This is a genomic window from Rikenella sp. (assembly GCF_056799795.1).
Map to the genome: position 1 here is coordinate 1 of NZ_JBQIQO010000009.1, position 55,805 is coordinate 55,805.

General features: G+C 57.5%; 61 protein-coding genes and 1 pseudogene (1 of these 62 running past the window's edge). 14 read left to right on the top strand and 48 right to left on the bottom strand.

Going from position 1 to position 55,805, the window contains the following annotated elements:
* Window positions 1-1,039 precede the first annotated feature (1,039 nt).
* The gene (locus ACTO3O_RS03635; protein WP_297830054.1) at window positions 1,040-3,541 is read left to right on the top strand and encodes an ATP-dependent helicase; all 2,502 of its coding nucleotides are present in this window, start codon (window positions 1,040-1,042) and stop codon (window positions 3,539-3,541) included.
* 30 nt (window positions 3,542-3,571) lie between these two features.
* Here the strand turns inward: ACTO3O_RS03635 and ACTO3O_RS03640 are convergent, their stop codons facing one another.
* Together ACTO3O_RS03640 and ACTO3O_RS03645 are read right to left on the bottom strand one after the other, a co-directional pair.
* On the bottom strand, window positions 3,572-4,195 hold the full coding sequence (locus ACTO3O_RS03640; protein ID WP_297830053.1) for a hypothetical protein: 624 nt from the start codon (window positions 4,193-4,195) through the stop codon (window positions 3,572-3,574).
* Between the two features lie 46 nt (window positions 4,196-4,241).
* Complete coding sequence (locus ACTO3O_RS03645) at window positions 4,242-5,618, bottom strand: C10 family peptidase (RefSeq protein ID WP_297830051.1); 1,377 nt, start codon at window positions 5,616-5,618, stop codon at window positions 4,242-4,244.
* A gap of 161 nt (window positions 5,619-5,779) precedes the next feature.
* Here ACTO3O_RS03645 and ACTO3O_RS03650 point away from each other — a divergent pair, with 161 nt between their 5' ends.
* The 8 genes from ACTO3O_RS03650 (at window position 5,780) to ACTO3O_RS03685 (ending at window position 16,144) form a co-directional block, all read left to right on the top strand.
* A complete protein-coding gene (locus ACTO3O_RS03650) occupies window positions 5,780-7,936 on the top strand; it encodes an elongation factor G2 (protein ID WP_297830049.1) in 2,157 nt (718 codons plus the stop codon).
* 119 nt (window positions 7,937-8,055) lie between these two features.
* A complete protein-coding gene (locus tag ACTO3O_RS03655) occupies window positions 8,056-9,036 on the top strand; it encodes a hypothetical protein (protein WP_297830047.1) in 981 nt (326 codons plus the stop codon).
* A gap of 5 nt (window positions 9,037-9,041) precedes the next feature.
* Window positions 9,042-10,349, top strand: coding sequence for a 30S ribosomal protein S12 methylthiotransferase RimO (gene rimO, locus ACTO3O_RS03660; RefSeq protein WP_297830045.1), 1,308 nt, complete (start codon window positions 9,042-9,044; stop codon window positions 10,347-10,349).
* Window positions 10,350-10,412: 63 nt separating this feature from the next.
* Window positions 10,413-10,709, top strand: coding sequence for a hypothetical protein (locus tag ACTO3O_RS03665; protein ID WP_297626636.1), 297 nt, complete (start codon window positions 10,413-10,415; stop codon window positions 10,707-10,709).
* Between the two features lie 123 nt (window positions 10,710-10,832).
* The gene (locus tag ACTO3O_RS03670; RefSeq protein ID WP_294591822.1) at window positions 10,833-11,231 is read left to right on the top strand and encodes a cell division protein ZapA; all 399 of its coding nucleotides are present in this window, start codon (window positions 10,833-10,835) and stop codon (window positions 11,229-11,231) included.
* Window positions 11,232-11,850: 619 nt separating this feature from the next.
* Window positions 11,851-13,392, top strand: coding sequence for a ribonuclease Y (gene rny / locus ACTO3O_RS03675; protein ID WP_294591824.1), 1,542 nt, complete (start codon window positions 11,851-11,853; stop codon window positions 13,390-13,392).
* Window positions 13,393-13,502: 110 nt separating this feature from the next.
* A complete protein-coding gene (locus tag ACTO3O_RS03680) occupies window positions 13,503-14,570 on the top strand; it encodes a linear amide C-N hydrolase (RefSeq protein ID WP_297830042.1) in 1,068 nt (355 codons plus the stop codon).
* Between the two features lie 182 nt (window positions 14,571-14,752).
* The gene (locus ACTO3O_RS03685; RefSeq protein ID WP_297830040.1) at window positions 14,753-16,144 is read left to right on the top strand and encodes an aminopeptidase P family protein; all 1,392 of its coding nucleotides are present in this window, start codon (window positions 14,753-14,755) and stop codon (window positions 16,142-16,144) included.
* A gap of 92 nt (window positions 16,145-16,236) precedes the next feature.
* Here the strand turns inward: ACTO3O_RS03685 and nadE are convergent, their stop codons facing one another.
* From nadE to rpsH, 21 genes are all read right to left on the bottom strand, one after another.
* The gene (gene nadE, locus ACTO3O_RS03690) at window positions 16,237-17,649 is read right to left on the bottom strand and encodes an NAD(+) synthase (RefSeq protein ID WP_297830038.1); all 1,413 of its coding nucleotides are present in this window, start codon (window positions 17,647-17,649) and stop codon (window positions 16,237-16,239) included.
* Window positions 17,646-18,464 carry a glutaminyl-peptide cyclotransferase gene (locus ACTO3O_RS03695; protein WP_297830035.1) on the bottom strand — a complete coding sequence of 273 codons (819 nt, stop codon included), beginning with the start codon at window positions 18,462-18,464 and terminating at the stop codon, window positions 17,646-17,648. Before ACTO3O_RS03695 ends, nadE begins: the two co-directional genes overlap by 4 nt.
* 1 nt (window position 18,465) lies before the next feature.
* Window positions 18,466-19,515, bottom strand: a complete 1,050-nt coding sequence (locus ACTO3O_RS03700; RefSeq protein WP_297830033.1) for a glycosyltransferase family 2 protein — start codon at window positions 19,513-19,515, stop codon at window positions 18,466-18,468.
* Window positions 19,512-20,441, bottom strand: a complete 930-nt coding sequence (locus ACTO3O_RS03705) for a lysophospholipid acyltransferase family protein (RefSeq protein ID WP_297830031.1) — start codon at window positions 20,439-20,441, stop codon at window positions 19,512-19,514. The genes ACTO3O_RS03700 and ACTO3O_RS03705 overlap by 4 nt, the downstream gene beginning before the upstream one ends.
* 13 nt (window positions 20,442-20,454) lie before the next feature.
* Window positions 20,455-21,294 carry an inositol monophosphatase family protein gene (locus ACTO3O_RS03710; RefSeq protein WP_297830030.1) on the bottom strand — a complete coding sequence of 280 codons (840 nt, stop codon included), beginning with the start codon at window positions 21,292-21,294 and terminating at the stop codon, window positions 20,455-20,457.
* A 162-nt stretch (window positions 21,295-21,456) separates the two neighbouring features.
* Entirely contained in the window at window positions 21,457-22,764 is a 1,308-nt protein-coding gene (eno, locus tag ACTO3O_RS03715) for a phosphopyruvate hydratase (RefSeq protein WP_297626609.1), read from the bottom strand.
* A gap of 124 nt (window positions 22,765-22,888) precedes the next feature.
* Window positions 22,889-23,419: a 50S ribosomal protein L17 gene (gene rplQ, locus ACTO3O_RS03720; RefSeq protein WP_297830028.1), complete on the bottom strand. Its 531-nt coding sequence runs from the start codon at window positions 23,417-23,419 to the stop codon at window positions 22,889-22,891.
* Window positions 23,420-23,427: 8 nt separating this feature from the next.
* Window positions 23,428-24,420, bottom strand: coding sequence for a DNA-directed RNA polymerase subunit alpha (locus ACTO3O_RS03725; RefSeq protein ID WP_297830025.1), 993 nt, complete (start codon window positions 24,418-24,420; stop codon window positions 23,428-23,430).
* Window positions 24,421-24,446: 26 nt separating this feature from the next.
* Window positions 24,447-25,055 carry a 30S ribosomal protein S4 gene (rpsD, locus tag ACTO3O_RS03730; RefSeq protein WP_294591846.1) on the bottom strand — a complete coding sequence of 203 codons (609 nt, stop codon included), beginning with the start codon at window positions 25,053-25,055 and terminating at the stop codon, window positions 24,447-24,449.
* A gap of 119 nt (window positions 25,056-25,174) precedes the next feature.
* Entirely contained in the window at window positions 25,175-25,561 is a 387-nt protein-coding gene (gene rpsK, locus ACTO3O_RS03735) for a 30S ribosomal protein S11 (RefSeq protein ID WP_294591848.1), read from the bottom strand.
* 39 nt (window positions 25,562-25,600) lie between these two features.
* A complete protein-coding gene (rpsM, locus tag ACTO3O_RS03740; RefSeq protein WP_294591850.1) occupies window positions 25,601-25,981 on the bottom strand; it encodes a 30S ribosomal protein S13 in 381 nt (126 codons plus the stop codon).
* Window positions 25,982-26,090: 109 nt separating this feature from the next.
* On the bottom strand, window positions 26,091-26,207 hold the full coding sequence (gene ykgO / locus ACTO3O_RS03745; protein WP_027290520.1) for a type B 50S ribosomal protein L36: 117 nt from the start codon (window positions 26,205-26,207) through the stop codon (window positions 26,091-26,093).
* A gap of 57 nt (window positions 26,208-26,264) precedes the next feature.
* Complete coding sequence (gene infA / locus ACTO3O_RS03750; RefSeq protein WP_294591854.1) at window positions 26,265-26,483, bottom strand: translation initiation factor IF-1; 219 nt, start codon at window positions 26,481-26,483, stop codon at window positions 26,265-26,267.
* Window positions 26,484-26,524: 41 nt separating this feature from the next.
* Entirely contained in the window at window positions 26,525-27,310 is a 786-nt protein-coding gene (gene map / locus ACTO3O_RS03755; protein ID WP_294591856.1) for a type I methionyl aminopeptidase, read from the bottom strand.
* 119 nt (window positions 27,311-27,429) lie between these two features.
* Window positions 27,430-28,758 (bottom strand): preprotein translocase subunit SecY, encoded by a 1,329-nt coding sequence (secY, locus tag ACTO3O_RS03760; protein ID WP_294591858.1) that lies wholly within the window; start codon window positions 28,756-28,758, stop codon window positions 27,430-27,432.
* Window positions 28,759-28,793: 35 nt separating this feature from the next.
* Window positions 28,794-29,240, bottom strand: coding sequence for a 50S ribosomal protein L15 (gene rplO, locus ACTO3O_RS03765; protein ID WP_294591861.1), 447 nt, complete (start codon window positions 29,238-29,240; stop codon window positions 28,794-28,796).
* 35 nt (window positions 29,241-29,275) lie between these two features.
* Window positions 29,276-29,458: a 50S ribosomal protein L30 gene (gene rpmD / locus ACTO3O_RS03770; RefSeq protein ID WP_294591863.1), complete on the bottom strand. Its 183-nt coding sequence runs from the start codon at window positions 29,456-29,458 to the stop codon at window positions 29,276-29,278.
* Window positions 29,459-29,538: 80 nt separating this feature from the next.
* Window positions 29,539-30,057 carry a 30S ribosomal protein S5 gene (gene rpsE, locus ACTO3O_RS03775; protein WP_294591865.1) on the bottom strand — a complete coding sequence of 173 codons (519 nt, stop codon included), beginning with the start codon at window positions 30,055-30,057 and terminating at the stop codon, window positions 29,539-29,541.
* Between the two features lie 24 nt (window positions 30,058-30,081).
* Complete coding sequence (gene rplR, locus ACTO3O_RS03780) at window positions 30,082-30,444, bottom strand: 50S ribosomal protein L18 (RefSeq protein ID WP_294591867.1); 363 nt, start codon at window positions 30,442-30,444, stop codon at window positions 30,082-30,084.
* 13 nt (window positions 30,445-30,457) lie between these two features.
* A complete protein-coding gene (gene rplF, locus ACTO3O_RS03785; protein ID WP_294591870.1) occupies window positions 30,458-31,015 on the bottom strand; it encodes a 50S ribosomal protein L6 in 558 nt (185 codons plus the stop codon).
* Window positions 31,016-31,043: 28 nt separating this feature from the next.
* Window positions 31,044-31,442 (bottom strand): 30S ribosomal protein S8, encoded by a 399-nt coding sequence (gene rpsH, locus ACTO3O_RS03790; RefSeq protein WP_294591872.1) that lies wholly within the window; start codon window positions 31,440-31,442, stop codon window positions 31,044-31,046.
* 545 nt (window positions 31,443-31,987) lie between these two features.
* Here rpsH and ACTO3O_RS03795 point away from each other — a divergent pair.
* Window positions 31,988-32,152 carry a hypothetical protein gene (locus ACTO3O_RS03795; RefSeq protein WP_297830021.1) on the top strand — a complete coding sequence of 55 codons (165 nt, stop codon included), beginning with the start codon at window positions 31,988-31,990 and terminating at the stop codon, window positions 32,150-32,152.
* Window positions 32,153-33,188: 1,036 nt separating this feature from the next.
* Here the strand turns inward: ACTO3O_RS03795 and rpsN are convergent.
* The 23 genes and pseudogenes from rpsN to ACTO3O_RS03910 all read right to left on the bottom strand — a co-directional run bounded on the left by rpsN (window position 33,189) and on the right by ACTO3O_RS03910 (window position 50,942).
* The gene (gene rpsN / locus ACTO3O_RS03800; protein WP_294592620.1) at window positions 33,189-33,458 is read right to left on the bottom strand and encodes a 30S ribosomal protein S14; all 270 of its coding nucleotides are present in this window, start codon (window positions 33,456-33,458) and stop codon (window positions 33,189-33,191) included.
* Window positions 33,459-33,461: 3 nt separating this feature from the next.
* A complete protein-coding gene (gene rplE, locus ACTO3O_RS03805) occupies window positions 33,462-34,019 on the bottom strand; it encodes a 50S ribosomal protein L5 (protein WP_294592622.1) in 558 nt (185 codons plus the stop codon).
* Window positions 34,019-34,342, bottom strand: coding sequence for a 50S ribosomal protein L24 (gene rplX / locus ACTO3O_RS03810; RefSeq protein ID WP_294592624.1), 324 nt, complete (start codon window positions 34,340-34,342; stop codon window positions 34,019-34,021). Before rplX ends, rplE begins: the two co-directional genes overlap by 1 nt.
* Before the next feature lie 25 nt (window positions 34,343-34,367).
* On the bottom strand, window positions 34,368-34,733 hold the full coding sequence (gene rplN / locus ACTO3O_RS03815; protein WP_294592626.1) for a 50S ribosomal protein L14: 366 nt from the start codon (window positions 34,731-34,733) through the stop codon (window positions 34,368-34,370).
* 2 nt (window positions 34,734-34,735) lie between these two features.
* Window positions 34,736-34,993, bottom strand: coding sequence for a 30S ribosomal protein S17 (gene rpsQ / locus ACTO3O_RS03820; protein WP_294592628.1), 258 nt, complete (start codon window positions 34,991-34,993; stop codon window positions 34,736-34,738).
* Between the two features lie 5 nt (window positions 34,994-34,998).
* Window positions 34,999-35,202 (bottom strand): 50S ribosomal protein L29, encoded by a 204-nt coding sequence (rpmC, locus tag ACTO3O_RS03825; RefSeq protein ID WP_294592630.1) that lies wholly within the window; start codon window positions 35,200-35,202, stop codon window positions 34,999-35,001.
* 9 nt (window positions 35,203-35,211) lie between these two features.
* Window positions 35,212-35,640: a 50S ribosomal protein L16 gene (gene rplP, locus ACTO3O_RS03830; RefSeq protein ID WP_294592631.1), complete on the bottom strand. Its 429-nt coding sequence runs from the start codon at window positions 35,638-35,640 to the stop codon at window positions 35,212-35,214.
* A 33-nt stretch (window positions 35,641-35,673) separates the two neighbouring features.
* Window positions 35,674-36,471, bottom strand: a complete 798-nt coding sequence (gene rpsC / locus ACTO3O_RS03835) for a 30S ribosomal protein S3 (RefSeq protein ID WP_294592633.1) — start codon at window positions 36,469-36,471, stop codon at window positions 35,674-35,676.
* A gap of 187 nt (window positions 36,472-36,658) precedes the next feature.
* A pseudogene (gene rplV / locus ACTO3O_RS03840) lies at window positions 36,659-37,042 on the bottom strand (50S ribosomal protein L22); the annotation flags it as partial.
* 28 nt (window positions 37,043-37,070) lie between these two features.
* Window positions 37,071-37,340: a 30S ribosomal protein S19 gene (gene rpsS / locus ACTO3O_RS03845; protein ID WP_294592635.1), complete on the bottom strand. Its 270-nt coding sequence runs from the start codon at window positions 37,338-37,340 to the stop codon at window positions 37,071-37,073.
* Window positions 37,341-37,360: 20 nt separating this feature from the next.
* Window positions 37,361-38,185: a 50S ribosomal protein L2 gene (rplB, locus tag ACTO3O_RS03850; RefSeq protein WP_294592637.1), complete on the bottom strand. Its 825-nt coding sequence runs from the start codon at window positions 38,183-38,185 to the stop codon at window positions 37,361-37,363.
* Window positions 38,186-38,191: 6 nt separating this feature from the next.
* Complete coding sequence (gene rplW / locus ACTO3O_RS03855; RefSeq protein ID WP_294592639.1) at window positions 38,192-38,482, bottom strand: 50S ribosomal protein L23; 291 nt, start codon at window positions 38,480-38,482, stop codon at window positions 38,192-38,194.
* Between the two features lie 26 nt (window positions 38,483-38,508).
* Window positions 38,509-39,150: a 50S ribosomal protein L4 gene (gene rplD, locus ACTO3O_RS03860; protein WP_294592641.1), complete on the bottom strand. Its 642-nt coding sequence runs from the start codon at window positions 39,148-39,150 to the stop codon at window positions 38,509-38,511.
* 26 nt (window positions 39,151-39,176) lie between these two features.
* On the bottom strand, window positions 39,177-39,794 hold the full coding sequence (gene rplC, locus ACTO3O_RS03865) for a 50S ribosomal protein L3 (protein ID WP_294592643.1): 618 nt from the start codon (window positions 39,792-39,794) through the stop codon (window positions 39,177-39,179).
* A 272-nt stretch (window positions 39,795-40,066) separates the two neighbouring features.
* Window positions 40,067-41,110: a BF3164 family lipoprotein gene (locus ACTO3O_RS03870; RefSeq protein WP_297829732.1), complete on the bottom strand. Its 1,044-nt coding sequence runs from the start codon at window positions 41,108-41,110 to the stop codon at window positions 40,067-40,069.
* Entirely contained in the window at window positions 41,107-41,370 is a 264-nt protein-coding gene (locus ACTO3O_RS03875) for an NVEALA domain-containing protein (RefSeq protein ID WP_297829729.1), read from the bottom strand. Before ACTO3O_RS03875 ends, ACTO3O_RS03870 begins: the two co-directional genes overlap by 4 nt.
* Before the next feature lie 92 nt (window positions 41,371-41,462).
* Complete coding sequence (locus ACTO3O_RS03880; RefSeq protein WP_297829726.1) at window positions 41,463-42,539, bottom strand: BF3164 family lipoprotein; 1,077 nt, start codon at window positions 42,537-42,539, stop codon at window positions 41,463-41,465.
* 151 nt (window positions 42,540-42,690) lie between these two features.
* Complete coding sequence (rpsJ, locus tag ACTO3O_RS03885; protein ID WP_027290546.1) at window positions 42,691-42,996, bottom strand: 30S ribosomal protein S10; 306 nt, start codon at window positions 42,994-42,996, stop codon at window positions 42,691-42,693.
* On the bottom strand, window positions 42,996-45,113 hold the full coding sequence (fusA, locus tag ACTO3O_RS03890) for an elongation factor G (protein WP_297829724.1): 2,118 nt from the start codon (window positions 45,111-45,113) through the stop codon (window positions 42,996-42,998). Before fusA ends, rpsJ begins: the two co-directional genes overlap by 1 nt.
* A 21-nt stretch (window positions 45,114-45,134) precedes the next feature.
* Window positions 45,135-45,611 (bottom strand): 30S ribosomal protein S7, encoded by a 477-nt coding sequence (gene rpsG, locus ACTO3O_RS03895; protein ID WP_294592651.1) that lies wholly within the window; start codon window positions 45,609-45,611, stop codon window positions 45,135-45,137.
* A 112-nt stretch (window positions 45,612-45,723) separates the two neighbouring features.
* Window positions 45,724-46,113 carry a 30S ribosomal protein S12 gene (gene rpsL / locus ACTO3O_RS03900; protein WP_294592653.1) on the bottom strand — a complete coding sequence of 130 codons (390 nt, stop codon included), beginning with the start codon at window positions 46,111-46,113 and terminating at the stop codon, window positions 45,724-45,726.
* 172 nt (window positions 46,114-46,285) lie between these two features.
* Window positions 46,286-48,088: a peptidase U32 family protein gene (locus ACTO3O_RS03905; RefSeq protein WP_297829722.1), complete on the bottom strand. Its 1,803-nt coding sequence runs from the start codon at window positions 48,086-48,088 to the stop codon at window positions 46,286-46,288.
* 10 nt (window positions 48,089-48,098) lie between these two features.
* A complete protein-coding gene (locus tag ACTO3O_RS03910) occupies window positions 48,099-50,942 on the bottom strand; it encodes a M16 family metallopeptidase (protein ID WP_297829720.1) in 2,844 nt (947 codons plus the stop codon).
* A gap of 118 nt (window positions 50,943-51,060) precedes the next feature.
* Here ACTO3O_RS03910 and ACTO3O_RS03915 point away from each other — a divergent pair, with 118 nt between their 5' ends.
* From ACTO3O_RS03915 to ACTO3O_RS03930, 4 genes are read left to right on the top strand one after another with little or no spacing between them, the layout of a single operon-like run.
* The gene (locus ACTO3O_RS03915) at window positions 51,061-51,234 is read left to right on the top strand and encodes a helix-turn-helix transcriptional regulator (protein WP_297829718.1); all 174 of its coding nucleotides are present in this window, start codon (window positions 51,061-51,063) and stop codon (window positions 51,232-51,234) included.
* Window positions 51,235-51,245: 11 nt separating this feature from the next.
* Entirely contained in the window at window positions 51,246-51,911 is a 666-nt protein-coding gene (gene ung / locus ACTO3O_RS03920) for a uracil-DNA glycosylase (RefSeq protein WP_297829717.1), read from the top strand.
* A 55-nt stretch (window positions 51,912-51,966) separates the two neighbouring features.
* Window positions 51,967-53,070 carry a mannose-1-phosphate guanylyltransferase gene (locus tag ACTO3O_RS03925; RefSeq protein ID WP_297829715.1) on the top strand — a complete coding sequence of 368 codons (1,104 nt, stop codon included), beginning with the start codon at window positions 51,967-51,969 and terminating at the stop codon, window positions 53,068-53,070.
* A complete protein-coding gene (locus ACTO3O_RS03930) occupies window positions 53,036-54,445 on the top strand; it encodes a UDP-N-acetylmuramoyl-tripeptide--D-alanyl-D-alanine ligase (RefSeq protein WP_297829713.1) in 1,410 nt (469 codons plus the stop codon). Before ACTO3O_RS03925 ends, ACTO3O_RS03930 begins: the two co-directional genes overlap by 35 nt.
* Here the strand turns inward: ACTO3O_RS03930 and ACTO3O_RS03935 are convergent.
* Together ACTO3O_RS03935 and ACTO3O_RS03940 are read right to left on the bottom strand one after the other, a co-directional pair.
* Window positions 54,440-55,324, bottom strand: a complete 885-nt coding sequence (locus ACTO3O_RS03935; RefSeq protein ID WP_297829712.1) for a hypothetical protein — start codon at window positions 55,322-55,324, stop codon at window positions 54,440-54,442. The genes ACTO3O_RS03930 and ACTO3O_RS03935 overlap by 6 nt on opposite strands.
* Window positions 55,325-55,355: 31 nt before the next feature.
* A protein-coding gene (locus ACTO3O_RS03940) for an NAD-dependent epimerase/dehydratase family protein (protein WP_297829711.1) crosses the window boundary here: on the bottom strand, window positions 55,356-55,805 show its 3' end. Its footprint extends 489 nt past the window's final position; 450 of the gene's 939 nt are visible here — the last part of the coding sequence; its start codon lies beyond the right edge, outside the window; it ends in the stop codon at window positions 55,356-55,358.

Genomic DNA, 55,805 nt, shown 5'->3' on the forward strand with positions numbered 1-55,805 from the left:
AGGAGCGATTCAACTATTTCGGCTATCGCCGAAATAGAATGAATCGCGCAGGCGCGCGAAAAACTTGATTCCGAGCAAAAATCCGTCGCCCGCCCGCTTAATAGGGCATATTTTGCCGGTTGGCGGTGAGCCAATCCGGCAAGAATTGCCGCGGGCGACGGGAAAGTGCGGCGGAGCGAAAGCGGAGCCGCAGTGAGGCAGACACGGGGCGGAGAACTGGGCTGTTCTTTAGGCTGCGACTGTTCTTCGGGCGGGAAAACCGATTACGGTTTTCCCGCCGCGCTGGGCCGAGAGTGGGGCTAGGATTTGGACTGAGCTTTTGGCTGGGTTTTGAACCAAGCTTTTGCGGTTCGAAGAACCGCGCGGGCCGAAGCCTCCCGCCGCGGAGGCCCGCAACTAACGTTGCTCTGGGCCCCGCAGGCTTCGACCGCTTGAACTGAGGCGAGTAGCGCGGTTCCGAGAGGAATCGCCGTCCTCGGCGAGAGCGACGCATCAGCGGCGTGAGGGGGGCGCGCCGATGACGAATCCGACAGATTGGGGTAATAAAGAAAATGTTGCTTTTGCGGTTCGTAGAACCGCAGGAGCAAACCACAAACAAAGGGTAGAGACGTCCCGGTTCGAGTGCCAAACGGCACCGCCCCGGGCTACCGCTACGCACAGGCCAACCCACCAACGTCGGCAGCCGCGGATATAGCTGGTCAACCGCAATCGGATGTACCCACGGAATGTTCTTGTACTTCGACACGATGATAATCGGGCCCAGCGGTCTGGACAGCCGCGGCCACGGTCTTCAGTTGCGTTGCCTCTCGGAATAAACGCGCCCACTGGGCGTTCTACTGGCAGCCTCTACCCGAAAACTGGCTGGAACTACCCCCAGCAACTGGCCGGGTACCCTAAACACAGCCTCGACCCCAACCCACGGCAACCCCGACCCAGATCTACCCCAAGCAACCGGCAACAGCGGCCCGAAACCGCCCGTAACGCCCCAAACCCTTTAAGGACTACATACAAAGCCCCGAAGAGTAACCATTGATCCGTCATGGAAAACGACCTTATACAGACCGACTACCTGACCGGCCTCAATCCACCCCAGCGGAGCGCCGTCGAAAACTACGACGGCCCCTCGCTGATCATCGCCGGAGCAGGCTCCGGCAAAACCCGCGTGCTCACCATGCGGATAGCCCACATGTTGCAACGAGGTGTTTCGCCCTACCACATCATGGCCCTCACCTTCACCAACAAAGCCGCCCGCGAAATGCGCGACCGCGTCGCCAAGATACTGCCCTACGACGCCGTGCGGGGACTCTGGATGGGCACCTTCCACTCCCTTTTCAGCCGCATCCTGCGCGCCGAAGCCCAGGTGCTGGGCTTCCCCGAAGCCTTCACCATCTACGACACCGCCGACAGCCGGAACGTCGTCAAAGCCATCATCCGCCAGCTCGAACTGCCCGACGAGCAGTACAAACCCAACGACGTCTACGCCCGGATCTCGCTCGCCAAGAACAACCTCGTCCTGCCCGAAGCCTACGCCGCCAACGCCGTGCTCACCGAAGAGGACGCCCGCGCCAAGCGGCCGAGGCTGGCCGAGATTTACGCCCTCTACATGCGCCAGTGCCGGCAGAACGGAGCCATGGACTTCGACGACCTGCTGCTCTATATGAACATCCTGCTGCGCGACCACCCTGAAACCGCACGGAAATACGGCGAACGATTCCAATATATCCTCGTCGACGAGTATCAGGACACCAACTACGCCCAATACCTGATCGTCAAGAAACTGGCCGACGCCCACCGGAACATCTGCGTCGTGGGGGACGACTCCCAGAGCATCTACTCCTTCCGCGGCGCCCGGATTGAAAACATCCTGCGGTTCCAGCAGGACTATCCCGAAGCCCGGATCTTCAAACTCGAACAGAACTACCGTTCGACCCGCACCATCGTCGAGGCGGCCAACAGCGTCATCGAAAAGAACAGCCGCAAGCTGCCCAAACACCTCTTTTCCGAAAACGAACAGGGCGATCCGATTCGCGTGATCTGCGCCCTGAGCGACAAAGAAGAGGCCCAGCGCGTCGCCGGAGATATCCACACCACCCTCTACCGCGACCGCGCCACGGCCGACGAATTCGCCGTACTCTACCGCACCAACGCCCAGTCGCGCGTAATCGAAGAGTACCTGCGGGGGAATAATATTCCGTATCGGATCTACGGCGGGCAATCGTTCTACCAGCGGGCCGAAATCAAAGACGCCATCGCCTACCTGCGTTTAGCCATCAACCCGCGGGACGACGAGTCGTTGAAACGCATCATCAACTTCCCGGCCCGAGGGATCGGCGACACGTCGGTCAGCCGAATCGTCGCCGCCGCTCAGGCCGAGGGGATTTCGATGTGGGAGACCCTCCTGCGCCATACGCCGGAAGAGCTGGGAGTGCGCGGTGCGGCGATAAAGAGCCTGTCGGCCTTCGTCCGGAACTTCACCGAACTGTTCCAGCAGGCGGGTGAGATGGACGCCTACGAACTGGCCATGGAGGTGATGGCCCGGTCAGGACTGGTGGCGCACTACCGGAACAGCCCCTCGATTGAAGACGAATCGCGGTTGCAGAACGTCGAAGAGTTGATCAACTCCATCCGGGAATTCGTCGATGCGCAGTCCGCCACCGACACGGAAACGGAAGAGGAGGAGACTGTGGAGATCGACAACGAGACACCGGCTGCCGATGCACCGGAGGAGACCGCAGAGGAGGAGACGACGAAAAAAGCGGTCACGCTCGACCAGTGGTTGCAGGAGATCGCCCTGCTGACCGACATGGACGACAGCAAGGAGGACGACACGCCGCGGGTAACCCTGCTGACCGTCCACGCTTCGAAAGGGCTGGAGTTCAAGTACACCTATATTATGGGGCTGGAAGAGAACCTGTTTCCCAGCCAGCGGGGAGCCTCCTCGGCACAGGACGTGGAGGAGGAGCGGCGGTTGTTTTACGTCGCCCTGACCCGGGCCGAGAAGCGGGCGACGCTGAGCTTCGCCCTCTCGCGGTTCCGCTGGGGGAGCGTCGTGCCGTCCCAGGCGAGCCGGTTTATCAAGGAGATCGACCCGAAATATCTCGACATGCCGACCTTGCCCAACACGGATGTCTTCGGAGAGCCCGAAGACGAAAACGCCTCGTTGCGGAACCGATGGAACGCTGCGGGAGGGGTGGCGACAGGTCGTTCCAAAGGAGTGGAAGGCGATCCGCGCCCTGCCTTCCAGCGCTACCAGCGCAAGACGGCTCCGCCGACGAGCGGAAACAGTGCCGCGACGCAACCGCCGGCGGGATTCCGCAAAGTGGAATCCCGCCCCGCCTCGGGCACAGCTGCGCCGCAGGGCAAACCGTTGGATAGCGCAGGCGACCTGACCGTCGGTGCACGGGTGACCCATGCCCGGTTCGGGGTCGGCACGGTGACGGCGTTCGAGCAGACGGCAACGGATACGAAAGTGACCGTCCGGTTCGAAGCGGCAGGTGTCAAGACGCTGCTCCTGAAGTTCGCCAAACTGCGGCTGCTGTAGAGGATGAGAGGCGGTAAAACCGCCTCTCTCTCAGAATCGGTATTTCAATTTGAGTCCCAAACCCAGGAATACGCCTTCGTAATCCACCGTTTTCACCCGCTTGTTCTGATCGCACAGGAACGGATTGACGTGAATTTCCGGTTCAAGAATCAAGCCTTTATACAAAACAATGTCTTTGCTGAACGTGAGATACGCCCCGTATCGGTCGTGATACGTGGCAAACGCCTCCCCGCGATATCCTCCCTCGGATTTCGAGACGGCAAAATCGACATGGAAGCCGGCACTGAAATTCAATATCTTCGAATAGAATTTATAACCTAACCGCAGCGAAACATACTGAAGATTGTAGTTATATTCATAATATTCCACCTTAGGTCCTCCTGCGGCGTACAATTTCTCCGTATAAGAAAATTTTCGGTCAAAAACCCCAACCTCCAACCCGCTATACTTCGACAATTGCGCCTCACCGAACAAACCGTACGAGGGCGAAAATTTCCCGTCGTCCGACCCGCCCAACTGCCACTCCGGCATAAAGCCGAAACCAGCCGAGTAACGATTCTTAAAACGTTCCTGAGCCTGGGTTTTCATCCCAAATCCTGCGGTACAAACGACAATGGTCAATACAACGAATGTCTGGATATAATTTTTCATCATTGAAGGAGTTTAAGTTGTTGTACGTATTTTACGAGCACAATGAAATTTACCGAGCTCTAATATCACAAATCATTTTAAGGTATTTTGTAAAATTATATGGGCCATACGTATTGAACACTCCCGGAATCGTCCAACAATCATATTGTCCTCCCCAACCCCAATTGAGATGAATCCCATAATAACTTTTTATTCCTCTTTTGACATATTCCGATCCCTGCAAATGCCCTTCGTACCAATAATTGATTCTATACACAGAATAAGCTTCATTTTGCATAATTCCCCCTACCACCCAAGCATGGGCGCCACCATTAGCCGGATCCTCGCCTCGCATATACACCGGACGATTATTCTGTAAATTATCAATTGTCACAGTCGTTGAATAATCAATCAATTTAGTAGAAACAAATCCATAATGTTCGAATGTCCGTGGTACATTGTCACTGAAAGCACTACTCCCATTAACAGTGTAACTCACATTCAGGTTCTCTGATTTTCCTAAATCGAAAAACAGGTCACCAACGCTATTCAGCACATCGGTCGATACACCCGACCATCCATTGGACGAAAATTGACTCCAAGCATATGTCTTTCCGTTATATGACCCCTGTTGATGGAAATTCAGAATCTGAGCCACCGCCGTTGCTACACATCCCACCGGAACTCCACCGCCGTAAGTAGCTGCTACTTTCTGATTGTATGGCCATCCCTGATCCCACTTGGATTTAACCAATAACTTTTGGTAGACAGGTTCCCCACCGTCTTGATACCATTCTTCCGTGATATTGTCCACCGGCATATCAACATATTCGATACCGTTCCACACCGGATACCGGGTCTGAGGCACGGAGCTCCGGTCTCCGAATCTTCCGTATTTATATACCAGCCGATTATAGATCGAGTCGCCCCGCATCGCCTCCAGCCGATCGATTTCAGAAACCATGTACGTTTGCAGACACTGAATGAAATATTCCATACCCGGATGTAAATCATCCGAGCTATAATTCCCCTCTCCTGAAAACGCCAGCACCTCATGGATGCGTTTATCTCCGGCAAACAACGCAAACCCGGCATCTTGGCCGAAAGCAACCACATAGATTTTCGGAACGACCGTTATCGTTCCGTCGCTTTTCGTCAGAGGAACCGTCGCAACAATGGAATCCGCAATTATCGACTGTCGGCATATCTTTCCGGTTTTAGTTTTTAATTCGGTTCGACCGAGCACCTCGGCCACCGTTCGGGCTTTCTTCAAAATGTCGGCTGTCGAAAGCGCATAGTCCGTATGCAACAACACGAATCGTTCGGCCTCTTCGGCCGTCAGCACACTTTCCTGTTGTTTCGGGATTTCCGATTCCGATAAAGAGGTTTTTCGGCAGGCAGAAAACGATACGATCATCCCCGCCAAGAGAATGACACAGTTTTTCATAATTTAAAGACGAGAAATGGGTTAGTAGCGCTATAAAGATATAAAAAATCCGACAAAGACAAAGTTTCCTCTTTCCAACATGATTCAATAAAAATATTCGCTATATTTATAGTCGGATTTCGGTTCCGATTTCCGAGACTAACCCACAAAACCCGTTCGTTATGAAAAAATACCCCACCAACGAGATCAAAAACATCGTCCTGCTCGGCGCCTCGGGAGCCGGGAAGACCACCCTGGCCGAAGCGATGGCCTACGAAGGCAAAGTCGTCGAACGGCGCGGCACCGTCGAAGGGGAAAACACCCTCTCGGACTACACCGACATCGAACACCAATACAAACGGTCGATCTTCTCCACGGTCTTATACACCGAATTCAACGGCTACAAACTCAACATCCTGGATACGCCGGGGGCGGATGATTTCTGCGGCGCCTTGTTCTCATCGTTCAAGGTGGCCGACGTGGGGGTGATGCTGCTCAACGCCCAGAACGGGTTCGAAGTGGGGACGGAGATACAGGCCCGGTATGCGCGGCGGCACGAAAAGCCGGTCATTGCAGCGGTCAACCAGCTGGATGCGGAGAAAGCGAATTGGGAACAGACCATCGAAGAACTGCGCGCCAACTCCGAGGCTCCGATCGTCGTGGTGCAGTATCCGGTCAATCCGGGGCCCGGGTTCGACGCTTTCGTCGACGTGCTGATGATGAAGATGTACCGCTTCAAAGGAGATTCGGGCGAGCGGGAGGAGCTACCGATACCGGACGAAGAGATGGAGCGCGCCAGGGAGCTGAACAAAGCGCTGGTCGAAGCGGCGGCTGAGAACGACGAAGCGCTGATGGAGCTCTACTTCGAGAAAGGGACGCTGACGCAGGACGAGATGCGGTCGGGGATCAAACTGGGGCTGGCCAAGCGGGACTTGGTGCCGGTCTTCTGCCTCTCGGGTCGGCGCGACATCGGCGTGAAACGGCTCATGGAATTTATTATCAATGTGGCTCCGGGGCCGCTCAAGGCACCGAATTTCCGACTCATCGGCGGCGGCGACGTGCAGGCGGATGCAGGTGGGCCGGTGTCGATTTTCGTCTTCAAGACGGCCGTCGAGCCCCATTTGGGCGAGGTGGCTTTCTTCCGGGTAATCAGCGGGACGCTGACCGAGGGGATGGAACTCACCAATATGGCCACGGGCAATAAGGAGAAGATCGGACAGATATTCGTCAGTGCAGGACGGAACCGGGTGAAGGTGACGGAGCTGTGCGCCGGGGATATCGGGTGCACGGTGAAACTCAAAGCGACGCGGGTGAACCACACACTGAACGGGGCGGGGGCGGAATGGCAGATCAACCTGATCGGTTTTCCGCAGCCGCGGTTCCGGACGGCTGTCAAGGCAAAAAACAGTGCGGAGGAGGAGAAGTTGGGCGAACTGTTGATCCGGGCGACGTATGAAGACCCTTCGATCGGCGTCGAGTACTCCAAGGAGCTGAAACAGACGATCTTGTCGGGACAGGGGGAACACCACCTCAACATCCTCAAAGCGCAGCTGGCGGGGACGCATAAGATCGAGGTGGAATACTTGACCCCGAAAGTGCCTTATCGTGAAACGATTACGAAGCAGGCGGCGGCCAACTACCGGCACAAGAAACAGTCGGGCGGCGCCGGGCAGTTCGGCGAGGTCTCGCTGGTGATCGAGCCGTACACGGAGGGGATGCCGGCGCCGTCGAAGTACAAGATCGAGGGGCGGGAGCAGGTGATGAACATCAAGTCCACGGAGGAGGTCGAATTGGAGTGGGGCGGGAAGCTGGTCTTTTGCAGCGCCATTGTGGGCGGGGCGATCGACGCGCGATTCCTGCCGGCCATTATGAAGGGGATTATGGAGAAGATGGAGGAGGGGCCGCTGACGGGCTCGTATGCGCGGGACATCCGCGTGGTGGTCTACGACGGGAAGATGCACCCGGTGGACTCCAACGAAATTTCGTTCAAGCTGGCGGGGCGCAATGCTTTCAAGGAGGCTTTCCGCAACGCAGGGGCGAAGATCATGGAGCCGATCTACCAGATCGAAGTGCTCGCGCCGAGCGACAAACTGGGGGATGTGATGAGCGACCTCCAGAACCGTCGGGCGATCATCGAGGGGATGACCAGCGAAAAGGGTTTCGAGACCTTGACGGCGAGGGTGCCGCTGGCCGAGATGAACCGATACTCGACCTCGCTGAGCTCGCTGACGGGCGGGCGGGCCACCTATACGATGAAATTCGCAGGCTACGAGCAGGTTCCGGCCGAGGTGCAGGACAAGCTGCTCAAGGCATACTCCGATACAGATAAGGAGGAGTAGCCCGTTGATTTTTCGATGAATTTCCGTGCGGGAGAGAGCTCATAACGGCTGTTCTCCCGGGCGGAAATTCGTTTTTTCCGCCGTTTGATTACTTTTGTCGAACCAAACTTCTGTGGGACATGTGGAGAAAAGTGTTATTCGGCCTGGCGCTGTGGTTCAGCGCGGCCCAGGCAGCAGCCGAAGGATTGAAAGTCATCGTTCGGAACGATGCGGGCGAGGCGTTGCCGTACGCCTATCTGTACGTAGGCAGGAAAGCGGTGGCGGTGACCGACTCGCTCGGCGTAGGGACGATTCCGTCGGCGAAACTCGCCGCAGGGGATACGGTCGGCGTCAGCTACGTGGGGGCGAAACCGCAGCGGGCCGTCTATGACGCGGCGATGCAACAGCGGGGCGTATGGAACGTCGCTCTGGTCGAGACGATCCGGCACTCCCTGACCTCGGAAGAGGTGACCGTTTATCCCGACCTCGCCGACTTTTTCAACCGAAGTCTGAAACGAGTGCCGGTCATCTACTACCGGCACACCCTGTGCGGCCGCTTCTCCGTCACCGACCGTCCCAACACCGTGACCGGAACCGTGGCGGCGACCCAGACCCATCGCCGGCAATACCACTACTATCCGAAAAAAGAGATCGCCACGCAGGACGACACCACAGGCATGGGCAGCGAGAACCTGGAGAAACTGCTGCACATGGGCCTCGTCCAACCGGTCGCAACGGTCAGCACGGTGAATGCAGCGAACCGGAACGCCCGTTACAGCTACCTCGGGCGGGAAGACTCCTGCCACATCTTTCGCGTCGCCTTCCCGCAGCTGGGCTACTACCGCCGCGCCTACTCCATGCAGTTCATCGTCCGGATCGGCATCGACGACCGGCTGATCCGCCGCGTGCAGTCGCACATCGTGAACCTGAACGACGAAACGTGGTGGACCCGGAGCGACATCCGCTATACCCGCTCGCCGCTGCGTCGTTTCGGCCGACCCGAGACCCTGGCCGTCACGCAGATAACGGTCGAATGGCCCAACGGAGGCGTCACGCTGGCCGAACCCCGTCTCTTCGAGGTCGGTGCAGCGCCGGCCGCGGCGGAAATACAGAACAGATAACCCCCATGAAGAAGAAAAAGATACACATCGTCACCCTCGGGTGCGCCAAGAACCTCGTCGATTCGGAACACCTGGCCGGCCAGCTCGACGCGGCCGGCTGGGAGGTAGTCTACGACAGCGACTCGACCGACGCCCGGGTGGTGGTGATCAACACCTGCGGCTTTATCGGCGATGCCAAAGAGGAGTCCGTCAACACCATCCTGCGGTTCGCCGCCGCCAAAGAAGCCGGAGATATCGAGCACCTGTTCGTGATGGGGTGCCTCAGCGAGCGATACCGCGACGAACTGAGAGACGAACTGCCCGAAGTCGACGCATTTTTCGGCGTCAGAGACCTGAGCGACATCCTGCGCGCCGTGGGAACGACCTACCGCGACGAGCTGCGCGGCGAACGGCGGCTGACCACACCCGCCCACTACGCCTACCTCAAGATTTCGGAGGGATGCAACTGGGGGTGCGGTTATTGCGCCATTCCGTTCATTCGGGGGCGGCACGTTTCGGTGCCCTTCGAAGAGCTGATCGACGAAGCGACGACACTCGCCCGGAAAGGCGTGCGCGAACTCATCGTCATCGCCCAGGACACCACCTACTACGGCATCGACCTCTACGGACAGCGGAGACTCGGAGAGCTGCTGCGCGCCTTGTGCCGGATCGACGGCATCGAATGGGTGCGGCTGCACTACGCCTACCCCGCACACTTCCCGCAGGAGGTGATCGACGCCATGCGCGACGAGCCGAAAATCTGCAAATATCTCGACATTCCGTTGCAACACATCTCCGACCGGATGCTCCACTCCATGCGGCGCGGCCTGTCGAAAGCCGAAACCATCGACCTCATCGGCCGACTGCGGCGCGAGATTCCGGACATCGCCCTGCGAACGACCCTGCTCGTGGGCTACCCGGGCGAGACAGAAGCGGATTTCGAGGAACTGCTCGACTTCGTCACCGCCTCGCGATTCGACCGACTCGGCGTCTTCCCCTACTCCGAAGAGGAGGGCACATACTCCGCCACCGAGCTCGCCGACGACATGCCGGAAGCGGTCAAAACGGAACGCGTCGAACGCATCATGGCCCTGCAACAAGAGATTGCCCGACAGAAAAACGAACGGCTCGTGGGACAGGTGCGCCAGGTGATCATCGACCGGCGCGAGGGCGATTTTTGGGTCGGTCGCACCCAATACGACTCGCCGGAAGTAGATCAGGAGGTGCTGATCGCCTCCACCGCACCGCTCGCCCCGGGCACCCTGACCGACATCCGGATCACCGCAGCGGACGACTACGACCTGCGCGGCGAACTCGCCGGAACGGACAGGTAAAGCCCGTATTTGTAAATCCCGCCGAAAAACCGTAGCTTTGCGGTACGGATAAGCGGACGGACAATGGCAGAGATGTCGGAACAAAGCCTCATCGAACGCGTCGAGCGCAACATTCAGCGTCTTTTGGCGCAGAACGCCGAACTGCGGGAGGCCAATGCCGCGCTGGGGGCGGAGAATGCACGGCTCCACGCGCAAACCGCGGCACAGGGAGAGGAGATCGCCCGGTTGCAGGCGGATATGGATCGGCTCCTCCTGCGCAAATCGGTTACCGAAGTGGCCGGAGGAGTGCGGGCGGCCAGACTCCGTATCAACCGCTTACTGAAAGATGTGGATCGTTGCATCGCACTGATGAACAAATAATATCCGGCGCCCGATTCGCTACGGAAAACGATTCCGGCGGAGCCTTTCGGACATCCCGATGACCGAACCGCCGTGCGGGCACGAAAAACGGCACGGATATTGCAGCAGATAAAGACAAGAGGTATGGAACGGAAGATGATGAAGATACGCGTAGAGATTGCCGAACGACCGTACCGACTGACCATACCTGCCGACGAAGAAGAACGGGTGAGACGCGCCGCCAAGCAGATACGCGACCAGATCGAAAACCTGAAACGCAACTACGAAGCCTCGCTGACCGAATACCTCGCGATGGCCGCCATGCGGATTTCGATCGAAAACGAAGAGAACAAAGAGCGCCTGCGGATGAGTCCGGAAGCGCTGCGGCTGCGAGACCTCGCCTCGGAACTCGACCGATGGGTCGGAGAGGGAGACGGCAACGACGGAACCGGAGACCCGATCGTCCAGGTTCCGGCACCGATCGTCAAACCGAAAAGCAAACGAGGACGGCCCCGGAAAAACCGGACCGACTCCGACTCCTAACCGGCGCACGAGACACACAGACACTTCGGCGAACAGCAGCCTTTCGGGGTCGCGACAGTTCGCCCGACCTCCGGGCCTCCGCCCCATGATGACTTCAGCGGAACCGGAACAAACGTTCTTTCGGGAAACAGACGAATCGACGGAGCCCGTTGTTTTCGCCCGACGAAAACAACGGGTCGCCCGCTCCCATCCACCCACGCCGCACATCGCGCGGCTGGCAGACAATCGGGGGAGCGGCCGGATTGCCGGAGGCCTGTCGGCCAAAAAGACAGACAGGCCTCCGACATTTCCTCCTCCGCCCCGGCGTCTCACCTTTTCCGGTACATACCAGAAGAAACCGAAAATGCCCGCATGGTTTCCTTTTGCTTTGCGATACTCAACACTAACTACTTGGAGCACAACAACTCTATGGACGTAGGACAGGCCTTACCCCGTTTCGGCGGGTTTCTGTATTCCAAACGCCGCCCGAGCGCGGCGGCAGAACGTTGGAAGTCCCAAATCCACAGGCAGCTCCACCCATGATTTGACCGGAGTTATTCGTCAAACCATCAAAGGAAGCCATGCTTTTTTTATGCCTATACCAAACCAAAACAACTAAATAACCAAACCACACACACGAATGGATATACTGATCATAATTGTGAGTGCCGTCGTCGCCGCAGCCGTGGTAGGATACGCCACTTACATGTTCACCTACAAATCGACCGAAAAGCGGCGCACCGCCATCCTGCGCGAAGCCGAACAGGACAGCGAGATGCTCAAGAAGGAGAAAATCCTCCAGGCCAAGGAGAAATTCCTCCAGATGAAAGCCGAACACGAAAAACAGGTCGCCGAGCGGAACACCCGGCTGCAACAGATCGAAACCAAGATCAAACAGCGCGAAACCCAGCTCAACCAGGAGGGCGAACAGCTCAACAAACGCATCAAAGAGTTCGAAAGCACCCGATCCAGAGTCGAAAGCGAACTGCAATCGCTCGCCGGGCGTAAGGAAGAGCTCGACCGGCTGACCAAAGAACAGATCGTCAAACTCGAACAGATCAGCGGCCTCTCCATCGACGAAGCCAAGGCCCAGCTCATCGAACAACTCAAAAGCGAAGCCAAGAGCGAAGCGGCCGCTTACATCAACGACATCATCGACGAAGCCAAGATGACCGCCAACAAGGAGGCCAAGAAGATCGTCGTGCAGAGCATCCAGCGGGTGGCTACCGAGGCCGCTATCGAGAACTCGGTGACGGTTTTCAACATCGACTCCGATGAAGTCAAGGGGCGGATTATCGGCCGGGAAGGGCGGAATATCCGGGCTTTGGAGGCGGCGACGGGTGTGGAAATCATCGTCGATGATACTCCTGAGGCGATTATTTTGTCGGGATTCGATCCGGTGCGGCGGGAAATCGCGCGGCTGGCACTGCATCAGTTGGTGACCGACGGGCGTATCCACCCGGCGCGTATCGAAGAGGTCGTAGCCAAGGTGCAGAAGCAGATCGAAGAAGAGATTGTCGAGGTCGGGAAACGGACGGCGATCGACCTCGGGATTCATGGTTTGAACTCGGAGCTGATTCGGCTGATCGGGAAGATGAAATACCGCTCTTCGTATGGACAGAACCTCTTGCAACACTCGCGCGAGGTGGCAAATCTCTCCGGGATTATGGCGGCAGAGTTGGGGCTGAATCCGCAGCTGGCGCGACGTGCCGGGCTCTTGCACGACATCGGAAAGGTGCCGGACGACGAGCCGGAACTGCCGCACGCCATGATCGGGATGAAACTCGCCGAAAAATTCAAGGAAAAACCGGAGGTCGTCAATGCCATCGGGGCGCACCACGACGAGATCGAGATGACCACCCTGATCGCACCGATCGTACAGGTTTGCGACGCCATCTCGGGCGCACGGCCGGGGGCAAGGCGTGAAGTGGTGGAAAGCTATATCAAACGTTTGAAGGAGATGGAAGATATCGCCATGGCGCATCAGGGAGTGCTGAAGACCTACGCCATCCAGGCGGGGCGCGAGTTGCGCGTGATCGTCGGAAGCGAAAAGATCAGCGACCAGCAGGCCGAAACCTTGTCGCACGACATCGCCAAGAAGATTCAGGACGAAATGACCTATCCGGGACAGGTGAAAATCACCGTCATTCGGGAAACACGGTCGATCAGCTACGCCAAGTAGGCATAAACACAGGGCGATTCTATTTGCCACAGGGGCGGCGGTTTGTACAAACCGCCGCCCTTTTTGCACGCTATTTGCAGAAGAATAGCGTCAAAAACACCTATCGCCTTATGAAAACCCGAATCCTGACCGCCGCCTTGCTCGGCGGCCTGCTGACCCTCGGCGCCCTCGCGCCGACCGAAGCCTGCACCCGCGCCGTCTACCTCGGCCCGAACGGAATGATCGTCACCGGGCGCACCATGGACTGGCGCGAAGAGATGCCCACCAACCTGTGGCTCCTGCCCCGCGGCATCGAACGCATCAGCTACGACCGCGGCCCCCATCTGACCTGGACGTCGAAATACGGCAGCGTCATCGCCGCCTCCTACGACATCGGCACCTCCGAAGGGATGAACGAAAAAGGGCTCGTCGCCCAGCTGCTCTACCTCACCGAGAGCCGCTACGACCGTCCCGGCCCCGACGACCGACCCGTGATGGGGATGAGCATCTGGTGCCAGTACGTGCTCGATAACTTCGCCACCGTCTCGGAAGCCGTCGCCGAACTGAAGAAAGACCGCTTCCGGATCGACGCTCCGAACATGCCCGGCGGACAGGCCTCCACGATGCACATGGCCATCTCGGACAGCACCGGCAACAGCGCCGTGATCGAATACCTTGACGGCAAAGTCTCCATCCACGAAGGACGCCAGTACCAGGTGCTGACCAACTCGCCCAGCTACGACCAGCAACTGGCCGTTCGCGACTACTGGGCCCCGATCGGCGGCCTCAACATGCTGCCCGGGACGAACAAATCCTCCGACCGGTTCGTCCGCGCCAGCTTCTATATCAACGCCGTCGAACAGACCGACGACCCGAAAAAAGCCGTCGCCGCCGTCTTCAGCGTCATGCGCTCCGTGTCGGTGCCGCTGGGCTTTTCGGCTCCCGGACACCCGAACAACTCCTCGACCCGCTGGCGGTCGATCAGCGACCAGAAAAACCGGATCTACTACTTCGAAACGACCCTCGCTCCGGCCATCCTGTGGGTACCGCTCGACGAAGCCGACCTGCGTCCCGGCGCTCCGGCACGGAAACTGACCCTCACCGGAGGCGAAGAATATGCCGGGAACGCCCTCGCGAAGTTCCGCAAAACCGCCCCCTTCTCCTTCCTGTTCGAGATACCGGCGAACTTCAGCCTCTGATCTTCTCCCTCCGGATTTCCCGTTCCCGCGGTGCGTCGTTTCCCCGAATCTTCATTCGACACGCGCCGCGGGAACGATTTTGTTTGAACCGAACCCGAAAAAAGCGTAATTTTACAGAGACGCAGGCGGGCGGAATCTCCGCGCCTCCTGCCGAGCCCAAACTTTTTATCAATCAACACAATATGTTTACTCCCGAAATCTATACGGCCCGCCGGGCGGCCCTGCGCAAGAAACTCAAGAGCGGCGTGATCCTCCTGCCCGGCAACCTCGACTCACCGATCAACTACCCGGCCAACGTCTACGACTTCCGACAGGACAGCAATTTTCTCTACTACTTCGGCCTCGCCCAACCGGGATTCGTAGGGGTCATCGACGTGGATCGCGACACCGACTGCCTCTATGCCGACGAGTGGACGATGGACGACCTGATCTGGATGGGGCCGCAACCGACCGTGCGCGAACGGGCGGCACTGGCCGGCGTCGGTTCGGCAGGGAGCTTGCAGGAGCTGGCGGCAACGCTCAACAGCGCGATCAAAAAGGGGCGCAAGGTGCACTACCTGCCGCCGTACCGGAGCGCGACGAAACTGCAATTGTCGGCTTGGCTCGGCATCGCGGCCGAGCGACTCAAAGACCACGTATCGCGCGACCTGATTCGTGCCGTGGTCTCGATGCGCGAGATCAAAGGGCCGGAAGAGATCGCCCAATTGGAAGAGGCGGCCCTGACTGGTTACAAGATGCACACGACGGCCATGACGATGTGTCGCGAGGGGATCGGCGAACGGGATATCGCCGTCGAGCTGGAGCGGATTGCAGGACAGGCGGGCGGGAGACTATCGTTCCGCAGCATCGTGTCGCAACACGGCGAGACGCTGCACAACCTGAGCTACGACGGGCGGCTTCGGGCAGGCCGGCTGCTGCTCATCGACGCGGGTGCCGAGACGGCGATGGGCTATGCGAGCGACCACACGCGGACGATTCCTGTCAGTGGTAAATTCACGCAGAAACAGCAGGAGATTTACGACATCGTGCTGGCCGCGAACGCCAAGGCACAGGAGTTGGCACGACCGGGGGTGACCTATCAGTCGATTCATCTGGCCGCGATGCGGGTGATTGCAGAGGGATTGCGGGCCTTGGGACTGATGAAAGGCGACTCGGCAGAGGCGGTCGAAGCGGGCGCTGCGGCCCTCTTCATGCCGCACGGACTGGGGCATCAGATGGGACTCGACGTCCACGACATGGAGGAGTTGGGCGAGAAATACGTGGGTTACGACGACGCGACGACGCGGAGCACGCTCTTCGGACTGGGAGCGTTGCGAATGGGCAAGGCGTTGAAAGCCGGTCATGTGGTGACGGACGAACCGGGGATCTACTTCATCCCGGCTTTGATCGAGAAGTGGGAGCGGGAGCGCATCCACACAGCCTACATCGACTTCGCGAAGCTGCACGACTACTTCGACTTCGGCGGGATCCGGCTGGAGGACGACATCCTGATTACGCAGAACGGCAACCGTCTGCTGAGTCGTCACCGAGCACCGATCACGGTCGCCGATGTCGAGAAAGCGATGGCGAAATAGCCCGCTCTCCACTCTTCTCACGAGCACCCCTTATAACGCTGGCGCCGATAGGAAAGAAAATTCTTTCCTATCGGCGCCACCTTTTTATCAAACTATAAAACCTTCGTCGCCGTAATCGGCCAACGCCGCTCGACACCGAACGTGCATCCCGATACCCGCAACGCCGGAGGAAGCTGATACCGTTTGAAATCCCCGCCGAGCAGCAACCGGCAGACCCGTTCCACCGTCGCCGCCTCGAACCCTTCCGCCACCACCTCCGCCGACGACATCCCGCCCTCGACCAACCGCACCAGAATCGCATCCAGCGTCGGATAGTCCGGCAACGAATCGGTATCCTGCTGTCCCGGTCGCAACTCCGCCGACGGCGCTTTCGTGAGGATATGCTCCGGAATCGGCGCCACCCTCCCCTCTGCCTCCGCCCGCTCGTTGATCCGCCGCGACAGGGCGTACACCTCCCCTTTGTACAGGTCACCGATCACCCCCAACGCACCGCTCGTATCGCCGTACAACGTCCCATACCCCACCGCCGCCTCACTCTTGTTCGAAGTATTCAGCATCAGCGCGCCATGGCTGTTCGACAACGCCATGGTCATCATCAGCCGGATCCGCGCCTGCATGTTCTCCTCGGCCAATCCCCGGCTCTTCTCGTCGCGGGCCGACTCCAATACCGGCTGCAACGCCGCCCGCGCCGCGTCGAACGTCCCGGCGATCGGCACCAGCCAGGCGTGTTCCGGCGGAAGCCCCACGCGACGAATCATCTCTTCCGAATCCGCCACCGAATGGTCAGTCGAATACTGCGACGGCAACATGATCGTCTTCACGCGCTCCGCCCCCAAGGCCTCCACCGCCAAGGCCAGTACCAGGGCCGAGTCGATCCCCCCCGACATCGCCACACACGCCTCCCGAACCCCCGTTTTGGCCAGATAGTCGCGCACGCCGAGCACCAACGCCCCGTGCAGTTGATCCAACCGATCGCCCCACACCGCCCCTTCGGGCAACACGCCTGTCGCCGGGTCGATCACCGCGGTCGCCTCTTCGAAAAGCGGCAGCATCGCGACCTCGCCCGACGGCAGAGCCACCCCCGAACCGCCGTAATAGATCGTATCGGTCTGCGCCCCGATCGCATTCGCCCACACCACCGGCCGTCCCAACCGTCGTGCCTCCCGAAGCAGCCATTCACGGCTCTCCGCCGGTGCTCCGTGCCGAAAATGATCCGCCGCACAACGGAAAACCACCCCTCCGCACTCTCCGTCGGCCAACACCAGCCGCACCCCTTGCTCCCGTGCAAACGCCTCGACCTCTGTCACCGCCGCAGCCGCCTGTTCCCGGAACAAAGCCGAATCGCCCAGCCCCAACAACGGCCCACCGGTCACCGCATCCGCACCGAAAACCGCCACTTCAGCCCCGTATTCCTCCGCAACACGGGCAATCTCCGCCTTCATCCGGGCCGCATTGCCCACCACATCGCCCACTTTATTGTTCTGCTGTACGAGTGCTATTTTCATAAATCGACCTTGATTTCGAAGAGTTTATCCCAGTTTTTTCCCGTGACGAAGATCCGTCCCGTCGCCGGATCGCAGGCGATTCCGTTGAAGACATCCGTATCCCGGCGATGCGCGATCCGGGTCTCCAACGCCGAACAGTCGATGTAATGGGTCACGAAACCCGTCGCCGGATCGATCACCGCGATACGATCCGTCAGGTACAAATTGGCCCACAGCCGATCGCCCACCCACTCCAGCTCATTGATCGCCGCCACCGGCCCGCGATGATCCCGCACCCGGAACCGCCGCTGCTGCATGAAATCGGCCGGATTCAGCACCCGTATCCACTCCGAACCATCGCTCATGTAGAGCGAATCCCCGGCCGCATTGCCCGTCAGCCCCCACCCTTCGCCCGAGTAGGAAAAAACGCCGACCTGCCGAAAATCCGAACGGCGATAGACGAAGCAGCGCTGTTCGCGCCAGGTGAGCAGGTAGCAGACCGAATCCCCGACCAACGCCAGCCCCTCGCCGAAAAACCGTTCGGGCAACCGCACCATCCGTTCCACACGCCCCGTTTTCAAATCCACGCGTCGCAACGAAGAGGAGCCATACTCGCCCGTGCTCTCAAACAAACCGCCATCGGCCCACAACAGCCCCTGGGTATACGCCCGCTCATCATGCGGATATTCGGCCACGATTTCCGGCACCACCACCTCGGGCTCCGGCACGACAGCCGCTGCCGACCGGGACGACGCTCCGCTCTCACCCCTCCCCACCGACGAGCCGCAGGCCACGGCTCCGCAAGCGATCAAACAGGCTAAAAACAAACTTTTCATACTACATCATTTTTCCGAACCGTCGGCCGCCGAACAGATACCGCAGCGCGACACTCCCGCGATACATCACCCTCGGCGACGGCAGCGCAAAGCCGTTCCACCGTTCGCGTCGCAAACCGCGCCGCATCCGGCACCAGAAATCCCGATGCCCCCGCACCACTGCCCCGGCGAATGCGCTCCGACCGGTGCAGAGATAGACCGCCGCCTGTCCCCCATCGAGCCAGAAGCGAATCAAATAGAGCACCGCAAAATGCCCGAGCGACAAATTGCGATAAAGCATCGCTAAATTATTCCGAAAATTAAGATAGATTTTCCGTGGCGAAGAGGCCGGCAACGCGCCGCCCCCCACGTGATAGACCACCGACTGCGGAACCACCGCCACGCGCCACCCCATCCGATGGAGCCGCCAACAGAGGTCGATCTCCTCCATGTGGGCGAAAAAGGCCTCTTCGAGACCGCCCGCCCGGCGCCACGCCTCGGCCCGTACCAACAAGGCCGCCCCCGTCGCCCAAAAAACATCACGCACCGTATCGTACTGTCCCTCGTCCTGTTCTACCGTACCGAAGATCCGCCCCCGACAGAACGGATAGCCCAACCGGTCGATAAACCCGCCGGATGCCCCCGCATACTCGAAATATTCCCGCCGGTCATAAGCCCTGAGTTTCGGCATCGCCGCGCCGACGGTCGGTTCCGCCTCGAACAGCGCCGCCAACGGCTCCAGCCATCCCGGCGTCACCTCCACGTCGGAGTTGAGCAACAGATAAGCGTCGAACGAAACCAGCGATTCGTGCGCCAAGGCCCGGTTATAACCGCCTGTAAAGCCATAGTTCTTGTCGAAAGCCAAAAGTCTCACCCACGGATTGCCCACCGAGACATAAGCCTCCTCCAGCCAACGCACCGACCCGTCCGTCGATCCGTTGTCGGCCACCACGACCGTCGCCTCGCACCCCTCCGGCGCCCCCTCTCCCGTTGAACAGGCGATTACCCCCGGCAAGAACCGCCGCAAAAACGCTTCGCCGTTCCAGTTCAGGATCACGACTGCCAGCCTCATCGCCCCTCGCCTCCGTCCGTTTTGTCCTCGACAATCTGCCGCCCGTGGGCCTCCATCCACGACTCTCGGTTGTGCTTCCACCGCCGATGCGACCACATCCACAACTCCGGCCGCGTGCGAATCATCCGCTCCAACCGCTCGGCATACCGCCGGGTGATTTCGCCCGGCTCGACCCGTTCGACCCCGTCGTACAAGAGCTCGAACCGCGCCTCATAATATCCCCGCCGCACCTTCCACATGTCGAGGAACAGCACCGGCATCCCGCTCCGCACGGCCAGTTTCTCGGTTCCCACGAAAAACGGCGTCCACCGGCCGAGGAACATCGTCCAGTTCTGTATCTCCGGCCACGCCGGGGTCTGGTCGGCAATCAACGCCAAGGTCACCCGCTCTCCGGCCCGATGCCGACGTATCATCTCGCGCCCTACTTCGTGCATCGGCACGGGCACCACCCCGAACCGGCTCCGGATCTTCCGATAGAACCGATCGGCTCCCCGATTACTCAACGGCCGGTAGACGGCCAGCGTGGTGCTCGGTGCGCTATAGAGGCCGAAATTCGTGGTGTACTCCCACGAGCCGTAATGAGCCATGGCCGATATCCAAGAGCGGTCGCCCGTCCACGAAGCCACCTCGTCCAAGTTCAGGTAGTTCATCCGCCGCCGCACCTGTTTCTCCGTGGCCGAAGTCAGCGAGAGGGTTTCGATAAACACGTCCGCCAGATGGGCATAGAAGGCACGTTCGATCCTCCGCCGCTCCCCTTCACTCTTCTCGGGAAACGAGGCGAGCAAGTTGGCCCGCACGACTCCCCGCCTGTAACGCACGACGCTGTACAACACCCACCGCACGAGGTCGGAGAAGAGAAACTGCACTTTATAAGGCAGTTTCCCGAGCACCCAGGCGAAAGGATAGACGAAATAGTAGGTCAGCATCCGAGAACAAACGTCATTTGATAAACTCTGTGCCGGCCACGAGCCGGAAAATTTCGTCCCGCACCAAGGGGTTGGTCGCCACGACGCTCCGCCCGAACGTATAGTCCGTTCCGCCGGCGAAATCGGTCACGACTCCGCCCGCCTGACGCACGATAAACGCGCCGGCCGCCACGTCCCACGGCGAGAGGTTGATGTGATAAAAGGCATCGGCCCGCCCGCATGCCACATAGACCAAATCCGTCGCTGCCGACCCCAACCGTCTCGCTCCATGGCTGTTGCGATTGAAGTAGGCGAAGCTCCGTTCGAAATGCTCCACGACTTTCGCATCCAGCCCGTAGGCCAGCCCGGTCAGCACCAGCGCGTCGTCGACACCGGGCACTTCGGAGACGTGTATCGGCTCCCCGTTACAGAAAGCCCCCGAAGCCCCTTTCCAGGTGTAGAAACTCTCCTGCAACGTGACTTCATACACCACCCCGACAACCGCCTCCGCGGCGCGCGTATCCCACAACGCGATGCTGACGGCATACGGCGGCAGGCCGTGTACGAAATTGGTGGTTCCGTCCAACGGATCGACGATCCACTGGTACGGCGCCTCGGCATCGACGCGTCCCGAGCCCTCTTCGGCCACAAAGGCGGCTTCGGGCACCAAAGCGCCGAGGGCTTCGACAATGATCCGCTCGGCCCCTTTGTCCACATACGAGACGAAGTTGTGCACGCCCTTGACTTCGACACGGTCGGCGGTAAATCGCTTCCGCTCGGCGGCAATATAGTCTCCTGCCTCCCGCGCGATCTCCCGGACGCGGGTACAGATCGGTTCCCAATCGACCGGTATGTTGTTCTTCGTCTGTTCCATGCGACGCTTTTTCGGATGATTACACAAAGATAGTGATTCTTGCAACGGATAATCCGTACAAAAGGGGGAATTTTTGGAGGATATGCCGCATAAAAAAGGCTTGCCCCTTCCGGTGCAAGCCTTTTCGTTACCTGATCCGCTTCAAAAAAGAAGCCGGACGAACTATTTCTGGCGGTAGATCTTGGTATATCCGTAGATAGCCTCGTCCCCGAGTTCCTCTTCGATGCGGAGGAGCTGGTTGTATTTGGCCATCCGGTCGGAACGGCTCATCGAACCGGTCTTGATCTGACCCGAGTTGGTCGCCACAGCAATATCCGCAATGGTCGCATCCTCGGTTTCGCCCGAACGGTGCGAGGTCACGCTGGTATAACCCGCGCGATGCGCCATTTCGATGGCATCCAAGGTCTCGGTCAGCGAGCCGATCTGGTTCACTTTGATCAGGATGGAGTTCCCGCAACCCATTTCGATCCCTTTCTTCAAGAACTCGACGTTGGTCACGAACAGGTCGTCGCCGACCAGCTGGCACTTGTCGCCGATCGCTGCGGTCAGTTTCTGCCACCCTTCCCAGTCGTTTTCGCTCATACCGTCTTCGATCGAGTCGATCGGGTACTTGGTCACCAACCCTTTCAGGTATTCCACCTGCTGGTCAGAGGTCAGTTTAGCCCCTTTATCCCCTTCGAAGATGGTGTAGTCGTAAACGCCGTTCTTATAGAATTCCGACGATGCGCAGTCCATACCGATCGACACATCACCCCCTTCGCACTTCCGCCCCGGTTTGTAACCGGCTTTCTTAATCGCTTCGATGATCGATTCGATGGCATCTTCGGTACCTTTCAAGGTCGGTGCGAACCCGCCTTCGTCGCCCACTGCGGTCGAAAGGCCGCGGTCATGCAACACCTTTTTCAAGGCATGGAAAACCTCAGCCCCCATGCGCAACCCTTCGCGGAACGAAGCGGCGCCCACCGGACGGATCATGAATTCCTGGAAGGCGATCGGTGCATCGGAGTGCGAACCGCCGTTGATGATGTTCATCATCGGCACGGGCAGGGTTTTGGCATTCGAACCGCCGATGTAGCGATACAACGGCACCCCGACATAATTCGCCGCAGCCTTGGCACACGCCAGCGATACGCCCAGGATAGCATTCGCCCCCAAGTTCGATTTGGTCGGCGTACCGTCCAGTGCGATCATGGTTTTGTCGATCCCCACCTGATCGGTCACCATCATGCCGACGATTTCTTTGGCAATCACGTCATTGACGTTCTGCACCGCTTTGAGCACCCCTTTCCCGAGGTAGCGTCCTTTGTCGCCGTCGCGCAGTTCGAGGGCTTCGTTTTCGCCGGTCGATGCGCCGCTCGGCACAGCTGCACGCCCGAAAGCGCCGCTGGCGGTGAGTACTTCCACTTCGATGGTCGGGTTACCGCGCGAGTCGAGAATTTCGCGGGCATGTACACTGATGATTTGTCCCATTTCTTATTGTTGATTATTAGGTATTTGAGCTTCGTTCAGCCCGATTCCGAAAAGAATCGAGGGGTGTCTACCGCATATCGGTAAACACCCCTCAAAAATAATACTTTGTTTCTGACTATGCAAATTATTCGACTTCGGCAGCCACCGCTTCCACCGCAGCAGCTTCCGCAACCGGCGTTTCCGCTGCCGGAGTCGCATTCTCCGTCGCAGTCGCGGTTTTCTTAGCCCCACCGGCCCGCCGAGTCCGTCCCTTCGCAGCGCCTTTCTTAGCTGCGCCGCCGTTCTGGGTGTATTCGGTATCGAAGTCTACGAGTTCGATGAAGCAGGTTTCGGCCCCGTCCCCCTGCCGGAATCCGGTCTTCAGGATACGGCAGTATCCGCCCGGCCGTTCCGCAATCTTCGGAGCGACTTCGCGGAAGAGTTCGGTCACGGCTTCCTTGTTTTTCAGGTAAGCGAAGACCATACGCCGCGAATGGGTCGAGTCGTCTTTCGATTTGGTAATGATCGGTTCCACGTAAGTCCTGAGGGCTTTAGCCTTAGCGAGGGTGGTGCTGATTCGTTTGTGGAGGATCAACGACACGGCCATATTCGCCATCAAGGCTTTGCGGTGCGAAGCCTGCCGCCCGAGGTGGTTTACGGTTTTGTTATGTCTCATGGTTGTGTTTAGTCTTTGTCAAGTTTGTACTTAGCGACGTCCATCCCGAAGTGGAGGTTCAGGTTGGCGAGCAGTTCGTCGAGTTCGGACAAGGATTTCTTCCCGAAATTTCTGAATTTCAAGAGGTCGCTGCGCTGGAACCGCACGAGTTCGCCCAGCGTCTCCACCTCTGCCGCTTTGAGGCAGTTCAAGGCCCGCACCGACAGATCCTGCTCCGTCAGCTTGGTCTTCAACAGTTGCCGCATATGGAGGATATCCTCGTCAAACTCTTCGGTGGTCGCCTTTTCTTCGGTTTCGAGGGTGATCTTTTCGTCGGAAAAGAGCATGAAGTGGAAGATCAGAATCTTGGCTGCCTCCTTGAGCGCCTCCTTGGGATGAATGGATCCGTCGGTGGTAATCTCGATGGTGAGTTTTTCGTAGTCGGTCTTCTGTTCGACGCGGTAGTTTTCGACCGCGTACTTCACGTTCTTGATCGGCGTGTGGATCGAGTCGATCGGCAGGAGTCCGAACGGTGCATCGGCCGGCCGGTTTTCTTCGGCCGGCACATACCCGCGGCCTTTGCCGATGGTGAGTTCGATCTGGAACTTCACGTCGGGTTCGAGGCGGCAAATCAGCAAGTCCGAATTGAGCACTTTGAATCCGGTCATGAAGTTGGAGAGGTAACCGGCCGTCAGTTCAGTCACTCCGGCCACGTTCACCACCACCTTTTCGGATTCAATGTTCTCGACGGTCCGCACGAGGCGTACCTGCTTGAGGTTGAGAATGATTTCTATCATCTCTTCCATCACTCCGGGGATGGAAGCGAACTCATGGTCTACGCCGGGTATCCGTACGGTGGTAAAGGCGTAACCTTCGAGCGACGACAGGAGTATTCGACGGAGTGCATTGCCCACGGTGATGCCGTATCCCGGCTCCAGGGGACGGAATTCGAACCGTCCGAACGAGGCCGTGGAGTCGAGCATGATCACCTTGTCGGGCTTCTGGAATGCTAATATAGCCATAGTTGTGTGTACTCCTCGATTAATTACTATTTAGAGTAGAGTTCGACGATCAACTGTTCGTTGATATTTTCGGGAATTTCGGCGCGTTCGGGTTTCTGCATGAATTTCCCGGACATCGACGCGGCGTCCCATTCGAGCCACGAGAAGCGGCTGCGCTGGTTGGAGCCCAACGCGTTCTGGATCACTTCCAAGGCTTTGGACTTTTCCCGAACGGCAACGATCTGCCCCGGTTTCAGCTGGTATGACGGGATGTTCACCACATTGCCGTCCACAGTGATATGCCGGTGCGACACCAACTGCCGCGCTGCCGCGCGCGTGGGTGCAATCCCCATCCGGTACACGACATTATCCAGTCTCGATTCGAGGAGTTGGAGCAACACTTCGCCGGTGACACCGCCAGCCCGTTCCGCAGCTTCGAAAGTACGGCGGAACTGCTTTTCGAGCATTCCGTAGAGTGCTTTTACCTTCTGTTTTTCCTTAAGCTGTACGCCGTATTCGGAAACTTTCTTCCGCCGCCGGTTAAGGCCGTGCTGTCCCGGGGGATAGTTTTTCTTCTCGAACGAAGAGTCGGAGCCGAAAATAGGTTCGCCGAATTTACGGGCGATTTTGGTTCTTGGTCCTGTATAACGTGCCATTTTGTGTTTTTACTTTTTTGTCTTTGTTGAAAGGTAGGGTAAAATGATCCGCTTTATGCGATCTTCCGGTGCTTTATGGGCATCGCTGTGAAGCACAGGTCTGCGAAAGCGACCGAAGATCAGACACGACGACGTGCCGGCGGACGGCAACCGTTATGGGGCAGCGGGGTAACGTCGACGATTTCGATCACTTCGATCCCGGCGCCGTTGATGGTCCGGATAGCGGATTCGCGTCCCGAACCGGGCCCTTTGACATACACTTTCACTTTGCGCAGCCCGAGGTCATAAGCGACTTTGGCGCAATCCTGCGCTGCGGTCTGCGCTGCATACGGGGTGTTTTTCTTCGATCCCCGGAAGCCCATCTTCCCGGCGGAGCTCCAGCTGATGACCTGTCCTTCGCCGTTGGTGAGGGTGATGATGACGTTATTGAATGTCGAGTGGATGTGTGCCTGACCGAGGGCATCTACCTTCACGACTTTCTTTTTGACTGATGTTTTCTTTGCCATAATTTTCTCTGCCTAATTGGAGTTAGGATAACCGATTAACTACTTGGTTGCCTTTTTCTTGTTGGCAACGGTTTTCTTGCGTCCTTTCCGGGTCCGGGCATTGTTTTTGGTGCTCTGCCCGCGCACGGGGAGCCCCAGACGATGCCGAATCCCACGGTAGCAACCGATGTCCATCAGGCGTTTGATATTGAGCTGGATCGTGGAACGCAGTTCCCCTTCGACGCGCAGCCCTTCGCTGGCAATCACGTTACGGATGGCGCCGACCTGTTCGTCGGTCCAGTCTTTCACTTTGGTATCCTGGTCGATACCGGCCTTCTCCAGAATAATGGCGGCGGTACTTCTCCCGATGCCGTAGATGTAGGTGAGACCGATTACGCCTCGTTTATTTTTCGGTAAATCGACTCCGACAATACGTGCCATATGTGTGTTTTGTCTTTTTCTTGGAATGGTTTAAAACTCAGTTTCGACTTGCTCTCCCCGTGGCATCAAACTATATAATAATAGAGGGATGCCCCAAAGGAGTAGCCAATCACCCCTGACGCATCTTGAGTTTGGGGTTTTTCTTGCAAATGACGTACACGCGCCCTTTGCGGCGTACGATTTTGCAGTCTTCGCTGCGTTTTTTGATGGATGCTCTGACTTTCATCGTGTTGTGTTGTTTTCTTTCAGTGGTTCCGGCCCTGGAGAGGGTCGGCCTGCAAAATTACTTGTAGCGGAACGAAATGCGTCCTTTCGACAAATCGTAGGGGGACATTTCGACCTTTACTTTATCCCCGGGGAGAATCTTGATGTAGTGCATCCTCATCTTTCCGGAGATGTGGGCGGTGATTATGTGACCGTTGTCCAGCTCCACGCGGAACATGGCGTTGGACAGGGCTTCGATAATGGTACCGTCCTTTTCAATCGCTGCTTGTTTGGCCATTCGGTTGATTGGTTAAAGCATTGCTTAGCGAACCGCCGGTCTCAATCGATCGGCAGCCCTTTTTCGATATACTCGAAAGTGGTGAGGACATCCGGCCCCTGCTCGGTAATCGCCACGGCGAATTCGAAGTGCGCAGAGGGCTTCCGGTCGGCGGTTCTGACAGTCCAACCGTCCCGTTCAAAGATGACGTTCCGGGTTCCGAGGTTGATCATGGGCTCGATGCAGAGCACCATGCCGGCCTTCAGCCGAGGCCCGCTGCCGCGTTTCCCGTAGTTGGGAACCTGCGGCTCCTCGTGCAGGTGGCGTCCGAGTCCATGTCCGACCATTTCGCGTACGACGGTCATTCCATGTCCTTGTGCATATTCCTGTACGGCGTGGGAAATATCGCCGATGCGATTTCCGACATGCGCCTGCGCAACACCTCTATAAAGGGCTTCCTTGGTGACGTCCAGCAGCTCGCGCACACGAGGCGCCAAGCTGTCCATACCTCCTACAGCGAATGTGTAGGCGGAGTCGCCATGAAAACCGTTCATAAATGCGCCGCAGTCTACCGACAAGATGTCACCCTCCTGCAAAGCATAACCCGACGGAATCCCGTGCACGATCTGTTCGTTCACCGACATACAGAGTGTGGCGGGAAAGCCTCCGTAACCTTTGAAGTTCGGCACTGCGCCCTGCGAACGAATATACTCCTCAGCTAAAGCATCCAGCTCCCGGGTGGTAACTCCCGGACGGATGTTACGCCCCACGAGGGCTAAGGTGCGGCTGACGAGCTGGTTGCTTTGGCGCAGCAGTTCGATCTCCTCTTTGGTTTTCAGGTATATCATTTATATATAATAGAAGAACCTTTTTCTCGAAATCCGGTTCTACGGGTCGCTCGAACGATTCAGTTCGGATCAAGGGTGCGAACAATCATAGATGACCGTCCGCCCCCATCCCCGAGATGTTAGTTCAAGCGTCCTTTCATCCGCCCGCTCTTCATCAGACCGTCGTAGTGTCTCAAGAGCAGGTGGGATTCAATCTGCTGCAAGGTATCCAACACCACCCCAACGAGGATCAACAGGGAAGTCCCGCCGTAGAATAAGGCGAACTGTCCGTCGACGCCGATCATCCGCGCGAAGACCGGCAGAATCGCCACGATCGCGAGGCAGATCGACCCCGGCAAGGTGATCCGGGTCATAATGGTGTCCAAATAGCTGGCCGTCTGTTTCCCCGGTTTGATACCCGGAATGAAACCGCCGTTTCGCTTCATGTCGTCGGCCATCTGGTTGGTATTGACGGTAATGGCGGTATAGAAGTAGGTGAAGGCCATCACCAAGAGGCCGAACACGAGGTTATACCAAAAACCGTAAATATTACCGAAAACAGCCCCCAAACCTTGCGTAGCTTCGAATTTGGTGAAGATCAGCGGCAGCATCATGATCGCCTGTGCGAAGATGATCGGCATCACCCCGGCAGCATTAATCTTGAGCGGGATGTATTGCCGAACGCCGCCGTACTGTTTATTCCCGACGATCCGCTTGGCATACTGCACAGGAATCTTCCGAACGGCCTGCACCAAGGCAATCGTCCCCGCAAACACGAGGAACAGCAGCACCAATTCCACGATCAGCATGACGAATCCCCCGCCTGCCGTCGTAAACCGGGCGTTCATCTCAGCAAGGAACGCATGCGGGAGTCTGGCGATAATCCCGATCATAATGATCAAGGATACCCCGTTCCCGATCCCCTTGTCGGTGATCTTCTCGCCGAGCCACATCACAAACATCGTCCCGGCAATCAAGACCATCGTCGCACTGAACGTAAAGAGGAACGATCCGGCCCCCAGCACGAATGCGGAAGGCAGCAGTTGGTAATTCAAGTTGGCCAAGTAGGCCGGCGCCTGAATCAGGAGAATCCCGATCGTGAGGTATCTGGTCCACTGATTGATCTTCCGCCGTCCGCTCTCGCCTTCCTTCTGCAATTTCTGGAAGTACGGAATCGCAATCCCAAGAAGCTGGATCACGATCGAAGCGGAGATATAAGGCATAATCCCCAATGCAAAGATCGACGCATTGGAGAACGCCCCCCCGGAGAAGATATCGAGCAGCCCCAAAATCCCGTCAGCGGTCTGTTTCTGGAGTCCCGATCCGGAGAGTGCTTCCGGGTTGATCCCCGGCAGCACGACGAAACTCCCCAGCCGATAAATCAGAAGCAGCCCCAAAGTGTAGAGGATGCGATTCCGCAGCTCCTCGATTTTGAAGATGTTCCGAATGGTGTCTATTAATTTTTTCATGAGCCGAAAAAGGTAGGCAATGGAAAACGAATCGTTTACAGTTTAGTTACCGTCCCTCCCTGTCCTTCGATGGCCGCCTGAGCGGTTTTCGAGAAGGCGTTGGCCGTAACGTCCACCTTTTTGGTCAAAGTCCCGGTACCGAGAATTTTCACCACATCGTTCTTCGATACAAGACCCGCCGCAACGAGTTCAGCCTGCCCGATCGCAGTCGCCCCCGTCTTAGCCACCAAGGCTTCGATAGCGCCGAGGTTAACCGTCTTGAAAACGACTTTGTTGATGTTGGTAAACCCGAATTTCGGCAACCGGCGTTGCAGCGGCATCTGACCGCCCTGGAAACCGCGTTTACTCTTGTACCCCGACCGCGACTGGGCGCCTTTATGCCCACGGGTAGAAGTTCCGCCGTATCCCGACCCTTGTCCGCGTCCGATGCGTTTTTCGCTGTGCGTGGAGCCTTTGGCGGGTTTGATATTACTGAGGTTCATAATCTTAAGTGTCTCTCTGGAGTTAAGAAAATCGGTTATTTAACGTCTTCAACGGCAACGAGATGTTTTACCTTCTCGATCATGCCCAAGATGTGAGGACATTTGTTGTGTTCAACGCTCTGGCGAATCTTGCGGAGCCCGAGCGCGTCCAAATTGGCCCGTTGCATTTTGGTTGCACCGATGCGGCTTTTGGTCTGGGTGATTTTAACTATGGCCATTTCGCTGTATAGTTACTGTTGGTTGTGTAGGGTATCTCTGGGACGACGGCATGAGCCGCCGAAACCGCTCGATGCGAGAACTACCCGTTGAATACTTTGGTGAGTGAAATCCCGCGGGTTTCGGCAATGGTCACTGCATCGCGCAGTTCGGCCAGCGCGGTAACCGTCGCCTTAACGAGGTTGTGCGGGTTCGAAGAGCCTTTGCTCTTAGCGAGCACGTTCTTCACGCCGACGCTTTCCAGCACGGCACGCATAGCCCCCCCTGCAATCACCCCGGTACCGGGAGATGCCGGACGCAGCAACACTCTGGAGCCGCTGAATTTAGCCACCTGTTCGTGCGGAATGGTCCCTTTGAGGATCGGTACTTTGATGAGGTTTTTCTTGGCGTCTTCCACCCCTTTGGCGATCGCTGCGGTGACTTCGGAAGCTTTCCCCAAGCCGTAGCCCACGATACCGTTTTCATTCCCCACGACGACGATAGCGGAAAAAGTGAAGGTACGTCCCCCTTTGGTCACTTTCGTCACGCGCTGAATACTTACCAGCCGATCTTTGAGTTCGATGTCGCTGGTGCGTACTTTTTTTATGTTGTTTGCTGACATAATAATCGGTTGTTATGGAATGTGTTAGAATTTCAGCCCGCCTTCGCGTGCCGCTTCAGCGAGTTGTTTCACACGCCCATGATAGAGGTATCCGTTGCGGTCGAAAGCGACTCCGGAGATTCCGGCAGCAATTGCTTTCGCAGCCACCGCTTTCCCCACGAGGGCTGCTACTTCGGTCTTTTTCAGTCCTTTAGCCGCCGCAACCACCTCTTTATCCAGCGACGAAGCGGATGCCAAGGTCTTTCCGGCCCGGTCATCGATCACCTGAGCGTAGATTTGCTTGTTACTGCGAAAAACCGTCAGGCGCGGAGCTTCGGCCGTTCCGTTCACGATTTTGCGAATGCGCATCTTGATGCGTGCGCGTCTTGCTATTTTAGTGAGTGCCATTGTTTCTTAGCTGTTATTTGGAATTAGCCGACTTACCTGCCTTACGCCGCAGTTGTTCGCCCACGAACTTGATACCTTTACCCTTATACGGTTCCGGCTTGCGCAGCGAGCGGATCTTGGCTGCCACTTGTCCGAGCAATTGTTTGTCCGCGCTCTTGAGGGTCAGAATAGGGTTCCCTTTCTTTTCCGCAAAAGCTTCGGCTTTCACTTCCGCCGGGAGCATGATATGAATATCGTGCGAATACCCCAAGCTCAACTCCAGGATCTGTCCCTTGACTTCGGCTTTGAAACCGACGCCGATGAGCTCCTGTTTGGTTTCATATCCGGTCGAAACGCCGTGCACCATATTGGCGATCAGCGCACGATAAAGCCCGTGCATCGACCGGTGCCGCGGCTGATCGGTCGGCCGGGTCACATGGATTTCTTCTCCCTCGACCTTCACGGTGATGTCCGGATCGACTTTCTGAGAAAGTTGTCCGAGAGGGCCTTTCACGCTGACCACATTATCGGCGCCCACGGTAACGGTAACGCCTTTAGGCAGGTTTACAGGTAATTTTCCGATTCTTGACATTGCGTATTGTCTTGATTGTGAGTGTTGATTAATATACGTAGCACAGCACTTCGCCGCCCACATTGTCCCGCCGCGCCTGTTTGTCGGTCATCACCCCTTTAGAGGTAGAGACGATGGCGATTCCGAGGCCGTTCATCACCCGCGGCATCTCGGCCGCGTTGGAGTACTGCCGCAATCCCGGCCGGCTCACGCGCGTCAAAGCTTTGATCGCCGGAGTTTTGGTTTCGGGATGGTACTTCAAGGCTATCTTAATGGTAGAGAAGCCTTTTTCGTTTTTTCCGAATTTGTAAGCGAGGATGTAGCCCTGTTCATGGAGGATGCGTACGATCTCTTGCTTGATTTTCGAGCCGGGAGCTTCAACCACTTTGTGGTTGGCTTTCACCGCGTTTCTGATACGAGTCAGAAGATCTGCTATCGGATCTGTCATGGTTAAAAAATGAGTTGTTTTTCTTTGTTTATCAATACATTGCAGTCATCGCGCCTGCAAATGCAGACGATACGACTGGCCGTAAAGAGTGGCAAAGTTACAAACTATTCCTTTATAATCAAATTATTAGAAGGGTTTTCTTTCCGATTTCGATGAAAGAGGGATTCTTCGATGCGGAGAGGGTTGTTTTGAAATCGGCACGGGTTTCGAGTAGGGCCGGGTGCTCCGGGCTTCCGCAACTACGCCTCGGGCGAATCGGGTGGCGACGGCAACTATGGCTACAGCTGGTCGCTCACGGCCAGCGGGGCTAACGGGGTGTTCTTGAGTTTCGGCGTGACGAGCCTCAATGCCTGCAATGCGTATCGTCGTGCCTACAGTTTTCAGTTGCGTTGCCTCTCAGAATAAACGGGGCAGGAGAGCTTTTGACGAAACAATTGGGGACTTAGAACCCGGGCTTGAGCACGCTTTCCTATTCAGATTTTGCGGGTCGCTGAACCGCGCGGCACGCCCCGGGCTTCCGCGACTCGGGCTATGGAGAATTGGGGGTGCTGCACAACGTCGGCTACGATGGATACAGCTGGTCGTCCTCGTCTGTCAATTCGGGCGACTGCTACCGTGATCTGGACTTGGGTTTCAACACGCAGGGTCTCGACTCCAACAGCGTGCACTACCGTGCTTACGGTCTTCAGTTGCGTTGCCTCTCGGAATAAACGGGCAGGAGAGCTTTCGACAAAACCGATTGGGGACTTAGAACCCGGGCTTGCCCCTTTTTCATATTCTTGTTTTTCGTATTCTTGCGGTTCGAAGAACCGCGCGAGCCGAAGCCACCCCCGGCGTAGGCCTGCAACTCGCCATGCTCGTTTTAGGCCCCGCAGGCTTCGACCCTCAATCCCTAATTCATTACCTCCTTACTTCGCAAAATGGGGCGGGCGCCCGGCCCGCGCGACCCAAAGGGCCACAAAAGCATAGTCTATTCGTCCTTGGCGCGCTATTTCGTTCTTAGCCTAAATTCGCCGCCAGCGGTGAATGCAACGAGCCCCGACGAGTTGCAGTCCGCCGCATGGGGTGGCGGCGGACTGCGCGACCCTGAAGGGTCGCAGAAGCAGGGCCCAATTCTCCGCCCCATTCTGTTGGTTTCGGGCTGCGCGCTCCGGGAGTGGGCCTCCGCGACCGAAGGCTTCGGTCCGCGCGACCCAAAGGGTCGCAAGAGCACGGCCTCTTTGCTATGAGGTTCGTCCTCGGCGCGCGCCCCTCGCGCCGCTGATGCGTCGCTGCGCTCGAGGACGGCGACCTAAAGGTCGCATAAGCACAGCTCAAGGCTCAACCACCTGTACCGCCCCAATCCAAGCCCCACTCTCGGCCCAGCGCGGCGGGAAAACCGTAGCCGGTTTTCCCGCCCGAAGAACAGCACGGCCCAAAGCTCGCCCCAGTTCTCTGCCCCGTATCTGCCTCACTGCGGCTCCGCTTGCGCTCCGCCACGTTTCCGCGCGCCTTGGGAAATCTTGTCAAAACGCGCCAGCGCATTTTGACGATTTCCCTCCTTAGGCGACGGCGCGCGTCTTACAGACAGGAGGGTACTGCCCTTACGCCGGGCGGGCGGTGCCTTCCGGCACTCGGAATGGGCAGCCTCGGCCCTAAATTGAATGTCACAATCCCCCCTAAAATAAGCATCGGGGCTCCGGAATTTCCGAAGCCCCGATGAACTATCAAGTCATTTCGACGTTGCACCAAAACAACATCGAAAATCTACCAGCTCGCTTTCTTCACCCCCGGCAGCAAACCTGCGGAAGCCATCTCACGGAACTGGATTCTGCTGATCCCGAACTGCCGCATGTACCCTTTCGGTCGCCCCGTGAGCTGACAACGGTTGTGCAGCCGGATCGGGTTGGAGTTTTTCGGCAATTTAGCCAACCCCGCATAATCTCCCGCCTCTTTCAGTGCGGCGCGCTTAGCGGCATATCGTGCCACGAGCTTGGCCCGTTTCACTTCGCGGGCTTTCATCGATTCTTTTGCCATGGCTTAGTTCTTTTTTGCGTTTTTAAAAGGAAGACCGAACTGCTTGAGCAGTGCATAAGCTTCGGTATCATTATCCGCGGTAGTCACGAAGGTGATTTCGACGCCGAAGATTTTGGTAATCTTGTCGATGTCGATTTCCGGGAAGATGATATGTTCCTGCACCCCCAAGGTGTAGTTCCCCTGGCCGTCGAATTTGTCGTTGATCCCTTTGAAGTCACGGATACGCGGCAAAGAGACTGCGATCAACCGTTCCAAGAATTCGTACATCCGTTCCCGACGCAAGGTAACGCGCACCCCGATGGGCATCTGCTTACGGAGTTTGAAGTTCGAGATGTCTTTCTTGGACCGGGTCTGTACGGCGTGCTGTCCGGCAATCGTAGAGAGCTCGTTCTGAGCTACTTCAACGAGTTTCTTATCAGCAACGGCAGCTCCGATCCCCTGGTTGATGACGATTTTTTCGAGCTTCGGCACCTGCATGATGCTTTTGTAGCCGAACTCTTTCATCAAAGCGGGAGCGATCTCCTCTTTGTATTTGGTTTTGAGTGAAGGTACGTATGCCATTATTTGATCTCCTCGCCTGATTTGACGGCCACGCGGACCAGTTTGCCTTTATCGTTCTTCTTGCGTCCTACACGGGTCGGTTTTCCCGACTTCGGATCGAGCGGTTGCAGGTTGCTGATGTGAATCGGGGCTTCCCGTTTCACGATCCCGCCCTGAGGATTTGCGGCGTTGGGTTTGGTGTGTTTGCTCACCAGATTGACCCCTTCGACGATGGCGCGCTGCTTTTCGACGAGCACTTCGAGCACTTTACCCTGCTGCCCTTTGTTGTCGCCAGCATTGACGTACACCGTGTCCCCTTTTTTAATATGCAGTTTAGTTGACATTTCGGTTTGTTTGTTAAGAGAAGGTTTACAGCACTTCCGGCGCCAAGGAGATGATTTTCATATTGGCGTCGCGAAGCTCTCTGGCCACCGGCCCGAAGATACGCGTACCGCGCATTTCACCGGCGTTGTTGAGCAACACGACGGCGTTGTCGTCGAAGCGGATGTAGGAGCCGTCCGGCCGACGCACCTCTTTCTTGGTGCGTACCACGACTGCTTTCGAGACTGCGCCTTTTTTGATGTCGCCGCCCGGGGTCGCGCTTTTGACGCTGACAACGATTTTGTCCCCGATCGACGCGTAGCGCCGCCCGGTACCGCCAAGTACACGGATACAGAGGACTTCCTTGGCTCCGCTGTTATCGGCTACGGAGAGCCGGCTTTCTTGTTGTATCATGGTTACTTAGCTCTTTCGATGATTTCTACTAATCTCCACCGTTTGGACTTGCTGAGCGGGCGGGTTTCCATAATCCGGACGGTATCCCCTTCGCCGCAGTCGTTGGTTTCGTCGTGGGCGACGAATTTGGTGGTTTTATTGACGAATTTACCGTAGATCGGGTGTTTCACTTTCCGTTTTACAGCAACAACGATCGATTTGTCCATTTTGTTGCTGACGACCACCCCGGTTCTCTCTTTTCTAAGGTTTCTTTCTTCCATGGCCTCTACTTGTTAATAGTGGTGGTTTGTTTTTCGCGCAGGATGGTCAGCAGACGTGCGATATCGCGGCGCATATTTTTGATGGTGGTCGAGTTTTCGGCCGGCGAAACGGCGTGGTTCATTTTGGCACGCAGCAAGTTGGCCTTTTCGGTCTCTACCCGTTCGACGATTTCGCCCGCTGTCAGTTCACGTATTTCGGATGTTTTCATGTCTTCGTGTTAGATAGAGGTTTCGGTATAATCGCGACGGATGATGAACTTGGTGGTAATGGGCAGTTTCTGAGCCCCGAGCCGGAGCGCTTCCTGCGCTACTTCCAACGGCACCCCTTCGGCTTCGAACAAGATGCGGCCGGGGGTAACCGGCGCCACGAATCCTTCGGGCGAACCTTTCCCTTTACCCATACGCACTTCGGCCGGTTTTTTGGTGATCGGTTTGTCCGGGAAGATCCGAATCCACACCTGGCCTTCACGTTTCATCTGACGCACGATGGCCTGACGAGCGGCCTCGATCTGCCGTCCGGTGATCCAGGCCGACTCCAGGGCCTTGATACCGAACGATCCGAATGACAGTTCAGCTCCTCTCTGTGCCAGACCTTTCATGCGGCCTTTCTGCATTCTGCGAAATTTCGTCTTTTTCGGTTGTAACATGGTTAGTTCCTTTTATTTCGTCTGACGACAGATTTACTGATTATTGGAGTTGCGACCTCCACGACGGTCGTCGCGTCCCCCGCGACGTGCCCCGCGGCGATCATCCCGACCGCCTCTGCGGTCATCGCGTCCGCCTCCGCGACGGTCGTCGCCGCCGCGTCCTGCTGCGGATGCGCTCATCCCTACAATCGGCGACAAATCGCGCTTGGCATACACTTCGCCGTTGCAGATCCATACTTTAACCCCCAACAGGCCCACTTTGGTCAAAGCTTCGGCGAGGTTGTAGTCGATATCTGCGCGGAACGTATGCAACGGAATTCTCCCTTCCTTATACGATTCGCTGCGGGCCATTTCAGCGCCCCCCACACGACCCGAGATCTGGATCTTGATCCCCTCTGCGCCCATCCGCATCGTCGATGCAATGGTGGTCTTGATCGCCCGCCGATACGAGATACGTCCTTCGACCTGACGTGCGATATTGTTCGATACAATCACCGCATCCAACTCCGGTCGTTTCACTTCGAAGATATTGATCTGCACGTCCTTACCGGTCAGTTTGCGCAGTTCTTCCTTCAACTTATCCACCTCAGCGCCGCCTTTCCCGATGATGATCCCGGGCCGCGAGGTGCTGATGGTAACGGTCACCAGCTTCAAGGTCCGTTCGATCACGATTTTCGAGACGCTGGCTTTGGCCAACCGTGCTCCGAGGTATTTACGAATTTTGGCGTCTTCAACGAGTTTTGCCGGGAATTCCTTGCCGCCATACCATGACGAGTCCCAACCCCGAATGATGCCCAGCCGATTGGCAATCGGATTTACTTTCTGTCCCATCTTAGTTCGCTGCGTTTTCAGGTTTCACATCGGCAGCTGCCTTGGTAGTGGTTTTGGCAGCGGTCGTTTTCTTGGCCGTAGTCGTCGCTTTTTTAGTCGTAGCGGCGGTGGTTTTCTTAGCAGCCGGTTTGGTTTCGGTCGCCGGCGCAGCTGCTTCCTTAACGGCAGGCGCAGCGATTTCCATCCGGTCGACGATGATGGTCACGTGGTTGGAACGTTTCCGAATCCGGTGTGCGCGCCCCTGCGGAGCAGGCTGGATCCGTTTGAGTTGCCGTCCGCCGTCGACGCTGATGGTTTTGACGCACAGCGGGGTCTCTTCCAATGAAACGCCCTGATTCTTTGCTTCCCAGTTGGCGATAGCCGACCGGAGGAGTTTTTCGAGGCGTACCGATGCCTCTTTCTTGGAATACCGCAGCATCCCCAACGCGCGATTGATCTCCACGCCGCGGATCATATCGGCCACGAGTCTCATTTTTCGCGGGGAGGTCGGGCATTCGCGCAGCGACGCGATCGCGATCGAGCGCTTTTCCGCTTTGAGCTTTTCGGCTCTTAATCTTTTTCTTGCACCCATAACAGGTATACGGAATTACTTTTTAACACTATTTTTTCTTGTTGCCCCCGTGACCGCGGAAGCTGCGGGTCGGTGCGAATTCACCCAACTTGTGACCCACCATGTTTTCGGTCACATACACCGGAATAAATTTATTCCCGTTATGCACCGCCAGGGTATGTCCCACAAAGTCCGGCGAGATCATGCTCGCGCGCGACCAGGTCTTGATAACCGATTTTTTGCCGCTATCGTTCATGGCAAGGATCTTGCCTTCGAGTTTCGGTTCGATATACGGTCCTTTTTTCAGTGAACGGCTCATTTACGCTGTCTTGATTTAGATTATTTATTCCTCCGTGAAACGATGAATTTGGAAGTCGTCTTCTTGGGGTTGCGGGTTTTGTAGCCCTTAGCCAGCACGCCCGTACGCGAGCGCGGGTGTCCCCCGGAAGCACGTCCTTCACCCCCACCCATCGGGTGATCGACGGGGTTCATCACGACGCCGCGGTTGCGCGGACGCCGCCCGAGCCAGCGCTTGCGCCCTGCTTTGCCGCTTTGTTCGAGGCTGTGGTCCGGATTGGAGACGGTCCCGATCGTAGCCCGGCAGGTGGTGAGCACCATACGGGTTTCCCCTGAAGGAAGTTTAATAATAGCGTACTTCCCCTCGCGGGCAAGCAGCTGAGCGTAAGTCCCCGCAGACCGCGCCATTGCAGCGCCCCTGCCGGGTGTGAGTTCGATGCAGTGCACAACGGTACCAAGAGGAATTTCCGAAAGGAATAGTGTGTTGCCCACTTCAGGTGCGACGCCCGCTCCGCTGGCGATCTTCTGCCCGACGGTCAAGCCCACCGGCGCAACGATGTATCGTTTTTCGCCGTCGGCATAGACCACGAGGGCAATCCGCGCGCTGCGGTTCGGGTCGTATTCGATGGTTTTGACCGTAGCGGTCATGCCATCCTTGTTGCGCATGAAGTCGATGATGCGGTACTGACGTTTATGTCCACCACCGATGTAGCGCATGGTCATTTTCCCGGTATTGTTCCGCCCTCCTGAGGATTTGAGGGGGGTTACCAGTGATTTTTCCGGAGTCGAAGTCGTAATATCGTCAAAGGTGCCGATAACTTTATGTCTCTGACCCGGGGTCATCGGTTTGAATTTTCTAACTGCCATCGTCTTTTAGATATTACTGTAAAAATCGATTTTGTCTTCTCCTCCGAGGGTGACGATCGCCTTTTTGTAGCGGTTCTGACGCCCTTCGAGCATTCCGGCTTTGGTGTAGCGGCTCTTGCGTTTGCCGTCGTAGTTACAGGTGTTGACATCGGTCACCACGACGCCGTACATAGCTTCCACCGCAGCCTTGATCTGGAGCTTGTTCGCCCGCGGATCCACAATAAAACCGTAGCGGTTCAGTTTTTCGCCCTGAGCCGTCATTTTCTCGGTCAATATCGGCTTAATCAAAATTTCCATGATCTTTCTTTAAAAGATGGTCTTCGTTACTGGATTCCACAAACCTGCTGCATAGCCGCCACAGCCCCTTCCCCGCCAATCAGCAGGTGTGCCGCGTTCATAACGTCGTAGGTATTGAGGTTCTGTGCCTGGATAACCTTTACGTTCGGCAGGTTGCGCGATGCGAGGATCACGCCGGCGTTGTCCGTATCGCCGCACAGAATCACCAGCGTCTTCTTTTCAGCGATCCCCAAGTTCTTGGCTGCTGCGATAAATTCCTTGGTTTTGGGTTGCATTTCGAAGCTGTCGACCACGGTAATCGCTGCATTTTTCGCTTTGTAGGTCAAGGCGCTGCGCCGTGCGAGTTGTTTGAGTTTCTTGTTGAGTTTGAAGCGGTAGTCGCGCGGCACGGGCCCGAATACACGCCCGCCTCCGACAAACAGAGGCGACAGGATCGACCCACTTCTGGCCCCGCCCGTCCCTTTCTGTTTCTTGAGTTTACGGGTGGAACCGGCCACTTCGTTCCGTTGTTTCGATTTGTGAGTTCCCTGACGCTGATCGGCGAGGTATTGCTTCACGTCGAGGTAGATGGCGTGATCGTTCGGCTGTTCGAGCGCGAATACGGCGTCGTTCAAGGTCACTTTCTTCCCGGTCTCTTTGCCGGCGATATCGAGTATGTTGAGTTCCATAACTTAAATCTCCTCCCCTTGAATGGTTAGCCTTCGATTAACAAATAAGAGCCTTTAGCCCCCGGAATGGAACCTTTCACAAGGATGAGGTTGTTTTCCGGAATCACTTTGAGCACTTTCAGATTGAGCACTTTGACCTGCTCGCCGCCAGTCCGCCCCGGCATGCGTTTCCCTTTAAACACCCGCGACGGATACGAAGATGCACCCAGCGACCCTACGTGCCGCTGCCGGTTGTGCTGACCGTGGGTCTGGCCGCCGACACCGCCGAAGCCGTGCCGTTTAACAACCCCCTGGAAACCTTTCCCTTTGGAGATCCCGGTCACATCGACCCATTCGCCTTCCACGATCACATCCACGCCCACGGTATCGCCCAAGTTCGGCATCGTTTCAAACGATTTGAATTCGGCGATTTTCCGCTTCGGGGTCGTCCCCGCCTTGGCGAAATGGCCCATCATCGGCTTGCTGGTGTGCTTTTCCTTTTTGTCGTCATAGGCAAGCTGCACAGCGGCGTAACCATCCTTTTCGATGGTTTTGACTTGCGTAACCACACACGGACCAGCTTCGATCACAGTGCATGGGATGTTTTTCCCCTCGGCACTGAAAACGGATGTCATTCCGATTTTTTTCCCAATTAGTCCTGACATTTTGTTTGGTAATGGTTTGTAAAAAAGTGTCTGCCTTTTCAACTCGCTCCAGCGGCAGGAGTCTCGAAATCAATCGCTTACCTGCATAAAGAGAGCAAAGGCGACTGCAAAGATAGGGGTTTTCGGTTGATTATCAAATTTTTCTGTGGATTTTTTCGGTGGTGGGGCATTCATTCTCAGCGGACAAGGGGCCGAAGAGCGAACGAGAAAACCCCGCCCTTTTTCTGTTCGGGACGGGGTTCGTCTGTCGTTCGGATTGAATCGCGGCGGAATCAATCGGGCAGAGTAAAGGTGCAGAGCTGATGTTCCGAATTCGGATCGGCTGCAATGACCGTCCGCCCATCCGGCAGCACGTCGAAGGTCGAGATATAACGGTCGAGCTCGTAAATACGTTCCAGTTGACCTGTATTCAGATCATAAACCCGAAAATAACGACCTCCGGACGGCGCATTACCTCCTTCCTCGAAGATACGATCGACTTCTTTCATGGAGACTCCGGAATAAATGGCATATATTTTATCTTCGGCAATCCGCACTTCTATAAAACCATTTACCTCCCCCACAAATCCCTCAGGACTAATAACCGGTGCTCCATCCGAACCGACAACCACTACCTTTTGCACTGTATCGGCAGGGTGACAGATTTCGAGCACTTCGCCCAAACGCGCGGCCAGAACCAGCCACCCACCCCGAAAAGCTATCCGAGACTGCCAAAGATACGGCATCAATGCCGGCTCCGTTTCATTCGTTTTAGAACCCTCCGGCAATGCGTATTGTACGCGTAAAATATGACCGGATGTATCACAGAGTTGCACTCTTTGATCTACCCCTGCACTCTGCAATACAACGGTATCTCCATTCGCTTTGGCAAATGCCAATGACGGTGAGACTTCATTCGGATATTCCACTATACGCAACGGCCGCCGCGCACCTTGTTTCAGACTGTCCAGCGCGTATATCGCCATCTTCGGCTCGCGGCTGGCCATGACATACAAGTAGCGATCATCCAAATCGAAGCCACCGAGCCCCAACAACTCTTCCGGCCCTTTTCCTTTGGGCATGAACTCGCAAATCGGCTCCAAAGAAGGATATTTCACGGCAAGCATCATCGAGGGACTTTTTATATCCCAGATATACAAAACCGAATCCCGCACAAGTACCTGGCGCACATGCCCCAGAAAGAGACTTTCCGGCGTTTTAAGCGAATCGACTTGAATTTTGTCTGTTTCAATTTGATCTACAACAGACGAATTACCTCCACACGCTGCGAAGACTCCTCCTAAACACACAAGGAATATCTGAGTAATCCACCTCATAATTGTTTCGTTTTTTCAATCACCGTACCAGCCGTACCTTCCGTCTTCGGACAGAACAAATCACCCTCTCCTCTACACCTATACGTAATTCGAAACAAGTCCGGATTATCCAAATCATTTGCCATCGCCTCCAGGTTGGCCAATGTCAGATCTGACATCTGTTCCTGAGGCTGCGCCTGCAAATAAGTCAAATACGACCCTGCTGCAACCAACATTCCGCCGCATACGGCGATAATCGTTTTTTTGTTTAACTTTTTCATGTCATCAAAGTTTTAAGTAAAACATCCATCACAAATAAATCATAATATTCACAAAAAGCAATATCCAACTTTATTTTTTTAATTATCACCCATTACTCTTCCGGCAGCGTGAAGGTGCAGAGCTGGTACTCCGCCGTCGGGTCGCCGGCAACCACCGTCTGACCGTCGGCCAGCATATCGAAACAGCCGAGCGGACGATCCAACACATAGCTCTTCAGCCAGTTCCCGTCGAAATCGAATACGCGCAACACACTCATCTTATTCTCCTCTGCCGAGTCGGCCTCGTCCTCTTCGCTCTGCCGCTCATACCGATACAGGGCGTAAATCCGGTCGCCGACGATTTTCAAATCCCGATACCCCTTTTTGAGCCCGAAGATGAAAGACTGCCCGTCGCGCTTCACCTCCGGCGGCCCGTCCGGCCCGCGAACCACGCGATTCCGGGTCGAGTCGCGCAGGTTATAGATTTCGAGCACATCACCCAATTTGGTGCCGAACACGACCGTCTCGCCCGCCGCAGCCACGGTGGCTTGCCAAAGATAAGGAATCATATTGCCCGGAGCACCGCCCAACTGTTCGACATCTTCCGGCCGGTAAGGTATCGAATAATAGCGCCCGACCACACTTCCGAGGCTGTCGATCTGGACGATGCGCCCGGTAGATTCGTCGGAAAAAGACCCGAACACGAATCCGGAGTCTGTCCGACAGAACCCGGCTGCCTCTCCGCACTCTTCCGGATAAGGGATCACCCGCGCCGGCAGCCGCGTGCCGCGCACCAAATCGGCCAGTCCATAGACGAACATTCGGGGAGCCACCATGGTAAATACCCGCACGCTATCGTCATCGACGACATAGCCGGATATCCCGAGCGTCTCGTTGGGCCCTTTCCCCCGGCTGACGAACCGACACAGCGGCCGCAAGGCCGGATAGCTATAGAGCTGCACCAATGCGTCGGCCTGACCGGCGCGCCCGTAATCGACCAAAAAGAGCAAGGAGTCCCGCACGGTCACCGAACCGATGTATCCGAGCATCAGGGTATCGCCGGGCAGCGGCTCCACGTGCACAGCCACTTCGGGCACCTCCCGCCCCGCCGGAGAGGTTCCTCCGCCGCATGAGACAAATCCGCCCAGCAACGCTGCCGTGCAAAGAAAAGCGACCGCATGTATTTTCATAGCAATAAGTGTTTTCTATGACAAATTTAACTTCTTTTTCAGATAAATATCCACTCCCTGGTAACAAAAATTCGGAAGCGTTCCCCCTTCAAAATCTTAAGGAGAACGCTTCCGAACAACATTGTAGACGAATCTTATCTATTTAAAATCCTCAGACTTTAATCTCAACCTCTACCCCGCTCGGGAGTTCGAGTTTCATCAAGGCGTCGATGGTCTTGGAGGTCGAGCTGTAGATGTCCAGAATCCGCTTAAACGTAGAGAGCTGGAACTGTTCGCGCGACTTCTTGTTGACGAAAGTCGACCGGTTGATGGTGAAGATCTTTTTGTTGGTAGGCAGTGGAATCGGCCCGCTGACCACAGCTCCGGTCGATTTCACCGTCTTGACGATCTTTTCGGCAGACTTGTCCACCAGATTGTGATCGTAGGATTTGAGTTTTATTCTGATTTTCTGGCTCATTATTCGTCTTCGTTTTTGAATTTACCACTTGCTTTTTCGATGATCTCCTTGGAGACGTTGTTCGGCACGGCTTCGAAGTGCGAGAATTCCATCGAACTGGTCGCACGACCCGACGAAATCGTCCGCAGTACAGTCACATAGCCGAACATCTCTGCCAGCGGCACTTTCGCCTTGACCACCCGGGCATTCCCTTTGGATTCCATCCCGGAGATCTGGCCGCGCCGTTTATTGAGGTCGCCGATGATATCCCCCATGTTTTCTTCCGGGGTAACGACTTCGACCGCCATAATCGGCTCCATAATCACCGGATTGGCCTTGATGGCCGCATGCCGGAACCCGTTCCGGGCACAGATTTCGAACGACAAGGCATCCGAGTCGACCGGGTGGAACGAACCGTCTTTCAAGGTCACCTTCATGGCGTCGATCGGATAGCCGGCCAAAGCGCCGTTTTCCATCGCCGAAGCGAACCCTTTCTGCACAGCCGGGATAAATTCCTTGGGAATATTCCCCCCTTTGACCACGTCGACGAATTCCAGGCCGACCACTTCTTTGCTTGAAGCCGGCCCGATTTCGAAGATGATGTCGGCGAACTTACCGCGCCCCCCGGTCTGTTTCTTGAACACTTCGCGGTGTTCGAACGTCCCGGTCAACGCTTCCTTGTAGTTCACCTGCGGGGCGCCCTGGTTGATTTCGACGCCGAATTCGCGTTTCAAGCGGTCGACGATGATTTCCAGGTGCAATTCCCCCATCCCCGAGATGACGGTCTGTCCGGAGTCTTCATCCGTCTTAACCGTAAAGGTCGGGTCTTCTTCAGCCAGTTTCCCCAGCCCTACCCCAAGTTTATCGAGGTCTTTCTGGGTTTTGGGTTCGATGGCGAGCCCGATCACCGGTTCCGGGAAGGTCATGGATTCGAGCACGATCGGGTGGTTTTCGTCGCACAAGGTATCGCCGGTACGCACATCCTTGAACCCGACAGCCGCAGCAATATCCCCAGCCCCGACGAATTCGATCGGGTTCTGTTTATTGGCGTGCATCTGGTAGATACGCGAGATGCGTTCCTTCTTCCCTGAACGAGAGTTGAACGTGTACGAACCTGCATCCAATTTCCCCGAATATACGCGGATAAATCCGAGACGTCCCACGAACGGGTCGGTTGCAATCTTGAAGGCCAAAGCGCAGAACGGATCGGCTTCACTCGGATGGCGTTTGGTCTCTTCGTCCGTCCGCGGGTCGGTCCCTACGATAGCCTCTACATCGAGCGGCGACGGCAGGTATGCGACGATCGAGTCCAGCAAGAGCTGCACCCCCTTGTTCTTGAACGATGAACCGCAGAGCATCGGCACCACCGACATATTGATGGTAGCTTTCCGCAGCGCGACGATGATTTCGTCCGGCGTAATGGCATCCGGATCCTCGAAGAATTTCTCCATCAAGGCATCGTCCGACGCAGCCACCTCTTCGATCAGCTTGGCCCGTGCCGCAGCGACCTCTTCTTTCATATTGTCCGGCACCTCTTCGATGTGGTAGTTGTCCCGGACGGTCTTATCGTCGAAGTAGACGTAAGCCCGGTTGTATACCAGGTCGATCACCCCCGAGAACTTGTCTTCGGTACCGATCGGCAACACTACCGGCACGGCATTCGCCCCGAGCCGTTCGTGCACCTGTGCGCAAACGCTGGAGAAATCGGCGCCCGTCCGGTCCATCTTGTTGACGTAACCGATCCGCGGCACTCCGTATTTATCCGCCTGGCGCCACACGGTCTCAGACTGAGGCTCCACGCCGCCCACCGCGCAGAACGTGGCCACCGCTCCGTCGAGAACGCGCAACGAGCGTTCCACTTCGACGGTAAAGTCCACGTGCCCCGGGGTGTCGATAATGTTGATCTGGTAGGTATTGTCTTTGTAGTTCCAGAAAGCGGTGGTAGCAGCCGAGGTAATGGTAATCCCGCGTTCCTGCTCCTGCGCCATCCAGTCCATGGTCGCACTCCCTTCGTGCGTTTCTCCGATTTTGTGTGTTTTCCCGGTGTAGAACAGGATCCGTTCGGTCGTGGTAGTCTTGCCCGCATCGATGTGGGCCATGATACCGATGTTTCTGGTGAATTTAAGGTCTCTTGCCATAAACTGTGTCCTGTATCCGGTTTAGAATCTGAAGTGCGCGAATGCTTTGTTCGCTTCCGCCATACGGTGCATCTCTTCCTTGCGTTTGAATGCGCCGCCTTCTTCATTATATGCCGCCATGATCTCTGCGGCGAGTTTTTCTGCCATCGACCGGCCGGCGCGTTTGCGCGCGAACTGCAACATGTGACGAATACTAATGGCCACTTTGCGTTCCGGTCGAACTTCCATCGGTACCTGGAAGGTAGCCCCGCCGACACGCCGAGATTTGACTTCGACCTGCGGGGTGATGTTTTCGAGCGCTTTTTTCCAAATTTCCAAAGGAGCCTTTTCCGTGTCCTTCATCTTCTCGCCTACGATATCTATGGCGTCATAGAAAATACCGTATGCAATACTCTTCTTACCGTCTAACATCAGGCTATTGACGAACCGCGTTACCTGGGTGTCGCCAAACTTGGGGTCAGGAAGTAGAATTCGCTTTTTAGGCTTCGCTTTTCTCATTTTTCTTTTTGTTTCGCCGCGCGAAGCGGTCGGTTGTCCGCGAGGGGTTCCGTCCGGGGATCGGCGACTGATGAAATTAGTTTGGTTGTGTGTGTTCTGTTCTTAGAACGGACTATTTCTTAGCCGCTCCCGCTTTCGGGCGTTTGGTTCCGTATTTCGAACGGCGTTGGTTCCGCCCGTCGACTCCGGCCGCGTCGAGCGTCCCGCGAACGAGGTGATAACGTACCCCCGGCAGGTCTTTCACACGACCGCCGCGCACGAGCACGATGGAGTGTTCCTGCAAGTTGTGCCCTTCGCCCGGGATGTAGGCATTGACCTCTTTCCCGTTGGTCAACCGCACACGAGCGACTTTACGCATCGCCGAGTTCGGTTTCTTCGGCGTGGTGGTGTAGACACGCACGCACACGCCGCGACGCTGCGGACAAGCTTCCAAAGCCGGAGCTTTGCTCTTGAACGCCACGTCTTTCCTTCCTTTACGTACTAACTGTTGGATAGTTGGCATTTTGTCGTTTTTCTTTGTTTTTTAAAAAATTACACAAAATCGGTCTGCAAAGATACGCACTGTTTTTTGATTTTCAATACATTCATCGGAATGAGCGTGCGATTTTTTCGTCGACCGATCGAATCGGAAAGCCCGAAATGGAGAGAAATCGGGCATTCCCAGCCTGCGCAGGTCAGCCGCGACCGCGATAGATCACGGCCATTTCGCACGCGGCGCACCGGAATTCGAGTTCCAGCCGCACGCCGTTGTTCTCCAGAAAAAGCCGCCGCCCCCGCTCCTCGGGATGCTCCCGGAGGCAGAGTCCCAGCTCGCGCCGGATGCAGTACGGCGTCCGCATCACTTCGCGTCCCGTCAGTTCCGGATCGGTCTGCACCTCCAGCGCCTTTTCCACCGCCTCGAATCCCGCCTCGCGATAGAACCGTTCGGCCACGGCATTGGCGATATTGGCCCGGAAATCCCGTTCGACTCCCGGCGGCACGATCGGCGGCGTTGCAGGCCGCACGTAAGGTTCCGGCCGCCGATAAGCCTCCAGTCGGGCCGCCAGAAGCGCTGCGAGCAACTCCCGCCGCAAGGCGTTCAGCCCTGCCGCCGGAACGAACGGCAACTCGCCCTCCCGCGCCACCTCCACGCGCGAGATTTCGAAAATCGTTCCGCCCCCCTTCGAAAACGCCTGCCGGATATTCCGTTCCGCCAGCTCCCGATTCGAGGCCGGTTCGTATCCGTCGGGCAGCGAAACGGCCGCCGAAATCCCCGTCTCGTCCTCCGCCGAGATCACGGGCGGCGCAAACCGGACAACGGTCGACAGCCGCCGCACGGCCGAAGGATGAAACGTCCGATCGAGGTTCCGGAACACCTCCGTCCCCGCCGCCAGTTCGACCGCCTTGTTCAGTACGAGCCGACTCCCCTCGGCCCGGTTCACCGAACACCCCTCCAACAGCCCGGCAGGAGTCCGGAAGCAGAGCCCATCTCCGTTATGAATCGCCACGTCCGGTCTCAACTTCAAGGTCAGAACCGCCCCGTCGCTCCGGGAGACGACGCCGACCGACTCGCCCACCGACCGGGCTTCCGGAGCTGCGACACCGGCCTGTTTGCCGTCAAAAAAATAGGTGGTGAAGCCCCGCGAAAAGCTCTTCCCGGGGTTGGGCTCGAAATCGCACGTCACGCGCCCCGCCGAAATCCGTCCGATCCCCAGCGCCTCCAGCCGCCGGTGGTAATAAGCGGTATTATTGACCACATAATCGGCCTCTTTGAGCCGCCCTTCGATCTTGAGCGAACAGACGCCGGCACCGATCAGGTCGTCGAGCCGCCCGCCGAGCGACATATCCCGCACCGACAGCAAAGCCCGATCGCGCACCAGCCGCTCGCCCCGATCGTCATACAAGTCATACCGCGCGCGACACGGTTGGGCGCAGCCGCCCCGGTTGCCTCCCCGTCCGCACAAGGCGTGTCCCAGGTAGCACTGTCCGCTGTACGAGACGCAGATGGCCCCGTGCACGAACGCCTCCAGTTCGACCTCCTCGGGCAGGGCGGCCCGAATGGCCCGAATCTGCGCCAGCGAAGCTCCCCGCTCCAGCACGATGCGCGAAAAACCGGCCTCGGCGAGAAAGAGCGCCCGTTCCGGCGTCAGGTTGAAGGTCTGCGTCGAGGCATGCAACGCCACGGGCGGCAGATCCATCCGCAGAAATGCCATGTCCTGTACGATCAGCGCATCGACCCCGGCCTCGCAGGCCGCCCAGGCGGTGTCCCGTGCCGCCGAAAGTTCGTCGTCGAACAGCAGGGTGTTCATCGTCAGGTAGACCCGCGCGCCGAACCCGTGGGCATACTCCGCCAGCCCGGCGATATCGCTCATGGCGTTCCCCGCAGCGACCCGGGCGCCGAAGCGCTCGGCACCGATATAGACGGCATCGGCTCCGGCATCGATGGCCGCCCGACCGATAGCGGCCGTTCCGGCCGGAGCCAGCAATTCGACTTCCATAAATACCGATTTACTCTTCGCGCGGCTCCTCCGGCAGCTGCACCACGGTGCAGACGTTGCCCTGTCCGAAAGCCGCCGCAGCCGCGGCCCGCACCGATTCCGACGTCAAAGCCTGCACCGCCGCCTCATAACCGTCGTAACGATCGTTGTCGTTCAGGTACCAACTGGTCAGGTAGCCGAGCCACGTCCCGTTATGAATCAATCCGTCGCGATGCCGCTTGAGGAAGAACTCCTTCGTCCGGGTCAGCTCGTCGGCCGTAACCCCCTCAGTCACCAAGGCCCGGATCTCCTCACCGACCAGCGGCAACAGCTCGCCGATTTTGGCCGTGTCGGTCTCGAAGAAAATCTGGTAGGCAAAACGCGGCAGCGGCTCTTTCTGGTAGGTCAGCGAGACGCCCACCCCATAGGTTCCGCCACGCTCCTCGCGAATCTTCCGGGTATAGCGCATCTCCAGCATATAACGGATCGCCTCCAACTCGATGCTCCGCGCCAGGGTGTAAGGCAGCGCGCCGGAATAGAGCTCGACGGCGGTCACCTTCGGACTTTCGAGCGGCGTCTTATACATATTCTGCACAACGCCCGACACCGGCACCACGACATGCCGTCCCCATCGCGGCGCCTTCCCGCGTTTCGCAGGCAGCGAACCGAGATACTTCTCGGCCAGAGGCCTCAACGAGTCGGCCGCGATGTTCCCCACGAAGACGAAGGTCATCCCGTCGGCATTGGAGAAGAAATGCCGGTAGAGTTGTTCGGTACGCTCCAGCGAAACGGTGTCCAGCACCTTCGCACTCATCAGCATGAAGGTGCGCGGATTGTGCCCGTAGACGGTCTGGAACAAGCTGTCCTGCAAGATGTAGTTCGGATTCTGCGTCACGCCGGGCAGCATCGAACGGTAGCGATCCATCATCACGTTCCAGTCGCTGCGTTCGAACCTCGGCGCAGTGTAGTAGAGGTATACGAGTTGCAGCATCGTCTCGACATCCCGAGGCGAGCAGCTCCCGCCGAATCCCTGGGACAACGACCCCACGGAAGGCATCGCCCCGGCCCTGCGCCCCGCCAGATACCGGTCCAGCTCGGTGCGCGAGAAGTTCCCCACGCCCGTCGTCCCCAGATAAGAGGGCAGCATCCCGAGGTTATAGAGGTCGGTCACCTCTTCGACCGTGGTCGTCCCGCCGCGCTGGAAAGCGGTCATCTGCACCTCGTCGGCTTTCAACTGCGTCGGTTTGACCACCACCCGCACGCCGTTCTTCAGCGTCCAAACCGTCGAGCCGAACCTCCCGGCCGTCGTTTTCACCACCGGAGCCCCCGGCAAAGCCGAGGCATCCATCAGCTCGTTCGCCGCCGCCACCTCTTCATAGGCATCGAAAGCGATGTTTTTCACCCGGTCGATCACCTCCCTCACCTCCGCCTCGGTCGGCAGGGGGTGTTTCTCGTCCTCGCGCATCGAGATCAGCACCGCGCTGTTGCGGTCGCGCACCCACTCCGCCGCCACGCGATTCACATCCTCCAGCGAAATAGCGTCGAGAATCCGCCGGGTGATCGCCAAATCCTGCTCCGGAGTCAGGTAAGGTTCGCCGCTCTCGAAATGGCGCATATATTCCGAGACAAACTCGCCGTTTTTGCGGTCGTTCCGGTTCTCGAAATAGCTCTCGGTCTGACGCATGGTTTCCAGTTTGACCCGATCCAGCTCCGACGCGACGAAACCGTTGGCCCGCACCCGGCAGAGCTCGGTGTACAAGGCTTCGAGGGTGCGCAGCGCCTCGCCGTCGCGCGCCGAACCCGCTACGAAAAAGGCATCGAACGGCCGCACGACCGGGGAGTAATTGCACCCCGCACTCCGGAAAGGCGCCCCCTCCTGCCGCGCCAGATCGACGAACCGGATACTCAGCATCCGCGCGGCCAGCGAACGGACATACTGGTTCCACAACCGCTCCATCCCGTCGTACCGATCCCGCAAGGGCTCGTCGCGGAAGAGCAGTTCGACCGACGTGCCGGTCAGTTCGGGATCCGAAACGACCGAAACGAGCGGCAGTTCGTTATCCTCGACCGTCACCGTCGCTTTCGGCGTCCGCACGGCGGCGGCAGGCAGGTCGGCCATCGTCCGCTTCAACCGCTGCTCCATGCTGTCCACGTCGAAATCCCCGACGATGAAGAAGGCCTGCAAGTCGGGCCGGTACCACTTCCGGTAGAAATCCCGCAACTCGTCGTAGGCAAACCCCTGAATCACCTCCTGATTGCCGATTACGTTGCGCCGGGCGTAGAGCGATCCGTTGAAAAGCACGGGCGACTGCCGTTCGAACACCCGCCGCCCGGCCGAGTTCCCCTGTCGCCACTCTTCGGTAATCACGCCGCGCTCCTTATCAATATCGGCGGTGTCGAGCGTGATCCGCCCGGCCCAGTCGTGAAGGATCAGCAAGGCCGAGTCGACGATTCCGTCCCGGGTCAAAGGCACGTCGGTAATCATATAAGTGGTCTGCTCCTGCCCCGTCGCCGCGTTGAGATTCTCGCCGAACCGCACGCCGATCCCCGACAGCCAGTCGATCATCGAGTTGCCCGGGAAGTGCTGCGACCCGTTGAAGGCCATGTGTTCGAGGAAATGGGCCAGCCCGTTCTGGGCATCGGTCTCCTGGATCGCCCCCACTTTGTAGTAGATGTGGAAATTGGCCCTCCGGGCCGGTTTGTCGTTGTGTTTGAGGTAATAGGTGATGCCGTTGGGCAGCACGCCGACCCGGACGCTGCTGTCCACAGGCGCCGCCTCGCCGGCCGCGGGCCGCTGGGCATACGCCCCGGTCGCCCCGACGACAGCGGCCGTCGCCGCCAAAAGCCGCGCAAAGTTCCGAAACTTGAAATTCATATGATAGATACGTTTTGTTTTTAGCGCACCGGTAAATTCGTCCTAAAATTACTTTTTTTTCTAATTTTACGCTCGGATTTTTCGCTCTTCACCCGAAAGAGCCCCAAAAACATCGATCATGAACGAAGAAAAAGTACTCGAAGCGCTGAAAAAGAGCGGTGCGCCGATGAAGTCGGTCGAGATCGCCGAAGCGACCGGTCTGCCGAAAGCCGACGTGGACAAAGCGATCAAGAATCTGGTCAAAGAGGGTCGGGCCGAGTCGCCGAAACGCTGCTTTTACGCCGCGAAATAAGTATCGGCACGATGGCAAACGTCAAGATAGACCCTTCGTGGCAGGAGCTGCTGAACGAGGAGTTCGGGAAGCCCTATTTCGACCAACTGACCGCTTTCGTGCGGGAGGCGTATCAGACCCACGTGGTTTTTCCGCCGGCGGCGAACATCTTCCGCGCTTTCGACAGCTGCCCGGCCGACCGGCTGAAGGTGGTGATTATCGGCCAGGATCCCTATCATAACGTGGGACAGGCCAACGGGCTCTGCTTTTCGGTGGCCGCGGGAACACAGTTTCCGCCGTCGTTGCAGAACATCCTGAAAGAGGTGAGCGACGACACGGGAGCGCCGTATCCCGAGACGGGCGAACTCGACCGGTGGGCGGAGCAGGGGGTGCTGATGCTGAACTCGGTGCTGACGGTGCAGGCACACACGCCCACGTCGCATGCGGGGAAGGGCTGGGAAGAGTTTACGGACGCGGTGGTGCGGACGATCGCCCAGCGGAAAAACCATGTCGTCTATATGCTCTGGGGGTCGTACGCCCAGCGGAAAGCGGCGGCGGTCGATCCGGCGGAAAACTGCATCCTGACCGCTCCGCACCCGTCGCCGCTGTCGGCATTCCGAGGCTTCTTCGGCTGCAAACATTTCAGCCGCGCGAACGAATACCTCGTCTCGACGGGACAGACGCCGATCGTCTGGTAAACCGCCCGATCCCGCGCTGTTTTTACAGAGAACAAACCCAACGTCTTAAAACCGCATGAATCCGAACCCGAACGCCTATTGCGTCATCATGGCCGGCGGCATCGGCAGCCGATTCTGGCCCCTCAGCAAGAACCGGATGCCGAAACAATTCCTCGACGTGCTCGGCACGGGGAAAAGCTTTATCCGTTGCACATTCGAACGTTTTCTGCCGCTGGTGCCGGTCGAAAACTTTTTAGTCGTGACCAGCGAACTCTACCGCGACCTCGTGCGGGAACACCTGCCCGAGCTGGCTCCCGAACAGATACTGACCGAACCGGTGCGACGCAATACCGCTCCGTGCGTGGCCTATGCCACCTACCGGATCGCGGCGCGGAATCCGGAGGCCACGATGATCGTCGCTCCGTCAGACCATATTATCACCGGCGAAGCGGAGTTCCAGGAGATCGTCCGCGAAGGGATCGACTTCGTCTCGGGCACCGACAACCTGATGACCATCGGCATCCGTCCGTCGCGGCCGGAGACGGGATACGGCTACATCCAGATCGACACCGCGCCGCACGACGAGACGGCCGGGACGGAGGTGCGGAAGGTGAAGACCTTCACCGAAAAACCCAATATCGAGATGGCCCGGGTCTTCGTCGAGAGCGGCGAATTTTTCTGGAACTCGGGGATCTTCATCTGGTCGGTGCGAGGCATTCTTAGCGCTTTCCAGCGGTGGCTGCCGGAGATGAACGCCACCTTCGCCGGAGGAACCGGACGATTCGGGACGGACAAAGAACAGGCTTTCATCAATACGATCTACCCGTCGTGCGAGAACATTTCGATCGACTACGGCATTATGGAGAAATCGCCGAACGTCTACGTCCGTTGCGGCGACTTCGGCTGGAGCGACATCGGCACCTGGGGCTCGCTCTACCAGCATGCCGTGCGCGACGAACAGGGGAACGCCTTTTGCGGAGGCGGCGGGGTGTTGAGCTACGGAACGACGGGGACGGTGGTGAACATCCCGGCCGGCAAAGTCGCGATAGTCGAAGGCTTGACGGACTATTTGGTGGTGGAAAAGGACAATGCCCTGCTGATTTGTCGTCGCGAAAACGAACAGAATATCCGAAATTACGTGGAAGATGTCAAATACCGGTTTGGGGAAGAGTTTGTCTGAGCTCTACGAGCTCTACTGCGAGAACGGCGGGGTGGTGACCACCGACAGCCGGGCTGTATGGGAGTTGGCCGCGCCGATCTTCTTCGCCCTGAAAGGCGAGAATTTCGACGGCAACGACTACGCCGTACAGGCGATAGCGGATGGCGCTTGCGCCGCCGTTGTGCACGACCGATTGCCCAAGGGGATTAAACCGGCATCGACGGAGGCGGCTAAATATTTCGTGGTGAAGGATACGTTGGCGGCATTGCAGGAGCTGGCGGCTTACCATCGGCAGATGCTGGGCCTGCCGGTGATCGCCCTAACCGGGAGCAACGGCAAGACGACGACCAAGGAGCTGATCTCCCGCGTTTTGGGGACGAAATACCGGGTAGCGTCTACCCGGGGGAATCTGAACAATCATATCGGCGTGCCGTTGACCTTGCTCTCCATAACCGAGGAAGACGACGTGGCGATCGTGGAGATGGGGGCGAACCACCGGGGCGAGATTGCGGCCTTGTGCGAGATCGCGGCACCGAATATCGGACTGATTACCAACGTAGGACGGGCGCATTTGGAGGGATTCGGCGGCCCGGAAGGGGTGCGCTTGGGGAAAGGAGAGCTATACGACTATCTGGCCGCTCATAGCGGAACCGCGCTCTATCCGACGGACGATCCGGTGTTGGCGGAGATGGCGGGCGAACGCTTCTCCTCAGATACCGGTCATGGGGCGACTGTAGGCTACTCGGCAGCGGCGTTCGGCCTCTCTGCGACCGGGGGCGACCCGCTGACGCTGGATACGGCGGACGGCGAAGTGCAGACCCATCTGGCGGGAACGTACAATTTGGCGAACGTGGTGGCGGCGGTGGCGGCAGGAGCTTATTTCGGCATTCCGACCGACGCGGCATTGGCGGCTGTGGCGGCCTATGTGCCAGACAACAACCGCTCGCAGGTGAGCCGTTCAGCAAACGGGACGGGGAACACTCTATATAAGGATGCCTACAACGCCAACCCGTCGAGCATGCGGGCGGCGGTGGACAACTTTCTGGCGTTGCCGGACGATGGTTTCGAAGGAGGTAAGATTTTGATTCTCGGCGACATGCGCGAATTGGGGTATTTTTCCCGAGAAGAACACCGGGCGATTATCGACCGGATTGCCGAGACAGCTGCGACCAGATCTGCCGCTTTAACCTGCTACGTGGTCGGCCCGGAATTTTCGGCGGCACTCGCCGCTTCCAACGCTTCGAGGGACGGGAAACCGCTGATTATCCGTGCGTTTGCGAACGTGACGGAATGGATGGCCGCTGTCGAAAACGGCGAGATCGTGATTCGGAACGCACAAGTATTGATCAAAGGATCGCGCGGGATGACGTTAGAGAAACTCTACCCGCTGCTATAACGTCGCGCCGGTCAGCCGCCGGTCGATCAGAATCCCCTGAAAAAACCGCTCGGCCACCAGCAGCCCCTCCGGCTTCGACCGCGGATAGGCGACCATGAAATACCAGACGGTATGTCCGTACTGCGCCATCAGCGCCCGGAACTCGAACGCCTCCACCCCTAACAGATAGCTCCCCGACAAGCTCCGCGCCCGCACGTTCGGCACCGAATAGTCGTTCCGATAGTATTCGAACCCCTGCAAGCCGTTCTCCTGCAACATGTCGAGCAGAATCTGCCGCGTAGCGATATCGCGATCCACCCCGAAATCAGGCCGATAGTCGATCCGGCTGGCCGTCACACTCACCGTCCCCGGCTCGGCCCAACGCCGGCTCGCCGCCCCCAACACCACCTGCCGCTCCACCGTATCGGCCGTCAGCCGGTCGTTTTGTCGCTGGAGCGAATCGGCCGAGAACTCCGCCACCGCCTCCAGCGGATACGGAAACTTGAGCGTCGCGCCCAAATCTTCGTAATAAGCGACCCGCCACGCCTGTTTCAACAGCGCGTCGATCGACGCGCTCCGCAGATAGCGATTCCACATCCCATACCCGACGAATCCCAAGACCGTCAGCACCACCGCGGCGCCCACCGCCCACGCCGCCCGCCGGAACGCCCGTCCCCGCACGATGGCCCGTCCGATCCGCCGCTGCTCCCTCGCCCCCCGAATCGCCGTATCGCTCACCGCCATCTCGCTCACATAGGCCTCGAAATCCGCCTCCGGATGGCGTTTGCTCCACTCCGGATAGCTGTTTCCCATCTTGCGCCGACACGCCGGGCAAAAAACCATATAGGCCGAATGGATTTCGACCAGTTTCCCGCAGCGATCGCACTTGATATGAGGCATATACGAGCTCTTTAATCGTTCAGTCGGGAGCCTATTTCTTCAGTCTCCGCCCGAGTACTTCGAGCATGTCCGTCGTCATCTCCGACAGCCCCCACTTGGGCGACCATCCCCACTCCTCGCGCGCCACGCTGTCGTCCATCCGGTTGGGCCACCCGTCCGAAATCGCATCCTTCACCGGGTCGATCTCATAGACCATCTCGAACGACGGAATGTGTTTCCGGATCTCGGCATAGATCATCTCCGGCGAGAAGCTCATCGAAGCCACGTTATACCCGTTCCGATGCTTCAGCCGGGCCGGGTCGGCCTCCATCAGCCCCACCATCGCGTCCAGCACGTCCGGCATGTAGATCATATCCATAAACCGGTCGTGCGGCACCGGACACACGAACCGTTCGCCCCGCAAAGCGGCGTAAAAGATCTCGACCGCATAGTCCGTCGTCCCGCCGCCCGGCAGCGCCTGCGACGAGATGACCCCCGGCAG

Bases quoted from the DNA above. Each gene is read 5' to 3' on its own strand.
- ACTO3O_RS03635 (WP_297830054.1), top strand. From the start codon at position 1,040: ATGGAAAACGACCTTATACAGACCGACTACCTGACCGGCCTCAATCCA.
- ACTO3O_RS03640 (WP_297830053.1), bottom strand. From the start codon at position 4,195: ATGATGAAAAATTATATCCAGACATTCGTTGTATTGACCATTGTCGTT.
- ACTO3O_RS03645 (WP_297830051.1), bottom strand. From the start codon at position 5,618: ATGAAAAACTGTGTCATTCTCTTGGCGGGGATGATCGTATCGTTTTCT.
- ACTO3O_RS03650 (WP_297830049.1), top strand. From the start codon at position 5,780: ATGAAAAAATACCCCACCAACGAGATCAAAAACATCGTCCTGCTCGGC.
- ACTO3O_RS03655 (WP_297830047.1), top strand. From the start codon at position 8,056: ATGTGGAGAAAAGTGTTATTCGGCCTGGCGCTGTGGTTCAGCGCGGCC.
- rimO (WP_297830045.1), top strand. From the start codon at position 9,042: ATGAAGAAGAAAAAGATACACATCGTCACCCTCGGGTGCGCCAAGAAC.
- ACTO3O_RS03665 (WP_297626636.1), top strand. From the start codon at position 10,413: ATGGCAGAGATGTCGGAACAAAGCCTCATCGAACGCGTCGAGCGCAAC.
- ACTO3O_RS03670 (WP_294591822.1), top strand. From the start codon at position 10,833: ATGGAACGGAAGATGATGAAGATACGCGTAGAGATTGCCGAACGACCG.
- rny (WP_294591824.1), top strand. From the start codon at position 11,851: ATGGATATACTGATCATAATTGTGAGTGCCGTCGTCGCCGCAGCCGTG.
- ACTO3O_RS03680 (WP_297830042.1), top strand. From the start codon at position 13,503: ATGAAAACCCGAATCCTGACCGCCGCCTTGCTCGGCGGCCTGCTGACC.
- ACTO3O_RS03685 (WP_297830040.1), top strand. From the start codon at position 14,753: ATGTTTACTCCCGAAATCTATACGGCCCGCCGGGCGGCCCTGCGCAAG.
- nadE (WP_297830038.1), bottom strand. From the start codon at position 17,649: ATGAAAATAGCACTCGTACAGCAGAACAATAAAGTGGGCGATGTGGTG.
- ACTO3O_RS03695 (WP_297830035.1), bottom strand. From the start codon at position 18,464: ATGAAAAGTTTGTTTTTAGCCTGTTTGATCGCTTGCGGAGCCGTGGCC.
- ACTO3O_RS03700 (WP_297830033.1), bottom strand. From the start codon at position 19,515: ATGAGGCTGGCAGTCGTGATCCTGAACTGGAACGGCGAAGCGTTTTTG.
- ACTO3O_RS03705 (WP_297830031.1), bottom strand. From the start codon at position 20,441: ATGCTGACCTACTATTTCGTCTATCCTTTCGCCTGGGTGCTCGGGAAA.
- ACTO3O_RS03710 (WP_297830030.1), bottom strand. From the start codon at position 21,294: ATGGAACAGACGAAGAACAACATACCGGTCGATTGGGAACCGATCTGT.
- eno (WP_297626609.1), bottom strand. From the start codon at position 22,764: ATGGGACAAATCATCAGTGTACATGCCCGCGAAATTCTCGACTCGCGC.
- rplQ (WP_297830028.1), bottom strand. From the start codon at position 23,419: ATGAGACATAACAAAACCGTAAACCACCTCGGGCGGCAGGCTTCGCAC.
- ACTO3O_RS03725 (WP_297830025.1), bottom strand. From the start codon at position 24,420: ATGGCTATATTAGCATTCCAGAAGCCCGACAAGGTGATCATGCTCGAC.
- rpsD (WP_294591846.1), bottom strand. From the start codon at position 25,055: ATGGCACGTTATACAGGACCAAGAACCAAAATCGCCCGTAAATTCGGC.
- rpsK (WP_294591848.1), bottom strand. From the start codon at position 25,561: ATGGCAAAGAAAACATCAGTCAAAAAGAAAGTCGTGAAGGTAGATGCC.
- rpsM (WP_294591850.1), bottom strand. From the start codon at position 25,981: ATGGCACGTATTGTCGGAGTCGATTTACCGAAAAATAAACGAGGCGTA.
- ykgO (WP_027290520.1), bottom strand. From the start codon at position 26,207: ATGAAAGTCAGAGCATCCATCAAAAAACGCAGCGAAGACTGCAAAATC.
- infA (WP_294591854.1), bottom strand. From the start codon at position 26,483: ATGGCCAAACAAGCAGCGATTGAAAAGGACGGTACCATTATCGAAGCC.
- map (WP_294591856.1), bottom strand. From the start codon at position 27,310: ATGATATACCTGAAAACCAAAGAGGAGATCGAACTGCTGCGCCAAAGC.
- secY (WP_294591858.1), bottom strand. From the start codon at position 28,758: ATGAAAAAATTAATAGACACCATTCGGAACATCTTCAAAATCGAGGAG.
- rplO (WP_294591861.1), bottom strand. From the start codon at position 29,240: ATGAACCTCAGTAATATCAAACCCGCCAAAGGCTCCACGCACAGCGAA.
- rpmD (WP_294591863.1), bottom strand. From the start codon at position 29,458: ATGGCCATAGTTAAAATCACCCAGACCAAAAGCCGCATCGGTGCAACC.
- rpsE (WP_294591865.1), bottom strand. From the start codon at position 30,057: ATGTCAGCAAACAACATAAAAAAAGTACGCACCAGCGACATCGAACTC.
- rplR (WP_294591867.1), bottom strand. From the start codon at position 30,444: ATGGCACTCACTAAAATAGCAAGACGCGCACGCATCAAGATGCGCATT.
- rplF (WP_294591870.1), bottom strand. From the start codon at position 31,015: ATGTCAAGAATCGGAAAATTACCTGTAAACCTGCCTAAAGGCGTTACC.
- rpsH (WP_294591872.1), bottom strand. From the start codon at position 31,442: ATGACAGATCCGATAGCAGATCTTCTGACTCGTATCAGAAACGCGGTG.
- rpsN (WP_294592620.1), bottom strand. From the start codon at position 33,458: ATGGCAAAAGAATCGATGAAAGCCCGCGAAGTGAAACGGGCCAAGCTC.
- rplE (WP_294592622.1), bottom strand. From the start codon at position 34,019: ATGGCATACGTACCTTCACTCAAAACCAAATACAAAGAGGAGATCGCT.
- rplX (WP_294592624.1), bottom strand. From the start codon at position 34,342: ATGTCAACTAAACTGCATATTAAAAAAGGGGACACGGTGTACGTCAAT.
- rplN (WP_294592626.1), bottom strand. From the start codon at position 34,733: ATGATACAACAAGAAAGCCGGCTCTCCGTAGCCGATAACAGCGGAGCC.
- rpsQ (WP_294592628.1), bottom strand. From the start codon at position 34,993: ATGGAAGAAAGAAACCTTAGAAAAGAGAGAACCGGGGTGGTCGTCAGC.
- rpmC (WP_294592630.1), bottom strand. From the start codon at position 35,202: ATGAAAACATCCGAAATACGTGAACTGACAGCGGGCGAAATCGTCGAA.
- rplP (WP_294592631.1), bottom strand. From the start codon at position 35,640: ATGTTACAACCGAAAAAGACGAAATTTCGCAGAATGCAGAAAGGCCGC.
- rpsC (WP_294592633.1), bottom strand. From the start codon at position 36,471: ATGGGACAGAAAGTAAATCCGATTGCCAATCGGCTGGGCATCATTCGG.
- rpsS (WP_294592635.1), bottom strand. From the start codon at position 37,340: ATGAGCCGTTCACTGAAAAAAGGACCGTATATCGAACCGAAACTCGAA.
- rplB (WP_294592637.1), bottom strand. From the start codon at position 38,185: ATGGCAGTTAGAAAATTCAAACCGATGACCCCGGGTCAGAGACATAAA.
- rplW (WP_294592639.1), bottom strand. From the start codon at position 38,482: ATGGAAATTTTGATTAAGCCGATATTGACCGAGAAAATGACGGCTCAG.
- rplD (WP_294592641.1), bottom strand. From the start codon at position 39,150: ATGGAACTCAACATACTCGATATCGCCGGCAAAGAGACCGGGAAGAAA.
- rplC (WP_294592643.1), bottom strand. From the start codon at position 39,794: ATGTCAGGACTAATTGGGAAAAAAATCGGAATGACATCCGTTTTCAGT.
- ACTO3O_RS03870 (WP_297829732.1), bottom strand. From the start codon at position 41,110: ATGAGGTGGATTACTCAGATATTCCTTGTGTGTTTAGGAGGAGTCTTC.
- ACTO3O_RS03875 (WP_297829729.1), bottom strand. From the start codon at position 41,370: ATGAAAAAGTTAAACAAAAAAACGATTATCGCCGTATGCGGCGGAATG.
- ACTO3O_RS03880 (WP_297829726.1), bottom strand. From the start codon at position 42,539: ATGAAAATACATGCGGTCGCTTTTCTTTGCACGGCAGCGTTGCTGGGC.
- rpsJ (WP_027290546.1), bottom strand. From the start codon at position 42,996: ATGAGCCAGAAAATCAGAATAAAACTCAAATCCTACGATCACAATCTG.
- fusA (WP_297829724.1), bottom strand. From the start codon at position 45,113: ATGGCAAGAGACCTTAAATTCACCAGAAACATCGGTATCATGGCCCAC.
- rpsG (WP_294592651.1), bottom strand. From the start codon at position 45,611: ATGAGAAAAGCGAAGCCTAAAAAGCGAATTCTACTTCCTGACCCCAAG.
- rpsL (WP_294592653.1), bottom strand. From the start codon at position 46,113: ATGCCAACTATCCAACAGTTAGTACGTAAAGGAAGGAAAGACGTGGCG.
- ACTO3O_RS03905 (WP_297829722.1), bottom strand. From the start codon at position 48,088: ATGGAAGTCGAATTGCTGGCTCCGGCCGGAACGGCCGCTATCGGTCGG.
- ACTO3O_RS03910 (WP_297829720.1), bottom strand. From the start codon at position 50,942: ATGAATTTCAAGTTTCGGAACTTTGCGCGGCTTTTGGCGGCGACGGCC.
- ACTO3O_RS03915 (WP_297829718.1), top strand. From the start codon at position 51,061: ATGAACGAAGAAAAAGTACTCGAAGCGCTGAAAAAGAGCGGTGCGCCG.
- ung (WP_297829717.1), top strand. From the start codon at position 51,246: ATGGCAAACGTCAAGATAGACCCTTCGTGGCAGGAGCTGCTGAACGAG.
- ACTO3O_RS03925 (WP_297829715.1), top strand. From the start codon at position 51,967: ATGAATCCGAACCCGAACGCCTATTGCGTCATCATGGCCGGCGGCATC.
- ACTO3O_RS03930 (WP_297829713.1), top strand. From the start codon at position 53,036: ATGTCAAATACCGGTTTGGGGAAGAGTTTGTCTGAGCTCTACGAGCTC.
- ACTO3O_RS03935 (WP_297829712.1), bottom strand. From the start codon at position 55,324: ATGCCTCATATCAAGTGCGATCGCTGCGGGAAACTGGTCGAAATCCAT.